The organism is Streptomyces afghaniensis, from assembly GCF_044327915.1.
Lineage (GTDB): Bacteria > Actinomycetota > Actinomycetes > Streptomycetales > Streptomycetaceae > Streptomyces > Streptomyces afghaniensis.
The window spans coordinates 336725-391801 of sequence record NZ_JBIRGJ010000011.1 but is presented as its reverse complement, the minus strand read 5'-3'; the positions used below and the strand labels follow the sequence as shown (position 1 = coordinate 391801).

Sequence of the window (55077 nt, the reverse complement as noted above, 5' to 3'; positions counted from 1 at the left end):
CGGTCTGCACGCGGCGGTCATGATGAGCCAGCTGCGCACCGCGCTGCGGGCGTACGCCGTCGACGGCGACAGCCCGGGCCGGCTGCTGACCCGGCTGCACCGGTTCCTGCACCATCTCCAGCCGGACCTGTACGCCACGGCCGTCATCGCCCGGTTTCACCCGGACGAGCCCACGCTGACCTGGGCCGCCGCCGGCCATCCGCCGCCGGTGCTGCGGCTGCCCGACGGAACCGTGCGTACGCTCGACGCCAAACCCGGCGCCATGCTGGGCATCCCCCTCACCCAGGAGATCGGCGACCACACGGTGCGCCTGGCGCCGGGCTCGACGCTCGCGCTGTACACGGACGGGCTGGTCGAGCGGCGCGCTCAGGGCATAGACCCGGGTATCGAGCGGCTGGCCTCGGCGCTCGGCAGGTTCCGTTCGGCGGAGCTGGACGCGGATCTGGAGGGCTCGGCGGACCGGATCCTGCATCCGCTGCTGAGCGATTCCGAGCGTGACGACGACGTGTGTCTGCTGCTGTGCCATCTCCAAGGGGACGTGGCGGGCTGACGTACGGTCCGCCCGGCCGGTGTGTGCACGCCTTCTTCACGCCGGCCTGGTGCTTTTCGGCCACGGGGCGGGCATGGTGGTGATCGACGCCTTCGTCTGCCTGCCGCGTCCGACTGGCGTGCCGGTCGGACACGCGGTGGGATCAATGGGGTGCGAACCAGCGATCCAGGGGCAGTCGATAGGCGTTCGAGGCAGACCGCCTGGAGCCGCAGAAAGGGATGAACACCGTGACACGACCCAGGATCCTGGTGGTTGGCGCAGGCTTCGCCGGTGTGGAGTGCGTCCGCCGTCTGGAACGGAAACTCTCCCCGGACGAGGCCGACGTCACGCTGGTGACGCCGTTCGCCTACCAGCTCTACCTGCCGTTGCTCCCCCAGGTCGCCTCCGGGGTGCTGACGCCGCAGTCGATCGCCGTCTCGCTGCGCCGCAGCAAGAAGTACCGCACGCGGATCATTCCGGGCGGGGCCATCGGCGTGGATCTGAAGTCCAAGGTCTGCGTCATCCGCACCATCACCGACCAGATCGTCAACGAGCCGTACGACTACATCGTGCTGGCCCCCGGCAGCATCACCCGCACCTTCGACATCCCGGGGCTGACGGACCACGCGTTCGGTATGAAGACGCTCGCCGAGGCCGCGTACATCCGTGACCACGTCATCTCGCAGCTGGACCTGGCCGACGCCAGCCAGGACCCGCAGGAGCGGGCCTCACGGCTGCAGTTCGTGGTGGTCGGCGGCGGCTACGCGGGCACCGAGACCGCGGCGTGCCTCCAGCGGCTGACGCACGCCGCCGTCAAGCGCTATCCGCGGCTGGACCCGGGCCTGATCAAGTGGCATCTGATCGACATCGCGCCGAAGCTGATGCCGGAGCTCGGCGACAAGCTCGGCAGCAGCGCGCAGGAGATCCTGCGCCGACGGGGCATCGACATCTCCCTGGGCACCTCCATCGCCAAGGCGGGCCCCGAGGAGGTCACCTTCACCGACGGGCGGGTGATCCCGACCCGCACGCTCATCTGGACGGCCGGGGTCGTCGCCAGCCCCCTCATCGCCACGCTGGGCGCGGAGACCGTCAAGGGGCGGCTCGCGGTCGCCCCCGAGATGAACCTGCCGGGCGACGACGGGGTGTTCGCGCTCGGCGACTCGGCCGCCGTGCCCGACCTGGCCAAGGGGGACGGGGCCATGTGCCCGCCCACCGCGCAGCACGCCCTGCGGCAGGGCAAGCACGTCGCCGAGAACGTCATCGCGTCACTGCGCGGCCAGGCGATGAAGCCGTACGTCCACAAGGACCTGGGGCTCGTCGTCGACCTCGGCGGCACCGACGCGGTCTCCAAGCCGCTGGGCATCGAGCTGCGCGGCCTGCCTGCCCAGGCCGTGGCACGGGGCTACCACTGGTCGGCGCTGCGCACCAATGTCGCCAAGACCCGGGTGATGACGAACTGGCTCCTCAACGCGGTCGCCGGCGACGACTTCGTACGGACCGGGTTCCAGGCCCGCAAGGCCGCGAGGCTGAAGGACTTCGAGTACACCGACGCCTATCTGACACCGGAGCAGGTCCGGGCACACGTCGAGGGGACCAGCCGGCAGGAGTAGGGGGACAGCCCCTGGGACCGGGCCGGAGGGGACCGTCCGTTCGTGGCATGTCATGCTGAGGTGCGGATCTTGGTGTGGTGAGTCGGGAGAGAGTGCGGCGGCGTGAGGGCAGCGGGACGCTCGGTGCGGGCACGACTGCGGGACCGGATCGCCGCGTCCGACCCGGGGCTGCTGCGCCTGACTGCCGGGCTGCGGACGGTCGGCGCCATCGCCCTCACGCTGGCCGTGCTCGCCCTGCTGCGGGCCGATGTGCATCTCCTGGTGGCGGGGGCCATGGCGGCGATGGTCGCCACCTTCGCCATCCGGGAGAAGCAGCTGGGCGCGCAGGCCGTGACGCTGGCGCTGGGCCTTCCGGTGGCGCTGGCCTCCGTGTCGCTGGGCGCGGTGCTCAACGCGCGTCTCTACGCCGGTGACGTCTTCTTCGTCGTGCTGATCTTCTGCGCGGTCTACGGCCGCCGGTTCGGCGACCGGGGCACCGCGCTGGGACTCATCGGCTTCCAGATCTACTTCCTGTCGCTGTTCGTCGGCGCCGAGGTGTCCGCGCTGCCCACGCTGTGCGGTGCCATCGCCCTGGCGTTCTGTTCCAGTGCCCTGCTGCGCTTCGCTGTCGTACCCGCGACTCCTACGGGAGTCCTGCTGCGGCTGCGGCTGGCCTTCCGCGCCCGGCTGGCCCAGCTGGTGTCCGCGCAGCTCGACCTGCTCGACGCCGGCCCGGACGACATGGACAAGGCCCTGGAGGCCGTGCGCGACGGCACGGCACGGCTGCACGAGACGGCGATGATGATCCAGGCGCAGCTGGAGGAGGGCACTCCCGACGAGTCGGCGGCGCGGCTCGTGCAGCGCCGTATCGCGGACGCCGAGATCGCCGCCGAGCGGCTCGGCCTGCTGCTGCTGACCGCCCGCAGCGCCGAAAGGGCCGACACCCTCACCCTGCACCTGCCGGGCGCGCCCGCGCCTTCGGTGGGGCAGCCGGCCGTGCCGGACGAGGCCACCGCGACGCTCCGCCGCGACCTCCAGGCGCTGCGCGCCCTCGTGCTGCGGGCCGGAAGCGGCGACACGGGGACCGCCCTGGCCCACGTGCGCAACCGGCTCCTCGGCTACCGGGACGAGGAGAACCTGCCGCCCGCGCCCGCCGCCGTCCAGGACGTGTTCCGCGGCATCGGCGAGGCGGCCCGCTCCGTGCTGGGGCTGCGGATCGCGCTGGACGGCCCGCAGGACGAGTCCGACGACACCCCCGCGACCGCACGCTCCCGTGAGGAGCTGGACGCGGAGGACGCCGCGATCGACAGCGCCGAGGAGCCCTCGGAGGAGGAGGAGAAGGGGCTGCGGCGGCCCACCACGCGCGCGGCCGTGCAGGTCGCCGTCGGGTCGGCGCTGGCCATCGTGGGCGGCGAGCTGCTGTCCACGCAGCGCTGGTACTGGGCGGTCCTGACGTGCTGGATCGTTTTCCTGAACACCTCGTCGACGGGCGAGATCCTGGTCAAGGGCTACCGCCGGCTGCTGGGCACGGTGTTCGGCGTGGTGGCGGGCATCGTCCTGGCGGGGCTGGTCGGGCAGCACACCGTGACGGCGTTCGCGCTGGTCCTGGTTTTGATCTTCGCGATGTTCTACGTGGCACCGCTGTCGTACACGCTGATGTCGTTCTTCGTGACCGCGATGCTGGGGCTGCTGTACACGCTGCTGCACACCTACAGCCTCGACGTGCTCCTGCTGCGGGTGGAGGAGACGGCGCTGGGTGCGGCCTGCGGCGTGGTCGCGGCGGCGCTGGTGCTGCCGGTGCGGACCGACCGCCGGACGAACGAGCTGCTCGGCACGGTCCTGGAACGGCTGGCCGATGTCACCGAGGCCGCGGTCGGCCAGCTGAGCGGCGGGCCGGCGGACGAGCTGCTGGACAAGGCGCGCGATCTGGACCAGGCGCTGGCCGATCTGCGGGCCGCCACGCAGCCGCTGACCCATCCGGTCACACCGCTGCGGGCCCGGCGCCACACGGCCCGCTACGTGGTGGCGCTGCTGGAGACCTGTGCATACCACGCGCGGACGCTGGCGGCCACCGCCGAGCTGCTGCCCACGCATCCCTCGATCGCGGCGGACCCACGGCTGCGCGGGGCCGCGGGGCGCACCGTGCGCAACATCGAGACCATCGCGGCCCGGGTCGAGGACGAGCACGCCGCCGCACGGGTCGAGACCGGGCCGAGCATCGCCTCACTGCTGGGGTCCGACGCCGGCACACCGCGCTACGGCCGGATCACCGACCGCGTGCTGCGGCATCTGGAGCGGCTGGACGAGGCCGTGGTGGGTCTCGCCCGGCCGCTGGGCGTGCCGGTGGCGGAACCGCGGGCCTGAGGGCCTGAGGACGTGAGGGGGCCGGGGGCGCTCAGAAGTCGGTGGGCAGTCCGCTCACCTTGGCGATGCCCCGCAGCTCCTCCGTCTGCCGGTGCCGTTCCTTGATGTAGTCGGCGATCTCGCTGAGGCGGACCGGGTCGGACGCGGTGGAGGCGTCCGTGACGATCCTGACCGGGCCCGTCTCGTCGACGTCGAGTTCGATCACTTCGTTGTCCAGGCGGCCGGTGACGGCGGTGGCGATGACGAGGGCCACCTCGTCACGGACCTCCTGGGGCAGTTCGTCGTCGGCCCCGGAGTCGAGCGCGAAGTCGAGGCTGGACAGGCGTTCCTCGTCGATCGCCTCGAGGACCGGTTCCACCACACGCATCAGGAGGCGGTAGTCCTCCGTGTCCATCCGGATGCGCAGGAGGTCCAGGTACACGTCCACGGGCCGGCCGTCGCCATGCGGAATCTCGGAATCGCTCATTGGCTTCGTGTTCCCCGGATGACGCGGCTCAGACGCGGCGCCAGCGGGCCATGGCGAAGGAGAACACCCCGAACAGCACCAGCCCGGCGGCGACGCAGACCAGCAGCCAGGGGCCGAGCGGGGTGTCCGCGAAGCTGCGCAGGGTGTCGTCCAGGCCCTTGGCCCGGTCGGGTTCGTAGTCGACCGCCGCGCGGACGGCGAAGACGCCGGCCACGGCGAACACCAGCCCTCGGGCTGCGCCGCCGGCCACGCCGGTGACGTCCACCAGCCGCCGCGTCCGGGGGCTCATCTGCCCGAGCCGGAGTTTGTCGTGGTACTTGCGGAGCACCGCCCGTACGCCGATCCAGCCGCCGGCCACGACGATCGCGATGCCGGCCGCTCCGACCAGCCACTGGCCGGCGGGCAGCTCCAGGGCCCTGGCGGTGGCGTCCTGCGACTGCCGGTCGCTGGATCCGCCGCCGCTTGCGCCCCGGTGGGCCGCGAACGACAGCACGGAGTAGGCGACGAAGACGTAGAACGTGAAGCGGGCCGCCGCCAGCAGCCGCTTGCGGGCGCTGCGGCCGTCCGGCCCGACGGAGCCGAAGAGCACTTCGGACAGCCGCCACAGGGCCATGCCCGCAAGGCCGATGCCCAGCGCCCAGAGCAGCACCGCGCCGAACGGCTGCTGCGCCAGGGCGGCCAGGGCTCCCCCGCGGTCGGCCTGCTCGCCCGTGTCGCCGAAGGCGATCTGCAGGGCCAGGGCCCCGACGAGCAGATAGATCACACCCCGGGCGGCCAGACCCGCCCGTGCCGCCCCCTCGACCGCCGAACCCCGCGCCGCTCGCCGGGCCCGGATCCGACCGCCTTGTGCCATCGCACTCGTGTTCATGTGGACCTCCCGGCACTCCGGATGCCCCGGCCGGGCGACCCCACACCCGGCACGGCCGCCGGACCAGGGGATTCCGGTCACGGCAGGGGCCCGGCCTCGGCTGCCGCCGTCGGCCGGGCCCCTCTCGGTGCCACGCCTCCCCGTCACATCACGCGCACACTCGCTTCACACGCACACTCACATCACGCGGGCTCCGGGGCCGGCGTGCGCTGCCCGGTGACGGTGGGCGGGGCGAACTCGCGGGCCGGTGCGGGTGCGGCCGCGAGCCACTGGTGAGCGACCTCCAGGGCACGCTCGACGTCCCGGGTGCCGGTGGACACACACAACGTGTACGCAAGGTCGCGTGCTCGCGCGCTCGCGTCGGCCGGGTCGCTCGCTCTCACGGCGGCCGACAGTGCCTCGTACTCGTCGACGAGGCGGCGCAGCACGGTGGGGTGGGGCCTCAGCATGGTCGATGAGCTCCTCGGGGTTCGGGTGGTCAGGCCGTCGTGGAGGTGCCGCGGTTGCCCGTCCGCTGCCCCAGGACCTCGTCGCGCACCCGGGCGCAGCTGCGGCTGATGAGGCGGGAGACGTGCATCTGGGAGATGCCCAGGTGGTCGGCGATGCGGCTCTGTGTCATGTCCTCGAAGAACCGCATGTAGAGGATGGCCCGCTCGCGTTCCGGCAGACGGCGCAGGCCTTCCTTGGCTGATTCGCGGTCGACGACGACGTCGTAGGACGAGTCCGCCGCGCCGAGGGTGTCCGCGAGACTGTAGCCGTCGTCGTCGGCCGAGAGTTCGGCGTCCAGCGACAGGGTGCTGAAGCTCTCCAGCGCCTCGAGCCCGGCGCTGACCTCTTCCTCGGTCAGGCCGGTGTGGGCGGCGATGTCCGCCACGGACGGCTCGGGGCTGCCCGGGTTCTGGGTGAGTTCACGGCGTGCCACCCGCACCTTGTTGCGCAGTTCCTGCACGCGGCGGGGGACCCGCAGGGCCCACATGCGGTCCCGGAAGTGCCGCTTGACCTCTCCGGTGATGGTGGGCACGGCGTAGCTCTCGAAGGCTCCCCGGCTCGGGTCGAACCGGTCGATGGCCTTGACGAGCCCGAGGGCGGCCACCTGCCGGAGGTCCTCGATCGACTCTCCGCGGTCGCGGAAGCGGCCGGCGATGCGGTGGGCCATGGGCAGCCACAGCGTGACGAGTTCGTCGCGGACGGCCTCCCGCTCGGGCCCTTCCTCCAGCTCCGCGAGGCGGGCGAAGAGGGCCGCGGTGTCCGGAGCGTCGTCGTGCCGCCGCCGGGTGGCCGTGGTCGTCGATTCGGGCGTGCCGGGACGGTTGGTGGGCGTATCGATGAGCATGCGGATTCGCTCCTGAACAACGATGCTTTCAGGGACTTACCGCGGGAGGGTGGCCGCCCGGATCGCCTGGAGGGCCTCCGGGGCAGTCGTACACACCGCTCCCGCTGGCGCGCCTCCGGTCCGAAGCACGAGATTGCGTCTGCCCTGACGCCGGTGGAACAAACTCCACTTTGCTGTGCAATCTGGAGTGAACCGATCCGTGGGCGTTCAGGCCAGGGGGACGACGGCGGTGATGCACTTGCCGCCGGCGGGCAGGTCGGACACGCGGACGTCACGGGAGAGCCGGCAGACGATGGGCCAGCCGTGGCCGCCGTGCCGCAGCCGTCCGTGCGGATCGGCGGGCGGCGCGGTCACCGGCAGTTCGTCGCTGCGGTCGCTCACCGAGAGCCGCACACCGGGCCCGTCGACGTCGACCTGGAAGTCGGTGACTCCGCCGCCGTGCAGGATCGCGTTGGTCGTCAGCTCCGAGGCGACGAGCAGCGCGTCGGACAGGGCGTCCGCGTCACACGCGGTATGGGTCGTGCGGCAGCGTTCGGCCACGGCGCGCTCCACTGCCCGGCGTGCCTCGGCGGGTTTGCACGGCCGGCCCCGGTGCGCACCGGGCGGCTCGAATACTGATTCGATCATGTGCTCCTCGCACATCCTTCAGCTCCCTGCTCGGTCGGACATGACCCGGGTCCGGGGTCCGGATTTCCGTACGTGGCCGCCCGCCCGGGCACACCCTCGGGTTCACGGACCCGCTGTTCGGTGTTTCCTTCCACCGCCCGCGGTTTCGGGGCGCATCGCGCGAGTGCCGCGGGTCTCCTTAGTTCGGCTGACCTCTCCCCGCACCTGCAAACCTCGGTCCGCACCACTGCCGCAAAAAGGACCCGAAAAGACCCCTGGGAGATCCGGCACGGCCGTGAATCGTTGCCATCACCACGCGTCGCCGGGGTACGCGGGGTGCATGACCGATGTGGTGGATTCCGACGAACTGCTGCGGCGCATCCAGCGCGCGAGGGCCTGCGCGGTGCACGAGGAGCGGGCATGGCGGACCAGGAGCGAGGAACTGGGCCCGACCGACCCGCAGGGGGCCCGCGACGCGACCGTGCGGCAGATGTCCTACGAGGCGGTGCTGAGGGTGCTGGACGAGATCCTGACTCCGGGCAAACACACCGCGGAGGGCTGACCTGGACGTCCAACGCCCGCTGACGGGCACGGGCGGATTGTGAGCGCACGGGCCGGGAACCCGGTGCGCATGACAGCCGACCACACCAGAGCACCGGTCCTGGAAGCCCTGGACGAGTACCGCCGCAAGGGGCACCTTTCCTTCACCCCGCCCGGGCACAAGCAGGCCCGCGGCGCCGACCCGGCGGTCCGGGAGGTTCTCGGTGACGCGGTCTTCCACGGCGATGTGCTGGCCTCGGGCGGTCTGGACGACCGGCTCACCCGGGGGCGGGTGCTGCAACGCGCCCAGGAGCTGATGGCCGACGCGGTGCACGCCGAGCACACGTTCTTCAGCACCTGCGGCAGTTCCCTGTCGGTGAAGGCCGCGATGCTGTCGGTCGCCGGGCCGCACGAGAAGCTGCTGATCGGGCGTGACGCCCACAAGTCGGTGGTGGCGGGGCTGATCATCTCCGGTATCGAACCCGTCTGGGTCGAGCCGCGGTGGGACGCCGAGCGGCACCTGGCCCATCCCCCGTCCGCCGACGACTTCGAACGGGCCTTCGACGCCCACCCGGACGCGCGCGGTGCGCTGGTCACGAGCCCCACGCCGTACGGCGGCTGCGCCGATCTGCGGGCGGTCGCCGAGGTGTGCCACCGGCGCTCGCGGCCGCTGATCGTGGACGAGGCCTGGGGCGCGCATCTGCCGTTCCACCCCGACCTGCCCTCGTGGGCGATGGACGCGGGCGCGGACATCTGCGTGACCAGCATCCACAAGATGGGAAGCGGCCTGGAGCAGGGCTCGGTCTTCCATCTCCAGGGTGATCTGGTCCCGCCGGCGCTGCTGGGGATGCGCGCGGACCTGCTGGGCACCACCAGCCCGTCGGTGCTGATCTTCGCGGGTCTGGACGGCTGGCGCCGGCAGATGGCGCTGCACGGCGCGGAGCTGATGGGCGGCGCGCTGGAGCTCGCGTGCGAGGTCCGGTCCGCCATCGAGGAGATCGACGGGCTGCACGTCAACGACCGCGACGACTTCTGCGGGCCGGGCCTGTCCGACGACCTCGACCCGCTGCCCGGCGTCATCGACCTCGCCGGGCTGGGGATCACCGGCTTCCAGGCGGCGGACTGGCTGCGCGAGCACCGGCAGATCGACGCGCATCTGGTGGACCACCGCCGCATCGGCGCGCAGATCACCCACGGCGACGACCGGGAGACGACCGGGCAGTTGCTGGAGGCGCTGCGGGACCTCGCGCGGGCCGCACGGGATCTGCCCCGGGCGCCGCGGGTGGAGATGCCGTCACCGGCGGAGCTGCGGATGGAACAGGCGGTGCTGCCCCGGGACGCGTTCTTCGGCCCTGCCGAGGACGTGCCGGTGGCGCGGGCGGCCGGACGGGTCGCGGCGGAGATGATCACGCCGTATCCCCCCGGCATTCCGGCCGTGCTGCCCGGCGAGCGCCTCACCGAGCCGGTGCTGGCGTACCTGCGGACCGGCCTGGCCGCGGGGATGCACCTGCCCGACCCCACGGATCCGGAGCTGAAGACGGTCCGGGTCCTCGCCGGGAACGCGGAGTGAAGTGAAACGGGTCACGGGACCCGGTCCCGAGTGCCCGCACGCCCCATGGATGGTTTACGGTTCATACATACGTGGTGCCGGAGTCGACTCACTGTCCTCCACACCACTGCTTACGGCCCTGGCTGGTCTCCCCCGTCCAGCCAGGGCTCTTTCATGCCCCGGAAAAGTTGGGCACGCCGAGGTGCCCGAGGCCCCGGCAGCGGCTGAAATGGGCGTAGGGAAAGCACCGGAAGTCGACCGCCCGGCGAGGAGCTCCGCGTCATGACCAAAGCGATCAAACTCCTGACCGCCCTGCCTCCGCCCCAGCGGCAGCGCCTGATGACGCTCGCACGGGAGGTGTCCTTCCCCGAGGACACCCGGATCTTCGAGGCGGGCGGCACGGCCGACCGCTTCTGGGTCATCCGCTCCGGCGCGGTCTCCCTGGACCAGCAGGTGAACTCCCTCCAGCGGGCGACCGTGGCCAGCCTCGGCGCCGGCGACCTGCTCGGCTGGTCCTGGCTGTTCCCGCCGTTCACCTGGGACTTCGGCGCGGTGGCGTTCAGTCCCGTACGGGCCTACGAGTTCGACGCGGCGGCCGTGCTGCGGCTGTGCGAGGAGGACCCGCAGCTCGGGCTGGTGCTCGTACGCAACGTCGCCGAGGTGCTCGCGCACCGGCTGGAGATGACCCGGGGCAAGCTGATGGAGCAGTACACGCTGCACCGGCGGGGCGCCCTGTGAGGCGTCAGACGCGGTAGCGCCGCAGCGCCGGTACGGCGGCGGCCAGGACCAGCATCACGGCGACGACCAGCAGCCCGCCGCCCGCGACGGCGGTCCGGGGGCCGAAGGCGGATCCCGCGGTGCCGTGCAGCACGTCGGCCAGGCGCGGTCCGCCCGCCACGACGACGGTGAAGACGCCCTGCATGCGCCCGCGCATCTCGTCGGTCGCGGCGGACAGCAGGATCGCCCCGCGGAAGACCATCGACACCATGTCGGCCACCCCGGCCACGGCCAGGAACGCCACCCCCACCCACAGACTGCTGCTGAGCCCGAAGCCCGTGATGGCCACGCCCCAGACGACAACCGCCCCGATGACCATCCAGCCGTGCCGCCGGGCCCGGGAGAAGGTGCCGGAGAAGAGCCCGCCGAGCACGGCGCCGATGGGAATGGCCGCGAACAGCAGGCCCAGCGCGAGGCCTTCGCCGTACGGCGCGTAGGTCTGCGCGGCGAGCTGCGGGAACAGGGCCCGGGGCATGCCGAGGACCATGGCGATGATGTCGGCGAGGAACGACAGCAGCAGCACGGTGTGCCCGGAGATGTAGCGGAAGCCGGCGGCGATCTCCTTCACGCCCGCGCGGCGCACGGCCGTGCCGGCCAGGGGCGGCAGCGACGGCAGCCGGTACACCGCCCACACCGTCACGCACAGGGCGACGGCGTCGATGAGGTACAGCTCCGGCAGTCCGATGACGGGGATGAGGGCCCCGGCCAGCAGCGGGCCCGCCACCTGGCCGGTCTGCATCACGGTCGAGCCGAGGGCGTTCGCGGCCGGCAGTTCGTCCTCGGGGACGAGCCGGGCTATGGAGGCGTTGCGGGCCGGCGCGTTCAGGCCCCAGAAGGCCTGCTGCACCGCCAGCAGCACCATGAGCGCGGCCACCGACTCCAGGCCGGTGAAGGCCTGGAGCCAGAACAGCAGCGAGGTGACGGCGATGCCGCTGTTGGTGATCAGCAGCAGCTTGCGCCGGTCCATGCTGTCGGCGATCGCCCCGCCCCACAGCGCGAACACGATCAGCGGCACCAGCCCGGCCATGCTCGCGGCGCCGACCCACGCCGAGGAGCCGGTGATGTCGTAGATCTGCTTCGGCACGGCGACGGCGGTGAGCTGGCTGCCGACGGCCGTGACGATGGTCGAGCCCCACAGCCGACGGTAGGCGGGGCGGCGCAGGGGGCGGGTGTCCATGGCCCAGCGCCGCCAGCCACGCCGCCGCGAGGACTCCGGCGCCGGATCCCGCTCTTTTGCCGTGCTCTCGCTCGTGTCCACTCGCCGCTTCCTGGATGCTCGCTACACCTACCGGGCCGGGGATCACTATGGCAGCAGCCGTCGGGCGCCGAAGAGCCGAGGTCTCAGCTGCCGGCGATGAGCACGGCACCGAGCACGAGCATGGTGGCGGCGACCAGGCCGTCCAGGACCCGCCAGGCGGCGGGCTTGGCGAGGAAACGGCCGAGCATCCGGGCGCCGAAGCCGAGGGCGGCGAACCAGCACAGACTGGCCAGCACGGCGCCGAGGCCGAACGTCCAGCGCAGCGGCCCGTGGTCGGCGGCGACGGAGCCGAGCAGGAACACGGTGTCGAGGTAGACGTGCGGGTTGAGCCAGGTCATCGCGAGGCAGGTGAGCACGGCCCGGCGGCGCGATCCGGCCGCCTCGCCGTCGGTTTGCAGCGCGCCGCCGTCCGGCCGGAACACCCGCCGGGCGGCCAGGGCTCCGTAGCACAGCAGGAACGCGCCGCCGATCCAGCCGACCGCCTTCAGCGCGCCCGGCCATGCCACCACCACCGCGCCGACCCCGCCGACCCCGAGCGCTATGAGGGCGGCGTCGGACAGGGCGCAGATGCCGACCACGGCGAGGACGGCGTCACGGCGGATCCCCTGACGCAGGACGAAGGCGTTCTGGGCGCCGATGGCGACGATGAGGGACAGTCCGGTGCCGAAACCCGCGGCGCCGGCGGTGAAGGTGCTGGTCATGGCGTCGACGCTACGGATGGGCCAGATCCGGGTCCAGCTAAAGATTCTTACGTATCATTAGCTGACGTGATGATGACCGATCTCCCGCTGGACCAGGTGCGGACGCTGCTCGCGGTCGTGGACGAGGGGACGTTCGACGCGGCGGCGGCCGCACTGCATGTGACGCCGTCCGCGATCAGTCAGCGTGTGAAAGCGCTGGAGCAGCGCACGGGGCGGGTGCTGCTGCTGCGGACCAAGCCGGTGCGGCCCACGGAGTCGGGCGAGGTGCTGGTGCGGCTGGCCCGGCAGGTGGCGCGGCTGGAACGCGACGCCTACGCGGAGCTCGGGCTGAGCGGGGCCGGGGAACCGACCCGGGTGTCGGTGGCGGTGAACGCGGACTCGCTGGCCACCTGGTTCCTCCGGGTGCTCATGCGGGTGCCGGAGGAGCTGCGGCTCTACTTCGAACTGCGCCGCGAGGACGAGGACCACACGGCGGCGCTGCTGCGGGAGGGGGTGGTGATGGCCGCGGTGACCTCGTCACCGGACCCCGTGCCGGGCTGCTCCGTCCGGTCGCTGGGGCGGATGCGCTACCTCCCCGTGGCCGCGCCGGACTTCGCCGCGCGCCACCTCGGCGGGCCGCTGGAACGAGTGCTCCCCGACCTGCCCGTGGTGGCGTTCGACCGGCGTGACGACTTCCAGGACGGCTTCGTGCGCCGGCTCACCCGGGGGCGGAGCAGCGCGAGCGCGCTGCGGCACTACGTGCCGACCTCGGAGGGTTTCGTCGAGGCCGTCGCCGCCGGACTGGGCTGGGGTCTGGTGCCCGAGGCCCAGGCGGACCCGCTGCTGCGCACCGGGCGGCTGGTCGGGCTGGCCCCGGAGCGGCCGGTGGACGTGCCGTTGTACTGGCAGCAGTGGAAGCTCGACTCGCCCGCGCTGGCGCAGGTGGCCGAGACGGTGACGGCCACCGCCGGGGAGGCACTGCGGGCGTGACGCCCTACTCCCCCGGGACGCCGTCCAGTTGGGCCGCCGCGCTGTCCAGCAACATGTCCAGGGCCGTCGGATAGGCGCTGGTGAGCATGCGGGTGGCGAGCAGGGGTGCCGCCTCCGCGATGCGGGGGTGGGTGGTGGCGGGCAGACGGGCATAGGTCGAGCGCCACATCTCCTCGTCCGCCCGCAGCGAGGCCCTGGGCAGGGCCAGCGAGGCGGCGTCCAGCGCGGCGAAGGCCAGTGTCGTGTCGACGAACGCGTGGTAGACGCGCACCGCGTCGGGCACCGGGAAGCCCGCGGTGCGCAGGATGTCCAGGACGGCCTCGTCGGCCGCGAGTTCATGGGCGCGGCCGGAGACGCGGCTCGCGGTGAGCACCGCCGCCTGCGGATGCTCCAGGTACGCGGCGTGGATGCGCAGTCCGACGGCCCGCAGGTCCGCCCGCCAATCCCCCGTCGGCGCCCAGCCGCCGAGCGCCTGACCGATCAGCGCGTCGCCGATGGCGAGCGTCAGGTCGTCCATGCCCCGGAAGTACCGGTAGAGCGTGCTCGGGTCGGCGTCCAGGGCCAGACCGAGCCTGCGGGCGGTCAGCCCCGCGCTGCCGTGTTCGCGCAGCATGCGCAGCGCCGTCTCGACGATCAGCCGTTCGGACAGCACGGTGCCGCTCTTGGTGGGCCTGCGCCGGCGGCGTCTCTCCTCGGGCACCACGGGCTTCGGCACGACGGGGTCTCCCTCCACCGGTCCTTATGCCAACGCCATTGACCTTAAGGCACGGGGCGCCGTTGTATCTCCTCCGAGGGCGCGCCACGTTCTTCGCAAAAGGGGAGTTTCTGTCATGCGTGTACTGCTCGTGGGTGCCGGAGGCGTGGGCGGCGCGATCACCCGGATCGCGGCCCGCCGACCGTTCTTCGACGCGATGGTGGTGGCCGACCACGACCCCGGCCGGTCCGAGGCGGCGGTCGCCGCGCTCGGCGGTGACGCGCGGTTCACCGCCGCACAGGTGGACGCGGGCGACGAGCCGGCGGTGGCCCGCCTGCTGGCGCGGCACCGCTGCGACGTCCTGCTCAACGCCACCGATCCACGCTTCGTGATGCCGCTGTTCCGCGCGGCCCGCGCCGCGGGCGCCACGTATGTCGACATGGCGATGTCACTGTCCCGGCCGCACACCGAGCGGCCGTACGAGGAGTGCGGGGTCAAGCTCGGCGACGAGCAGTTCGCGCAGGCGGCCGACTGGGAGAAGGAGGGCGTGCTGGCCCTCGTCGGGATGGGCGTGGAGCCGGGCCTGTCGGATGTCTTCGCGCGGTACGCCGCCGACGAACTCTTCGACGAGATCGCGGAGATCGGCATCCGCGACGGCGCGAACCTGACCGTCGACGGTTACGGCTTCGCGCCCTCGTTCAGCATCTGGACCACCATCGAGGAGTGCCTCAACCCGCCGGTCGTCTACGAGGCCGGCCGGGGCTGGTTCACCACGGAACCCTTCAGCGAGCCCGAGGTATTCGACTTCCCCGAGGGCATCGGGGAAGTCGAGTGCGTGAACGTGGAGCACGAGGAGGTGCTGCTCGTCCCGCGCTGGATCGACGCGCGCCGCGTCACCTTCAAGTACGGACTGGGCCGCGAGTTCGTCGAGACGCTGAAGACGCTGCACCTGCTGGGCCTGGACCGCACCGAGCCGGTGACCGTGCCGGGGCCGGACGGTCCGGTGGCGGTCTCGCCCCGGGACGTGGTCGCCGCCTGCCTGCCCGACCCGGCGACGCTCGGCGAGCGGATGCACGGCAAGACGTGTGCGGGCACCTGGGTGCGCGGCGTGCGGGACGGGAGGCCGCGCGAGGTGTACCTGTACCACGTGGTCGACAACCAGTGGTCCATGGCGGAGTACGGCTCCCAGGCGGTGGTGTGGCAGACCGCCGTCAACCCGGTCGTCGCGCTCGAACTCCTCGCCTCGGGCGCCTGGTCCGGCGCGGGTGTGCTCGGCCCGGAGGCCTTCCCGGCCCGCCCGTTCCTGGACCTGCTGACGGCCTACGGCTCGCCCTGGGGCCTGCGCGAGCAGTGAGCGGTTCCGGGGCGGCGCTGTTTCACCGGGCGTCGACAGGTGACCCGAAAAGGAGCAATCATCCGAACGGGCACGTTTCTACTGCGATCGCAGGTGACTTTCGATGGACAACTGGCGAGACCACGCTGCCTGCCGGCACGAGGACCCCGAGCTCTTCTTCCCGATCGGCACCTCCGGCCCGGCCCTGATGCAGACCGAGCAGGCCAAGGCGGTGTGCCGGCGCTGCCCCGTCCAGGAGCCGTGCCTGCAGTGGGCGCTGGACACGGGGCAGTCCATCGGTGTGTGGGGCGGGACCAGCGAGACCGAACGCCGGGCGCTGAAGCGGCGCGCGGCGGCCCGACGCCGCTCCGGCTGACGCCGTCCCACCGCCGCCCCTGGGGATTCAGCTGCGGCGCAGCGGCCCCCAGGGGTTCTCCTGCCGGGACACCTCCGCCTTCGCCTCGTCGATCACCTGCTGGTCGATCCAGCACATCGGCCGGGCGTCGGTGACCAGCGGTTCGTTGTCGGGGCCGCGAGAGGTCTCCTTGCCCGCGAGCACCCAGGCCCGCACACCGGGCCCCTTCTCGTGCGGCAGATGGGCGTAGTCGTGCAGGCGGCGGGCCACCCACACCCGGACGGGCCGGTCCTGCCACCAGTCCTCGACGTCGAGCGGGTTGGCGGACAGGCCCGGCATGGACACGCCCGTCAGATCGTCGGTGCTGGACAGGTCGCGGAGATCGGTCGCGGGGCCGCGCGACCAGCGGACGTACAGGCCCTGGTGCCGTTCGACCAGTTCGGCGAGCTCGGCGAGTGTGCGCACGACCGGCAGGTCGTCCGATCCACTCATGTCGTGACCTCCTCCCTCGACGCCGTCAGGCGGACGGAGTACCCGCTCGGCGCGAGCGGAATCGGCCCTTCGACGCGGCCGGGCGGAGGCCCCCGGTCAGGGTTACGCTCGCGGCACACCCGTCCGCCGCAGCAGCAGAAGGGACCGACCATGAGCGTCCGCGTCCGCCGCGTCTACGATCCGCCCGACCCGGAGGACGGGGTGCGCGTCCTGGTCGACCGGCTGTGGCCGCGGGGACTGGCGAAGGACGCGGCCCGGGTGGACGAGTGGCCCAAGGCGATCACCCCGTCGACGGAACTGCGCCGCTGGTACCACGCCGGCGAGGGCTCGTACGAGGAGTTCGCCGGGCGGTACGAGGCGGAGCTCGCCGCCGGCGAGGCGGCCGAGCTCCTCGACCACGTCCGTGACCTGGCACGCGAGGGCGACGTGACGCTGCTGACCGCGTCGACGACGCCGGAACAGAGCCACGCCACGGTGCTGGCCCGCCTCGTGCAGGCTTGAGGAGGCGGGCCGTCCGGGCGAGGTCAGGCGGTCTGCTTCGCCGCCGCCCGGCCCGCCGCGCGGCCCGAGAAGAGGCAGCCGCCGAGGAAGGTGCCCTCCAGCGCGTTGTAGCCGTGGACACCACCGCCGCCGAATCCGGCGACCTCACCGGCCGCGTACAGCCCCTCCACCGGCTTGCCGTCGGTTCCGAGGGCGCGCGAGTCGAGGTCGGTCTGGATGCCGCCGAGCGTCTTGCGGGTGAGGATGTGCAGCTTGACGCCGATGAGGGGGCCGGCCGCCGGGTCGAGGATGCGGTGCGGGGTGGCGACCCTGCCGAGGCGGTCGCCGATGTAGCGGCGGGCGTTGCGGATGCCCTGCACCTGGGCGTCCTTGGCGTAGGGGTTGGCGATCTGGAGGTCGCGGGCCTCGATCTGGCGGCGTATCTCAGCCGCGTCGAGCAGCGGCTTGTCGGTGAGCTCGTTCATCTTCTCGACGAGCTGTTCGACACCAGGCGCGGTCACGAAGTCGGCGCCCTTGCGCAGGAACGCGTCGACCGGTCCGGGCGCGCCCTTGCCGAGGATGCGCTCCTTCAGGAACCCGGCGCGGTCCTTGGCGGTGATGTCGGGGTTCTGCTCGGAACCCGACAGCGCGAACTCCTTCTCGATGATCTTCTGCGTGAGGATGAACCAGGAGTGGTCGTACCCGGCTATGTCCTCGGTGGTCCGCAGGTGCTTCAGGGTGCCGAGGGTGTCGTAGCCGGGCAGGTACGGCCCGGGCAGGCGGCGGCCGAGGGCGTCGAACCACATCGAGGACGGGCCGGGCAGGATGCGGATGCCGTGGCCGGGCCAGATCGGGTCCCAGTTCTGCAGACCCTCGGTGTAGTGCCACATGCGGTCCCGGTTGACCAGCCGTACGCCCGCCTCGGCGCTGATGTCGAGCATCCGTCCGTCGACGTAGGCCGGTACGCCGGTGACCATCTCCCGTGGCGGTGTGCCGAGGCGCTCGGGCCAGTAGCGGCGGACGATGTCGTGGTTGGCGCCGATGCCGCCGCTGGTGACGACGACGGCCTGGGCGGTGAGTTCGAACTCGCCGATGGCGTCGCGGCTGGAGGCGACGCCCCGGGGTGAGCGGTCCTCGGCCAGCACCGTGCCGCGCACGCCGCGGGCACTGCCGTCCGCTACGACCAGTTCGTCGACGCGGTGGCGGTGGTGGAAGGTGAGCAGTCCGTCGCGGGCGGCCTGCTTGGCGTAGCGGACGAAGGGTTCCACCACACCGGTGCCCGTGCCCCAGGCGATGTGGAAGCGGGGCACGGTGTTGCCGTGGCCGTGGGCCGTGAGGTCGCCGCGCTCGGCCCAGCCGACGGTGGGCAGGAAGGTGATGCCGTGCCCCTGCAGCCAGGACCGCTTCTCCCCCGCGGCGAACTCGACGTAGGCGCGCGCCCAGCGCACGGCCCAGGAGTCCTCGTCGTCCAGCCGGTCGAAGCCCGCACTGCCCCGCCAGTCGCTCCAGGCGAGGTCGAAGGAGTCCTTGATGCCCAGGCGCCGCTGCTCCGGCGAGTCGACGAGGAACAGCCCGCCGAAGGACCAGAAGGCCTGGCCGCCGAGGTTGGCGGCGTTCTCCTGGTCGACGAGGGCGACCCTCCTGCCCCTGCTGGTCAGTTCGTGTGCCGCGACCAGGCCGGCGAGGCCCGCTCCGACGACGATGACGTCGGCATCCATGGCGACCGTTCCCTTCTTCAGTTCCGCGTGTGGTCGGGGGTGCCGCTGCCGTCGGTCAGCAGGGCCGTGAGCAGTTGCTTCAGCCAGGCGCGGGCGTGTTCGACGTCCCGGTCCAGCAGCAGTTGTGTGGTGACGCCGTCGTAGGCCGCGACGACGGCGTGGGCGGCGCCGTCCGTGTCGCCCAGCACGGCGGGCAGTGCGGTGTGCCCGCGGGCGCGGGCGAGCCGGTCGGCGATCGCCTGCCGCAGCCGCGCGCGGTGCTCCAGCAGGCTCCGCGCGACGTCCGGGTCGCGGGCCGCGTGCACCAGGAAGTCCGTCTTCACGAGGAGCCAGTCCCGGTCGAGGAGCAGGACGTCGGTGACGCGGTCCACGGCGGCCGGCACGTCGAGGCCGGGGCCGTCGAGGGCGAGCGCCCCGGACACCTGCTCCGCGATCAGGTCGGCCCGCTCCTGGTAGAGGGCGAAGAACAGCTCGTCGAGGCTGGAGAAGTTGGAGTAGAAGGCGCCCCTGCTGTAACCGGCGGCCTCACAGACCTCCTCGATGGAGACGTGCCCGAAGCCCTTGGCCGCGAACACGGAGAACGCCGCGTCCAGGAGATTGGCGCGGGTGAGGACACGGCGCCTGGTCACCCGCCCGGTCGTTCCCTCCACGGCCATGCCCCGCCCCCTTTCGATACAGGACTGTATTCGATACACCGATGTATCGAAAGATCGGCCCGCGAAGTAGCGGGGTAGCGAAGTATTCTATGGAACAAGTTTTCGATTACGGGTTACGCTGGGCCCATGCACCTCCAGGGCTCCCTCTTCGACCAGACCGACGAGCTGCGGCTCGGTCCTCTCGACGGGATCAGCCGTACCCACCTCGGTTTCGGCGCCTGGCTCGACGTCCTGCCCGGGTGGCTCAGCGGTGCCGACGCGCTGTTCGAACAGCTGGCCGCCGAGGTGCCGTGGCGGGCCGAGCGGCGCACGATGTACGACCACGTCGTCGACGTCCCCCGGCTGCTCGCGTTCTACGGCGCCGGGGACCCGCTGCCGCACCCTGTCCTGGCCGAGGCGCGCGACGCGCTGAGCGCCCACTACGGCGGGGAACTGGGCGAGCCGTTCACCACCGCCGGCCTGTGCTACTACCGCGACGGCCGGGACAGCGTGGCCTGGCACGGCGACCGGATCGGGCGCGGGGCGCGCGAGGACACGATGGTCGCGATCCTGTCGGTGGGAGCGCCCCGGGACCTTCTGCTGCGCCCCATGCGGGGCGGTCGCGACACCGTACGCCGGCCGCTGGGCCACGGCGACCTGATCGTCATGGGCGGCTCGTGCCAGCGCACCTGGGAGCACTGCGTGCCCAAGAGCACGCGCGTGACGGAGCCGCGCATCAGCATCCAGTTCCGCCCGCACGGCGTGCGCTGAACCCGCCCGAACGATCCGGCCAGGCGGGCCCGTTGAGACGGACCCGGCGATTCCGCCCGCCGTGGGGTCTGCTTTCCTTCTCCCGTCGGACCGGGACCACACAACGCGGGGCGATCATGCGGGCAGACGTACACCAAGTCGCCGACGGCACCTACCTGGTGCACGGCTCCAACACCAACTGGGTGATCCTCGCGGAGGGGGACGCCGTCACGCTGGTCGACACCGGCTACCCCGGCGACCGGGAGCGGCTCCTCGCCTCGCTCGCGGAGGTGGGCAGCTCCCCGGGGGCGGTCGCGGCCGTGCTGATCACGCATGCGCACAACGACCACCTTGGCTCCGCCGAGTTCCTGCGCGCCACGTACGGCACGCCCGTCTACCTCCACGAGGCCGAGGTGCCGCACGCGCGCCGGGAGTTCCTGCACCAGGTGTCCCTCGGGACGGTGCTGAGGAACGGCTGGCGCCCCGGGGTGCTGCCGTGGGCCGTGCACGCGCTGCGCTCCGGCGGCACGATGCACAACCCGGTCACGGCCCCGGAGGCCTTCCCGGCGGCGGGCCCCCTGGACCTGCCCGGGCGGCCCGTGCCGGTGCACACGCCGGGCCACACCGACGGGCACTGCGCCTACCACGTGCCCGGCACCGGTGTGCTGATCTCCGGCGACGCCCTGGTCAGCGGACACGCCACCTCGCGGGTCGAGGGACCGCAGCTGCTGCCGGACATGTTCCACCACGAGCGCCCGCGCGCCGTGGCGTCCCTGGACGTCCTCGCCGAGCTGGAGGGCGACCTGCTGCTGCCCGGGCACGGCCCGGTGCACCGCGGCCCGTTGCGGGACGCCGCCCACCGGGCCCGGGAGCGCGCCCTCTAATCTGAGGTGACGATCAGCGGCGAGACAAGGACACCCGGCGCATGGCACTTCAGATCAGCGCGACCAACCCGGAGCATCCCGCGCTTCTGCTGGAACTGCCGTGGGACCTGCCCCTGGAGGAGTGGCCGGAGGAGTACCTCGTGCCGCTGCCGCGCGGCATCTCCCGGCACGTGGTGCGCTACTCCCGGGCCGGCGACGAGGTGATCGCCGTCAAGGAACTCGCCGAGCGGCCCGCGCAGCGCGAGTACGGGCTGCTGCGCGACCTGGACCGGATCGGCATCCCGGCGGTGGACCCGCTGGCCGTGGTCACCGGCCGCACCGACGCGGACGGCGCGCCGCTGGAGAGTGTGCTGATCACCCGGCACCTGGGCGGTTCGATGCCGTACCGCTCGATGTTCGAGACGACCATGCGCCCGGCCACCATGCACCGGCTGATGGACGCGCTCGCCGTGCTCCTGGTGCGGCTGCACCTGGCCGGCTTCGCCTGGGGCGACTGCTCGCTGTCCAACACCCTCTTCCGGCGCGACGCGGGCGCCTACGCCGCGTACCTGGTGGACGCCGAGACCGGTGACCTGCATCCGCAGCTCAGCTCGGGGCAGCGCGAGTACGACCTGGACCTCGCGCGCGTCAACATCAGCGGGGAGCTGCTGGACCTGGAGGCGTCCGGGGCGCTGCACCCGTCGGTGGACCCGGTCGAGTTCGGCATGGAGATCTGCGCCCGCTACCGGGGCCTGTGGGACGAGCTGACCCGCACCTCCGTCTACCCGGCCGGCAAGCACCACTACATCGAGCGCCGGATCCGCCGCCTGAACGAACTCGGCTTCGACGTGGCCGAGATGCAGATCGAGCACGCCTCGAACGGCGACACGGTCACCTTCGTGCCCAAGGTCGTCGACGCGGGCCACCACCAGCGCCAGCTGCTGCGCCTGACCGGGCTGGACACCGAGGAGAACCAGGCCCGGCGGCTGCTCAACGACCTGGAGAGCTGGATGGCGACCCAGGACGACTATGCCCCTGGCGATCCCCTCGGTGCCCGCCCGGAGGTGCTGGCCCACCGCTGGGTGCGGGAGGTGTTCCGGCCGACCGTGCGGGCGGTGCCGCCCGAACTGCGCGGTTCGATGGACCCGGCGGAGATCTATCACCAGCTCCTCGAACACCGCTGGTACCTGTCCGAGCGGGCCCAGCACGACATCGGCATCGACACGGCGGTCGAGGACTACATCGAGAACATCCTCCCCAAGGCCCGCAAGACGCTCCAGCCGACGGCGGAATGAACCGCACCCGCCGTCACACGTGCGGGACCACGGCGACCGGGCAGTCCGCGTGGTGCAGCACCCCGTGCGCCACCGAGCCGATGCGGGCGCCGGCGGCCGTACGGTGGGCCCGCCGCCCCACGACCATCAGCTGGGCCGTCCCGGCCACCGACAGCAGCACCTGGCCGGCGCTGCCCATCTCCACGTGCTCCTCCACCGGCACGTCGGGGAAACGCTCCCGCCACGGCCGCACCGCGGCGGCCAGGGCCCTCTTCTCGTACGGCTCCAGTCCCCCGGCCTCGTCGAGGAGCTTCAGCGAGCCGGGGCTGTAGGCGAAGACGGGCGGCAGGGTCCAGGCCCGTACGACCCGGACGGTCGCCCCGCGCGCGGCCGCCGTCTCGAACGCGAACCGCAGCGCGTCGGCGCTGTCCTCCGGCTCGCCCTGCTGGCCCACGACGACCTCCCGCCCGGCGGCCTCGGCCGAGGGCTGCTCACCGGCCCGGACGAGCACGACGGGCCGGGTGGCCTCGGCGATGACCTGCTGGCCGACCGAGCCGAGCAGGAAGCCGACGATCGGCCCGTGCCCGCGCGAGCCGAGCACCAGCAGCTCGGCGCCGGCAGCGGCGGCGGCCAGGGTGTCGACGACCGAGCCCTCCACGACGTCGGTGGTCACCTCCAGGTCCGGATGCCGTTCGGTGACGGTCCCGACGGCCTCGGCCACCGCGCCGCGCACCCACTCCGCCTGGCTGTCCGCGTCGCCGGTGATCCCCGCTTCGAGCCCCTCGTGCGGCTGGAACCGCCAGGCGTGCACCACCCGCAGCGGCCGGTCGCGCCGGACCGCCTCACGGGCCGCCCAGGCGAGGGCCGCGAGGCTCTCCTGCGATCCGTCGAGCCCTGCGGTGATCGGGCGTGTCATCCGGCTGCCTCCTCGTGAAAATGTCACTGCGACACTGATCAGTCTTCACTACCCTTCCCGCATGACCTTGGAGTGGGAACAGGTGATGGTGGACTCGGCGGATCCCGAGGCCCTGGGCCGCTGGTGGGCCGAGGCGCTGGGCTGGACGGTGGTGAACGACGCACCCGACGAGTTCGAGATCCGGCCCGCCCCGGACCGGCTGCCGGGGTTGCTCTTCACGACGGTGCCGGAGAGCAAGACCGTCAAGAACCGCCTGCACCTCGACTTCCGGCCCGACGACCAGGAGGCCGAGGTGGCGCGTCTGCTGGCGCTCGGCGCGCGGCACGCCGATGTCGGGCAGGGCGAGCAGAGCTGGGTGACGCTCGCCGACCCCGAGGGCAACGAGTTCTGCGTGCTGGGGGCCCGCCGGGGCTGATCTCCGTATCGGAGCGCGCAGCGGCGATCGAACATACGATGGGCGGAGGTCGGCGCGGTGCCCCGGGGCGCCGTGCCGTGAGTCGACCGCCCGGTGTGGGGGACGTATGGCACAGGCCGCGGATGCGGCGCGGACCGTCATCATGACCGTGGACGACGATCCGGGGGTCTCCCGGGCCGTGGCCCGGGACCTGCGGCGGCGGTACGGCGCGTCGTACCGGATCGTGCGCGCGGAGTCAGGCGAGTCGGCGCTCGACGCGCTGCGGGAGCTGAAGCTGCGCGGCGATCTCGTAGCCGTGATCCTGGCCGATTACCGGATGCCGCAGATGAACGGCATCGAGTTCCTCGAACAGGCCCTGGACGTCTACCCGGGTGCGCGGCGGGTGCTGCTGACGGCGTACGCGGACACGAACGCGGCGATCGACGCGATCAACGTCGTCGACCTCGACCACTACCTGCTCAAGCCGTGGGACCCGCCCGAGGAGAAGCTCTACCCGGTCCTGGACGATCTGCTCCGGGCGTGGCGGTCCAGCGACCACCGGCCCGTGCCGAGTACGAAGGTCGTCGGGCACCGCTGGTCGGCGCGCTCCTCGGACGTGCGGGAGTTCCTGGCCCGCAACCAGGTGCCGTACCGCTGGTACTCCTCCGACGAGCCGGAGGGGCGGCGGCTGCTGGCCGCGGCCGGTGCGGACGGGATGCGGCTGCCGGTGGTGATCACGCCGGACGGGACGCCGCTGATCGAGCCGGAGGCCGTCGACCTCGCGGCCCAGGTAGGGCTGGCGACGACCCCGACGGCGGACTTCTACGACCTGGTCGTGATCGGCGGCGGTCCGGCCGGACTCGGCGCGGCCGTCTACGGCGCCTCCGAAGGGCTGCGGACCGTGCTGGTGGAGCGGTCGGCGACCGGCGGGCAGGCGGGTCAGAGCTCCCGGATCGAGAACTACCTCGGCTTCCCCGACGGCGTGTCGGGCGCCCAGCTCACCGACCGGGCCCGGCGGCAGGCGGCCAAGTTCGGCGCCGAGATCCTCACCGCACGTGAGGTGACGGCGCTGGAGGTCAACGGCGCCGCCCGGATCGTACGGTTCTCCGACGGCTCGGCGGTCGCCGCGCACAGTGTGATCCTGGCGACCGGCGTGTCCTACCGGCAGTTGTCGGCGCCCGGCTGCGACGACCTGACCGGATGCGGGGTCTACTACGGGTCCGCCCTGACGGAGGCCCCCGCCTGCCAGGGACAGGACGTGTACATCGTCGGCGGCGCCAACTCCGCGGGGCAGGCGGCGATGTACCTGTCCCGGGGCGCCAAGTCGGTGACGCTGCTGGTGCGCGGCGAGTCGCTGACGGCGTCGATGTCGCACTACCTGATCCAGCAGATCGAGGAGTCCCCCAACATCCAGGTGCGCGCCCGCACGGTCGTCGAGGAAGCGCACGGCGACGGCCGGCTGGAGCGGCTGACCCTGCGGGACGTGGACACCGGCGAGACCGAACAGGTCGACGCGCAGTGGGTGTTCGTGTTCATCGGCGCGGCCCCGCGGACAGACTGGCTGGACGGCACGGTACTGCGGGACGAGCGCGGGTTCATCCTCGCCGGGCCCGACCTGACCGCCGACGGCCGGCCGCCGGAGGGCTGGGAGCTGGACCGGCCGCCGTACCACCTGGAGACCAACGTGCCCGGCGTGTTCGTGGCGGGCGACGCCCGCTCCGAGTCGGCCAAGCGGGTCGCGTCCGCCGTCGGAGAGGGAGCCATGGCCGTGATGCTCGTCCACCGTTACCTGGAGCAGTCGTGAACGGGCAGCCCGCGCCGTGCAGCCCGCAGGAGATCGGCTCGCTGTTCCTGTTCGAGAAGCTCACGCCCGAGCAGCTGGGGCGGCTGTGCAGCGAGGGGCGGGTGGAGAAGTTCGAGCCCGGTCCCGTCTACACCGAGGGAGACCCCGCCACCTGCTTCTACGTGCTGCTGGAGGGCACGGTCGTGCTGTACCGCCGGGTCGGCGGCGACGACGTGGAGGTGACCCGGACCTCCCAGCGCGGGGTGTACGCGGGGTCCATGCAGGCCTATCTGGGCGACCGGGTGCCGCAGGTCTACAACAACTCCATGCGCGTCACCGAGCCGACGCGGTTCTTCGTGCTGCCCGCCGACACGTTCGCGGGCATCATGCAGGACTGGTTCCCGATGGCCGTGCACCTGCTGGAGGGGCTGTTCTTCGGTACGAAGAACACCCAGCGGGCGATCGGGCAGCGCGAACGGCTGCTGGCGCTCGGCTCGCTGTCCGCCGGCCTCACCCACGAGCTCAACAACCCCGCGGCGGCGGCCGTACGGGCGACCGCGACCCTGCGGGAGCGGGTGGGCAAGATGCGGCACAAGCTGGCGATCATCGCACAGGGCTCGTACTCCCCCGAGGTCATGGCGAACCTCATCGACATCCAGGAACGCACCGCCGAACGCGTCGCGAAGGCCCCCACGCTGAGTCCGCTGGAGGCCTCCGACCGGGAGGACGCGCTCACCGACTGGCTCGACGACCACGGCATCCCGGACGGCTGGCGGATCGCGCCCGCCTTCGTCCAGGCCGGTCTCGACGAGGACTGGCTGGACCAGGTCGCGGCGGCGGTGGACGAGGAGATCCTGCCCAGTGCGATCGGGTGGCTCAGCTACACCGTCGAGACCGAGCTGCTGATGGACGAGATCAACGACTCGACCACGCGCATCTCGCATCTCGTCGACGCGGCCAAGCAGTACTCCCAGCTCGACCGGGCGCCCTTCCAAAACGCCGATGTGCACGAACTCCTCGACAGCACGCTGCTGATGCTGTCGGGCAAGATCGGCCGGCAGATCAAGGTCGTCAAGGAGTACGACCGGACGCTGCCGAGGATCCCGGCGTACCCGGCGGAGCTCAACCAGGTGTGGACGAACCTGGTCGACAACGCGGTCTCGGCGATGAACAGCGCCGGTGGGGAAGGGACGCTGACCGTGCGGACGGCCCGCGACCACGACCGGCTGCTGGTGGAGTTCCGGGACACGGGCGTCGGGATTCCGCCGGCGGACCGGGGGCGGATCTTCGATCCGTTCTTCACGACGAAGCCGGTGGGTGAGGGGACCGGGCTGGGGCTCGACATCTCCTGGCGGATCGTGGTCAACAAACATCACGGGACGATCCAGGTGGAGTCGGAGCCGGGGGACACACGGTTCCAGGTGCTGCTTCCGCTGACAGCGGTCGAGGAGGAGTCGGCATGAGTGGTGAGAACGGGATCGACCCGGCTGTGCCGCCGAGCGGCAGCGGGTGCGCGGAGTGCGAGGCGGCCGGCGGGTGGTGGTTCCACCTGCGGCGGTGTGCGCAGTGCGGGCACGTGGGGTGTTGTGACAGTTCGCCCGCGCAGCACGCGACGGCTCATTTCAGGGAGTCGGGGCATCCGTTGGTGCAGAGCTTCGAGCCGGGTGAGGGCTGGTACTGGGACTACTCGACGAACGAGTTGTACGAGTCCGGGCCGGAGCTGGCCGGGCCGGTGAGTCATCCTGCGGATCAGCCGGTGCCGGGGCCCGCGGGGCGGGTGCCGGATGATTGGGCGAGGATTTTGCGGGCCTAGGAGCTCGGGTCTCGTCGTTTCGTGGCGGCTGCGGGTTGTCTGTGGTTGATCGCGCAGTTCCCCGCGCCCCCAAGAAAAAAGAAGGTGGGTTCGTGCCTCAGGGCTCATTGGTCACGCCAGTTGTCGGGCGGGACGCCGAACTCATGCGGCTCTCCGGGGTGCTGGAGCGTGCGCGTGGGGGTGAGGCGCGGGCCGTGCTGGTCGCCGGGGACGCCGGGGTCGGTAAGACACGGCTGCTGGACGAGGTCGGCGGGCTGGCGGCTGACGCCGGAATGACCGTGGTCACCGGGCACTGCGTGGATCTCGGTGACGTCGGGCTGCCGTATCTGCCCTTCACCGAGATCCTGGGCGTGCTCGCCGCCGACGAGAGGTTCGCTTCCGCCCTGGCCGCTCACCCCGTCGTCGAGCGGCTGCTGGGGGCCGGGACCGATTCCGCGCGGGACGTCGACGGGCGGTTGCGGCTGTTCGAGGGGATGGCGGGGCTGCTGGCCGAGGTGGCGGACACCGCGCCGCTGCTGCTCGTGCTGGAGGATCTGCACTGGGCCGACCAGTCGTCGCGGGATCTGCTGCGGTTTCTGCTCGCCCGGGGGGTTCTGCGCCACCGGCTGGCGGTGTTCGCCTCGTACCGGGCGGACGACCTGCACCGGCGCCACCCGCTGCGGCCGCTGCTGGCGGAGCTTGTACGGCTGCCTGCCGTGGAGCGGCTGGAGCTGCGGCCGCTGGGCGATTCCGACGTGGCACGGCTGGTGCGTCACCTCGAACGGCGTCCACTGGCGGACGCCACGGTGCGCCGGATCGTGGAGCGGGCCGAGGGGAACGCCTTCTACGCCGAGGAGTTGCTCGCGGCCACGGACACGGAGTCCGGCGGAGTGCCGAGCGGGCTGGCCGAGGTGCTGCTGATCCGCTTCGAGCAGCTGTCCGACACCGCGCAGCAGGTGCTGCGGACCGCGGCCGTCGCCGGGCGCCGGGTGGAGCACGAGCTGCTGCGGCAGGCGGTAGGGCTGCCCGAGGAGGAGCTGGAGTCGGCGCTGCGGGAGGCGGTGGGGCGGCAGTTGCTCGTCGCCGGGGGCGACGACACGTACTCCTTCCGGCACGCCCTCGCCCGTGAGGCCGTCTACGCCGATCTGCTCCCCGGGGAGCGGGCGCGGCTGCACGGAGCGTTCGCCCGCCTGCTCGCCGCGCAGGGCCGGGCCGCGGAGAGCGCCGCCGAGCGTGCCCACCACTACCGGGAGAGCCACGACCTCGCCGAGGCGCTGTCCGCCTCCCTTGAGGCCGCCGATCACGCCCAGCGGGTCGGCGCGCCGGCCGAGGAGCACCGGCATCTGGAAGCGGCCCTCGACCTGTGGCCGGCGGTGGGTGCCGAGGCACGGCCCAAGGGCGTGGGCGTCGACCGGGTGACATTGACGTTGCGGGCCTCGGCGGCGGCCGCGCACGCCGGGGAGGTGCACCGGGCGGTCTCCCTCGCGCGGTCCGCGCTGGCCGAGCTCGGCCAGGACGCCGACTCCGAACTCGCCGCCCGGGTCCGCTACACCCTCGCCGGGAACCTGCTGAGCGTGGACAGCCTGACGGCGGCGTTCGCCTACAGCAGCGAGGCCCTGGCGATGATCCCGGAGGATCCTCCGTCGCTCACGTGGGTGTGGGCGGCGTCGACGCATGCCATGGCCGCACGCCATGTCGGGGAGAACGAGACCGCGCTGCGGGTCGCCCGGCGGGCCCTGCGCGTGGCCGAGGAGCTGCGGGTGACCGACGCCCAGGCGGACCTGCTGATCTCCCTGGCCGTCTTCGACGGAGACGGGCGGCGCGGCCCCGAGGGCCGGGAGCGGCTGCTGAAGGCCCGGGAGCTGGCCCGGAGTTCGGGCAACGCGGCCGTGGAGCTGCGTGCCCTGTTCAACCTGGCCATGGGCTGCTACGAGTCGGGTGCGCTGGCGGAGTGCGTGCCCTGGCTGACGGAGGGCCTGGACCGGGCGCGGCGCGCCGGGCTGCTGTCGTCCCCGTATCCGCTGGAGATGCGGTACCTGCGGCTGCTGGTGCTGCAGGTGCTGGGCCGTTGGGACGAGTGTGTGCGGGCGGCGGCGGCCGATGCCGAGGTGCTGCCGGCCGCCGGCGGGTACACAGTGGGTCCCGCGCTGTACGTCGCCCTGGCCCGGGGTGACATGACGGCCGCCGACCGGGCGCGTGCCCTGTTGGAGGGGCCCTTCGACTGGATGGCCACCCTGGTCGCGGGCATCGTGCTCACCGACGCCGCGGCGCTGCGCCGTGATCCCGAGGACGCGGTGCGGTGGACGCGGTCCACGATCGCGGCCCTCACCGACGAGTCGGGAAACCGTCCGGACGTCACGGTCCGGCTCGCCGCCCTGGCACTGTCCGCGGTGGCCGACGAGGCCGCCGGGCTGCGGTCGGCCGGTGACGCGGCCGGGGCCCGGCGCTGGACGGACACCGCGGCCGAACTGGTGGAACTGGCGCGGCCCACGGCAGCCCGCGGCGAGAACGGCACCCCGCAGGGGCCCGAGGGGCAGGCGTGGCTGGCCCGTGCGGAGGCGGAGTGGCTGCGGGCCGTCTCGGGGCCGGACGCCGCCGCCTGGTCGGCGGTGGTGCCGGCGTTCGGCTACGGCGACGTCTACGAGCAGGCGCGCTGCCGGCTGCGGTACGCCGAGGCCCTGCTGTCGGCCGGGCGACGTGAAGAGGCGGCGGCCGAGGCCCGCGAGGTCCGCGAGACCGCCGATCGCCTGGGCGCCACGCCGCTGCGGGAGCGGGTGGACGCCCTGGTCCGGCGCGGCCGGCTGGCGGAGACCCCGCACGCCGACGAGCGCGCCGGTGTGCTGACCGCACGCGAGCAGGAGGTGCTGCGGCTGCTCGCGCTCGGCCGCAGCAACCGGCAGATCGGCGAGGAGCTGTTCATCAGCGGCAAGACGGCGAGCGTCCACGTCTCCAACATCCTGGCCAAGCTGGGCGCGTCGAGCCGCGGCGAGGCGGTGGCGATCGCCTACCGGGAGGGTCTGATCACGCCGGAGCCGTCGGCGTCCGGCTGACCGGCCGGCCCTTCGGTACGGGCCGCTGCGTATCCCCGACCCGGACTACCGGCTCCCGCAGTCGAGGCTCTCCAGGTCGACGGCATCGGCCATCGCCCGCATCCCCTCGTCGTCGGGATGCAGATGGTCGCCTCCGTCGAAGGCTGGGAGCATCCGCTCGGGGTCGTCGGGGCTGCGCAGGACGCGGTCGAAGTCGGTGACCGAGTCGAACTCGTCGCTGGTGCGGAGGAAGGTGTTGACCTCCCGGCGCACGGCTTCCCCGGCGGGGTCCCATTCCGGCCAGCCCTTGTAGGGAGCGATCGTGGCGACGGCGACGCATTTCCCGGCCGCGTGCACCCGGTCGGCCAGCCTGCGGTATCCGGCGATGAGCTGGTCGGCCGTGGCTCCGGGCTCGGCCTTGATGTCGTTGACGCCCTGGAAGATGAACACCGTGCGCAGGCCCGGCAGTGCGAGCACGTCCCGCGACAGGCGGTTCAGGGCGCTCTGTCCGGGGCCGTCGGCGAGGACCTTGTTGCCGGCGATGCCCGCGTTGGCCACTCCCTCGACGCTCGTCGTGGCGGACGCGCGCAGCCGGCGGGCGAGGTGGTCCGGCCAGCGGCGGTCGAGGTCGGTCGTGGAATGCCAGCCGTCGGTGATCGAGTCGCCGAGGGCGGCCACGGCGCCCGCCGCGGGCCGGGGCCGCACGGTGACGGCGTCGAGGTAGAACCAGGAGCCGGTCCGCTGCGCCCAGTTGGCGCCGCTCTCCTCCGCGGTGTGGTCGCCGTCGGTGGTGTACGACGTCTGCATCGCCATCCAGTGCCCGGTGAGCACGCCGCCCGCCCGGGGCACGTAGAGACTGACGACGAGCGCGCTCGCGGCGGGGACACGGACGGGCAGCGGGTCGCTGTAGACGATGCCGCCGGCGGGGACCGTGACGGAGCGGGCGCCGCCGAAGGTCAGGCGCCGGTTGCTGCCCGGGACGAGTGCGGCGCCGTCACGCTGGAGACCCGCGTGGACGTTGCCGAACGTCACCGGCTGGTCCCCGAAGGCGTTGGACAGCCGCACCCGGAGGCCGGTGCCGCCGACGCTGGTGCGCACGACCAGCCGGTAGCCGCGGCCGTCGACCGCCGCGCCGACGCGGCCGGCGGAGGAGGCCCAGGTGACCACGTCTTCCCCGGTCCCCGTCGGGGCGCCGGCCGGCGGGGTCGGCCCGTTCCCCTGGGGTGTCCCGCCGGAACCACAGCCTAGTGCGAGGCACAAGGAGAGGGCGGCCGGCGCGGTGCGGCCGCGGGGGCGTGCGGTGCGGGGCATCGTGGGCAGTCCTTCGGCAGGTGTGCACGGTCGGGCGGTGTCAGGGGGCAGGTTCCGCAGCGTCGCGGAGCCACCGGGAGCGAGCCTGACACTCCGTGCCGTCCCGGCGTACCACACGGTAGTGGTGCGGCCTCAACTCCGTGCGGGGTGCCCGGGCCGTGTCGACCTGGAAGTTGCCGGCCGGGCTTCGAGGCGGCCGGGCGGACGCCGGCTTCGCGGCCGTGGACCGGGGCCGACGTGGGAACCCTCGCGTCGCCACGGCCGTTGTCGGGGCATCGGTGTCCCCGCGGGGAGGCCGGTACGACGACAGCAGGGCGGCGTGATGAACGAGTTGGTCCCCGGTGGCAATCTGCCGCTTCCGGGCGGGGCGGTGACCGTCCGGGTGCCCGGCCCGTTCGACGTGTCCGCGCTCGTCACGGACGACGGCGGAATGGTGCGGGGCGACGGCGACTTCGTCTTCTACAACCAGCCGGCCGCGCCGGGAGCGGCGCTGCGGGGCGACGCGCTCACCGTGGATCCGGCGAGGCTGCGCACCGGCGCCACGCGGGTCACCGTGGTCGTCAGCCCCGCCGAACCCGGAACCGCCCTCGGTCGCCTGCCCTCCCCCACGCTGCACGTCGCCGACGCGGCAGGCCGCCCGCTCGCCCGGTTCACCCCGCCGCGCCCCCGGCAGGAGACGGTGCTGCTGCTCGCGGAGCTCTACCGGCGCGGCGACCACTGGAAGCTGCGCGCCCTGGGCCAGGGATACGCCGACGGACTGGCGGGACTCGCCCGGGACTTCGGCGTCGACGTCGTGGACGACCCGCCCGCTCCGGCCTCGGCGCCGGCCGGTGCCCCGCAGACGCGGCCGGCCTCCCTGCCGCCCGCCCCCGACCCGGACGGCTTCGCCGCCCTGGTCAACTCCGCCCGCACCGCCATCGGTTCACCGGCGGTCTCGCTCGACCCGCGGCTCGTGTCCGCGGCGCGGGCCCACGCCGCGGCCATGGCCGCCTCGGGACGCCTGGGCGTCGAGAGCCGGGACGGTGTGTCCGTCTACCAGCGGGCTGTCGGCGCCGGGTACGTGTACCTCACCGTCGGAGAGCACCTGGTGTCCGGCCCGCGCACCACCGCCGAGTTCGTCGCGTACTGCCTGCGCACGGACGCACCCCGGCGCACGCTGCACGACCCCGCGTTCACCCACGCCGGCGTGGCCCACGTCCACGACGGCCCCACCGGCGACACCTACTGGACCGCGCTCTGGGCCAGGCCCCTCACGCCGGACGGGCTGGCCGGCGTAGCGGCGGCCGTCACGGACCTCACCAACCGGGAGCGCGCCCGCGCCGGGCTGCCGCCCCTGGCCGCCGATCCCCTGCTCACCGCCGCCGCCCAGGCGCACAGCGCGGACATGGTGGCCCGCGACTTCTACTCGCACACCGCGCCCGGCGGCAGCCAACCCTGGGACCGGGCCGCCGCCGCGGGCTCCACCCGGCGTTCCATCGGCGAGAACATAGCCTGCGGCCAGCGCTCCCCCGGCGAGGTGGTGGAGGGCTGGATGAACAGCCCCGGCCACCGGGCCAACATCCTCAAGCCCGGGTTCACGCACCTCGGGGTCGGCTTCGCGGGCGGCGGCCGCGCGGGCACGTACTGGACGCAACTCTTCGGCGGCTGACACCGCGCCACCGCGCGCCCTGCCCGTCGCTCGCCCCGATCTTGGCGGAGGGGAACGCTCCGGGTGAGGATGCGCGTATGAAGGGTGACCTCTTTTCCAGCAGGCACATGGCACAGCCGGCCGTCGCACCGGGCATGACGGTCGAGAACGCCAAGTGCCTCCGCTACACGGTGAACGGCGAGATGCTCGCCCGGCAGGGCGCGATGATCGCCTACCGCGGCAACCTCCAGTTCGAGCGCAAGGGCCAGGGCGTGGGCGGCATGCTCAAGCGCGCGGTCACCGGGGAGGGACTGCCGCTGATGGCGGTGCGGGGGCAGGGGGAGGCCTGGTTCGCCCACGAAGCGCAGAACTGCTTCATCGTCGAGGTCGAGCCCGGCGACGAGTTCACGGTCAACGGCCGCAACGTCCTGTGCTTCGACGCCACGTTGTCCTACCGCATCGCGACCGTGAAAGGCGCCGGAATCACCGGTGGCGGCCTGTTCAACAGCGTCTTCACCGGGCACGGCGGACTGGGGCTGATCTGTGAGGGCAACCCGCTGGTCATCCCGGTCTCGCCGCAGTATCCGGTGTACGTCGACACCGACGCGATCGTCGGCTGGACGGCGGGTCTGCAGACCTCGCTGCACCGCTCCCAGTCCATCGGCTCGATGCTGCGCGGCGGCTCCGGCGAGGCCGTGCAACTGGTGCTCCAGGGCGAGGGATACGTCGTGGTGCGGCCGAGCGAGGCGACTCCGCAGAAGGCCGGCCAGCACTGAGCAAGGGGAACCCTCACGGTGATCTGCGCCTCACAAGCAACCCCGTCCGTGCGGTCGACGTCTTGATCCACAACAGGTGATGCCCTGGCCCTTGTGGCCAGGGCAGGTTTCCACCCTTCTATACACACCATGTATACGCTCTGTGTATACATGGTGTGTATACGGATCGAAAGGCATCGATGTACGGCAAGGCATTCGCCCCGGAGTACCAGGGCGCGCTCACCACCCTGTCCGTCAACTCCTCCCTGACCGACGTCCTGGCCGCCGGCACCGAGCAGTTGAGGGCGGCCGAGCGCGCCGGGAAGCCCGGGGAGGCGGCACGTTCCGGACTCGCGGTGGCCGAGGCGCACCGCCGGCTGGGAAGGGTCGAGGACGCGGACCGGGCATGGAAGGCGAGTTACCGGGCCGCCCGTCAGGCCTCGGACGTGGCGGCGATGGCCTGGGCGCTGTGGAGCGGCGGCACGCTGGCCCGGCAGCGCGGGGCGTTCCGGCTGGCCCGTCGCCTGCTCCAGCTCGCGGCGGACCTGGGCGAACGGGGCGGGGACATCGTCGTACGCGGCTACTCGCTGGCGGGCCTGGCCGAGACCGGCCGCATCCAGGGCGACTACGAGGCCGTCGGCCGGCTGCACGAGCAGCTGCTCGCCGAGGCCCGGCGGCGCGGGGAGGCGCGGCACACGGTGTGGGCGCTGGAGGGCATCGCACAGATGCACCGCAACACCGGCGACTACGACACCGCGTACGCCCTGTTCGAGGAGTCCGCCGAGATCGCCGCGCGCGCCGACGACCGGCGCGGCCACGCCTGGGCGTTGCGCGGTCTGGCCGACGTCGTGTCCGTGCGGGACGGGGACACCGAGCGGGCCCTGGAGCTGCTGAGCGAGGCGGAGGCGACGTGCCGCGCGATGCGGCTGTCCAGCGCACTGGCCTACAACCACAAGATGCGCGGCAACGTCCTGTACCGGGCCGGGCGTTACGCCGAGGCACGCGCCCTGTACGAGCAGGCCCTCGCGGAGTTCCGCGCGATGAGCGAGCCGCGCGGGGAGGCGCTGTCCCGGCTGGGCCTCGCCAAGTCCCTGGCCCGGCTGGGCCGCGACCACGCCGAGACGGCGGCCGAACTGGCCGAGCTCTCCGGCACGCTGGAGCGGATCGGCCTCCAGCATGCCCGCAGGATGGTGGCGCGCGCGTATGACGAACTCGGTATACCGGATGCCCGGGTCGTCGAGGCGGGGCCGGCGGAGGTGACCCGGTGACGGTGTACTCCACGGCGGTAGAGGCGGCACGGCAGGACGCGGTCACGCACGACGAACGGCAGCATGACGCGGTCGGCCTCAACTCCCCGGCCGACCCCCAGCGGATCCTCCACCGCTGCCGCGCCCTCGTACGCCCTAGCCTCGCCGAAGCAGTCGGCCGGCTGCACCCCTGGGTGGGCGAGATGGCCGCGTACTCCTTCGGCTGGTGCGAGGTGGGCGGCGCCCCGGCCGTCGCCCCGGGCGGCAAGGGCGTACGGCAGGCGCTCGCCGTCCTCGGCGCCGAGGCGGCCGGTGCGTCCGGGCGGGACGGGGTGGCCGCGGCCGTCGCGGTGGAACTGGTGCACGCCTTCTCCCTGCTGCACGACGACATCATGGACGGCGACACGGACCGGCGCCGTCGCCCGGCCGTGTGGAAGGCCTACGGCACTGGCCCGGCGGTCCTCGCGGGCGACGCCCTGTTCGCGCTCGCCGTCGAGACCCTGGCCGAGCAGCCCGGCGGAGCCGCGGCCGTGCGGACGCTCTGCGCCGCACTGGGCGACCTGGTGCGCGGGCAGGCGGACGACCTGCTGTTCGCCGACCGCCCCTGGACGGGGCCGGAGCGGGTCCGGCCGGACGAGTACCGGGCCATGGCGGAGCACAAGACGGGCTCGCTGCTGGGGTGCGCGGCCGCGCTGGGCGCCGTGCTCGGCGGTGCCGCCCCCGAGACGGCCGCCGCACTCGACCGGGCCGGCCGGCACCTCGGGATCGCCTTCCAGATCGTCGACGACGTGCTGGGCATCTGGGGCGACCCGCGGGTCACCGGCAAACCCGTCCACGGCGATCTGCGGGAGCGGAAGAAGACGCTCCCGGTCCTGGTCGCGCTCGGTTCCCCGCAGGGCGGCCGGCTCGCCGCACTCCTGGAGACGGGCGACGATCCCGGTGCGGCGGCGGAGCTGATCGAGCGGGCGGGCGGCCGCGCGGCGGCCATGGCGGACGCCCGGCGCCACGTCGCCGCCGTCGAGACGGCGCTCGCCGGGGTGCCACTGGAGGCGACGGCCCGCGGTGAACTGCGCTCACTGCTCGGCTTCCTGGTACGGCGCGACGTCTGAGCCGGCCGCCCCCGGATAATCTGTCGCCGAATTCGTCGGAGGGGTGCCGAGTTCAGCCGTTGGACTCCTTCGCATTTACCACCGGTTACCAGCAGGCCAGCCAGGGATTGGGGAATCCGTGGGCCGCGGGGGCTAATTCTCCGCACTCGCGGCGCCGCCCCCGGCGACCCCGGGGCGGCCGAGGTGAGCCGCTCCCGAGCCCGCGAAAGAACGTTTCTCTCGCACACTTGACCCCATCTTTTGAATAAAAGACAAGAAGGGACGCGGAGTTGCGATCCAGTTGAACGCAACACGGCCCATCCCCCGTACTTCTGGAAAAGGTGAAAGCCAGGTTTCCAGCGAGGGATGGCCATGGGCAGGGCGCACGTCTCCACACACCAGTTGGTCGGCGGCCGGTACCGGCTGCTCGAGATCATCCAGCGCGAGACCAACCGCATCTGCTGGTACGCCGAGGACCTCGGTGCCGGTGAGGTCTCCCGCCCGTGTCTCGTCACGCAGATCGGGCTTCCGGACGACGCGTACGAGGCCGAGCGGCGGGCCGCCGGCCGCCTGCTGCGCACGTCCGAACGCATGGCGCTGCTGTGCCGCGGCCGGATCGCCACCGTCGTCGACGCCGCCGAGGAGGCCGGCACCCTGTGGACGGTCAACGAGTGGATCGACGGCACCCCACTCGGCGAACTCCTCTCCGAGCAGGGCATGTTCAACTACGTGCGGGCCGCCCGTGTCGGTCTGGAGCTGCTCGACGTGCTGGACGCCGCGCACGCCGAGGGCATCACGCACGGCGAACTCAGCCCCGGCCAGGTGTTCGTACGCGAGGACCATTCGGTGGTCGTCACCGGCTACGGCCTGGTCGGCGCGACCCTCGCGCCCCGGCTCACGGCACCCGCGTTCGCCTCCCCGGAACAGGCCCGCGACGAGCACATCGGGCCCGCGGCCGATCTGTGGGCGCTCGGCGCGATCCTCTACACGATGGTGGAGGGCCGCCCGCCCTTCCGGGACCGGGGCCGGCCGGAGAACACCCTGAAGGGCGTGGACCGGCTGCCGCTGCGTACGCCGGTGCGGGCCGGGCCGCTCACCCAGGTCGTGCAGGGGCTGCTCCGCAAGGACGCACGGGAGCGGCTGACCCGCCCCGTGGTCCGGGAGGCGCTGACCCGGGCGCTCAGCGAGGACCCGGAGGCGGCCATGGCGTCGGTGCCCGTGCCGCGGCTGCGCGGCGCGTACGCCGCGATGCGGCCCGGGGGTCCGGCGTGGAGCAGACGGACCATGGTCGCCGGGACCACCCTGGCCGTGGTCACCGTCGCGGTCGCCGTGCTCGCCGCGACCCAGGGGCTGCCCGGCAGCGACACGGGCAGCGACGCGGCGGAATCCCCGGCCCGGCCACCGGCCTCCGCCGCCTCGCCGGGCGAGGGAACCGGCGGCAGCGGCCCCGAGCCGTCCGAGCCGCCCGTCCGGACCGGCTCCCCCTCCCCCACGCCCTCTCCGTCGTCCCCCGAGCCCAAGCCCACCCCCACCCCAACGCCCACGACGTCCGCCCCGGGCACTGGCCTGCCGCCCGGTTTCCACACCTACAAGGCGCCCGAGGGCTTCTCCGTCGCGCTCCCCCCGGGCTGGGAGCCGCTGGACACCGATCGCCAGGGCGATCTGCGGTACCGCGTGACCTTCGGAGCCGACGGTGACGACCGCACGCTGGCCGTCACCTACAGCGAACGCGTGGGCCCGGATCCCGTGGCCGTGTGGCGGGACGAAGTCGAACCCAGCCTGGAGCGGTCCGGCGACTACCGGCGCATCGGCGAGATCCGCGCCACGACGTACCAGGGACGCGAGGCCGCCGACATGGAGTGGACGGCGGACGTCGACGGCACACGGCTGCACACCTTCGGCCGGGGCTTCCTGCTGGGCGAGGGCCGGAGCTTCTCGCTGCGCTGGACGACCCCGGACGCCGACTGGGAGGACGAGACGAACCAGCAGGCGCTGCGGACCTTCCTGAAGACGTTCCGGCCGGGCTCAGACTGAGCCGCGCGGAGCGCGCAGGGAGGTGAGCCGGCCGCCGCTCAGGGGCTGCGTGCGCCAGCTCGCGGTGAGCGTACGGTCCGCGAGGGAGCACGTCAGGGCCAGGCGGTGCGGGGTCTCCAGGAACACCACCTCAACGGCCAGCGTGCCGGAGTCCGTCCAGCCGCCGCTCACCGCGGTCGGGAGCGGCTTCTCCGCCACCGTCCAGCTCTCCGCTCCGATCCGCAGGTCCAGGCGGTGCTCGCCCTCGGTGAGCCGGAGCGTCCAGCCCTCCGCGTCCGGTACGAGCCCGGCCGACAGAGCGGGACCGTCCTTCCCGGAGGTCCTGAACTCGGTGGCCGCCCATTCCTCCGCCCGTTCCGGCGGCGCCGGCCGGCCCGGGGCGGGCGGCAGCGCGAGCCCGGCGAGACGTTCCCGCAGGGCCTCGTCGGCGCTCTCGCGGCCGGGCAGCGGCTCGGGGCCGAAGGCGGGCAGCAGGTGCTGCCACACGAGGTTCAGGACGTCCTGCATCCGTTCGGTCGCCGCGGTCATCGCGATCACCGCGTCGTGCTCGGGCAGCACCAGGCAGAGCTGGCAGTAAGCGCCATCGCCCCGGTAGCCGTGCCGCGAGATCCAGAACTGGTATCCGTAACCCTGGTCCCAGTCCTGCCGTTCCCCGTCTCCCATGGCTCCGGCGGTGGGTATGTGAGGGCGCGTGGCCCGGGCCACCCAGCCTTCGGGCAGCAGCCGCTCGCCCTCCCAGACCCCGTCGCGCAGGTACAGCTCGCCGAGCCGGGCGATGGCGTCGGTGGTGGCGTGCAGACCGCTGAAGCCGATCTCGCGTCCGGCCCGGTCCCGCTGCCAGAACACCTCGCCGATGCCCAGCGGGTCCAGCACCCGGGGCCGCAGATAGGCGGTGAGCGGCTGCCCGGTCACCCGCTGGACGATCGCGGCGAGGGTGTAGGTGGCGGGCTGGTTGTAGGCGAAGACGGTACCGGGATCCCGTTCCGGCGGCAGCAGCAGGAACCCGCGCACGGGCTCCTGCTTGTCCAGCCGGTAGACCTCGTCGACGGTCTCCCGCTCGTGGCCGCTCGACATGGACGCCACGTGCCGGACGAGCATGGCCCGGCTGCGCGGGTCGGTGATCTCGGCATCGAGCTCCGGGAAGTAGGAGATCACCGGCGCGTCGAAGTCGAGCAGCCCCTCGGCCTCGGCCAGGGCGGCGGCGGTCCCGGTGAAGCTCTTGCTGAGGGAGTACAGCAGGTGGGGGCGGTCGGGGGTGTACGGCGCCCACCAGCCGGAAGCGACCAGCCGGCCGTGCCGCATGATCATCAGGCTGTGCGGCTCTATCTCCGGGCCCGCTTCGAGGGCGTCGAGGAAGGCGTGGACACCGGACGCGTCGACGCCCTGGGCGGCGGGGCTGTCCGCAGGCAGAGGGGAGGCACTCATGAGGGCATACTGCCCCGCCGGCCGACCTTGATCGAGCAGTTTTCCCGTCCGCTGTCAGGGGACTCGGCGGTTATGGTGCAAATCGGATACACGATGATGACCGAGCAGGCCGGCCCCCGAGAGCTCGTCGACCATGTGGTGCGGGCCGAGGAGGTGGGCTTCGACTTCTCGGTGACCTCCGACCACTACTTCCCGTGGCTGCGCTCGCAGGGACACTCGCCCTACGCGTGGGCGGTGCTCGGTGCGGCCGCCCAGGCCACGTCACGTATCCCGCTGATGACGTACGTGACGTGCCCGACGTTCCGCTACCACCCGGCGGTGGTGGCGCAGAAGGCGGCGACGGTCCAGTTGCTGTCCGAGGGGCGGTTCCGGCTGGGGCTCGGTTCCGGCGAGAACCTCAACGAGCACGTGGTGGGCGGCGGCTGGCCGTCCGTCGACGTACGGCACGAGATGTTCGAGGAGGCCGTGGAGATCATCCGCGCCCTCTTCAAGGGCGGTCACGTCAACCATCGCGGCACGCACTTCGACGTGGAGTCGGCCCGGCTGTGGGACCTGCCGGACGAGGCGCCGCCCATCGGCATCGCCGTCTCCGGGGAGCAGTCGTGCGAACTCGCGGGCCGGCTGGGCGATCTGGTGATCGCCACGGAGCCCAAGGCGGGGCTGCTGGAGGCGTTCGACCGGCACGGCGGCGAGGGCAAGCCCCGCGTGGGCCAGTTGCCGGTCTGCTACGACCCCGACCGGGACACGGCGATCAAGCGGGCGCACTCCCAGTTCCGCTGGTTCGGCAGCGGCTGGAAGGTCAACTCGGAGCTGCCGCACCCGGATTCCTTCGAGGCGGCGACCCAGTTCGTCACGCCCGACGACGTCGCCGACTCGATCCCGTGCGGTGACGACCCGGACGCGTTCGTCGAGGCCGTACGCCCGTACGCCGAGGCCGGTTTCACCGAAATCGCCCTGGTCCAGATCGGTGGCGACTCCCAGCCGGCGTATCTGGACTGGTCGGAGAAGACCCTGCTGCCCGCCCTGCGCGACGCGTTCGGCTGAGGATCCCCCCTTCCGGGCCGGCCCGGGCCATGGGCACGTATAGGCTGCCGACCTGCACATACTCAACCGGCCAGCCTATTCAGGAGAGTCGTCCGTGACCCTAGCGATCACCCCGCCCGAAACCTCCCCGGTGCCCGTCTCCGAGCCGATCGCGCGGGACGCGCGGGAGTTCGGGGCGTACGCCCGGACCGGAGGGTGGGCCTTCGGGCTGAAGGTGGCGCGCAGCGTGCGGCCCGGCGGGCAGGGAGCGGACGAGACGCCGAAGGTGTCGGCGAAGGAGTTCGCGGAACTCGCCGGGTGCTCCCCGGAGCGGGTCATGCGCTACTACAAGGCGTGGGACCGGGCCGCCGACGACGGGCTGGTTCCGCACTTCGAGGCCCTGACGCCGGGTCAGGAGGTGGAACTGCCGGACGCCGACGTGTGGCTGAGCTACTACGTCTCCCGCTCCGGCGCCACCTCCGAGCGCGGCACGGCGATCGCCGAGGCCGCCCAGGCGGAGGGCATCCGGCCCACGAAGGCGCTGGAGGTCGCGGAGAACCCCACCGCTCTGCGCGCCGCGATCCTCGCCGACCCCGCCACCGCCCGCGCGGCCCGCCAGGCCCTGCTGGACCGGGTCCGGGAGGACCCCGGCCTCCAGTCGGAACTCGCCCGTGACGTCGTGCGCACCGACGAGCTGAAGAAGGCCGTCGCCGGCGAGAGCAGGGCGGCCGACCGGATCGGATACGTGCGCCAGATCGCCGAGTCGGGGCAGATCAAGACACCCGCGGGGCAGACCGTGGACGCGCCGGCCGATCTCCGCCAGGAGGCCGAGCGGCACCTGTCGCTCATCGACGAGCTGGACGAGGGCGAGGACGCCGGCGAGTGGGCCGCCGAGGCGTACGACACCATGAAGTCGCTGGTCGTCGAGGTCGTCGAGACCGACCCGGGGCTGCGGGTGCAGGAGCGGCGCACGAAGTTCTACAGCAGCCTCCAGAAGGCGACCAAGGTGTTCGAGGAACTGACCTTCGACGACGCCGGGGAGTTCTACGAGGACGACATGGTCCAGCGTCTGGAGGAACTCCAGCGGGCCGTGGCCGTGTGCATCGAGTCCCTGCGCGGTGCCCGCGGGAATCACCCGGAGGGCTGAGCATCTTGTGCGTGTGGGGGGTACTAGAGGGCTCTACGTCGGTTGGTTCTTCCCGGAGGCCCTTTCGTGAACTCCTTCGTGCACAAGACCCTGGTGGTGCAGCTCCAGGCGGGTGACACGGACCGTTTCTGCGTGCTCGCCCACCTGAGTTACGACGCCGCGGACCCGTTCGCCGTCACCGTCGTCTTCAGCCACGACGGCCGTGTCCTCGCCCGGTGGCAGCTGGACCGCGAGATGCTCGGCGAGGGGCTGCGGCGTCCGGTCGGGGTGGGGGACGTGCGGATGCGTCCCGAGTCGCACGGCATGTGGCAGGAGCTGCGCCTGGAGTTCCTCGGTGACGCCCGTCCCGACGGCGGCCGGCACCATGCGGTGGTGTTCGCGTGGGCCCCGGCGTTCGCGGCGTTCCTGCGGGAGACCCACGAGATGGTCCCGCCGGGCCGCGAGGAGGTCCGCGTCGACGACTTCCTGGCGGACGTCATCGCCGGGGGCTGATCCTGGGCGTTTCCCGCTGACGAACCTGCGGTGCTGTCCGCTGTCGGGCGCGTGCAACACCGCAGCCCGTCACTTCGACGTGTGGCGGTGCCGGGTCCACAGAGGCAGGGCGAACCAGCACAGCAGGTACCAGCCGACCACGCCGGCGACGAGGTAGGGCACGAATCCGTCGTGCGTCGCCACACGCAGGATCAGCAGCAGCGAGGCGGTCGTCGTGGCGAGCAGCAGCACGAGGCCGAGCAGGGTCAGCCGGGAGGCCAGCCGCACCGCCTGGGGCTTGACACGCCGCCCGGAGACGAGGCGGTGCAGGGACACCGGCCCGATGAGCGCCCCGGTCGCGCACGCGCCGAGGACGACCGTCACGAGATAGATCGTCTGGTCGGTGTCGGTCAGGTCGTCGTACTTCTCGGTGAACACCACGGTGAGCAGAAAGCCGAACAGGATCTGCACGCCCATCTGGGCCACGCGGACCTCCTGGATGAGCTCCTGCCACATCCGGTCCGCTCTCTCCTCCTCTGTCTCGTTGCGCCCCCGGCGCCTGGGAGCGCCGTCTGCCGTGTCCGCCACTGTTACTCCCCGGTGTGAGACGTGGGTGCTTCTCTCACGCGTGTTCCCCGTAACCGGCCGTTGTCCCGGCCCGCACGGCGGTTTGAGCGATCAGCGGACGGTTACACGGACGGCGACTGACGCACAGCCCGAGGAGGTCGTGGACGCATGTCCGGTACGCAGCTCACCGTCACGCTCAGCGGCGGGGGCGCCGACGACGCACGAGCGGTCGTCCGGGCCCTGGAAGGCACGTTCGGGGCACCGGACGAGCTGCCCGCCGACGAGAACGCGACCGTGCACATGGCGACCTTCGACAGCGGCGCGGACGCGGGTCCGGCCGGGAGCTCCGGGGCGGGCGCCGAGCGCCTGTCCGCCCCGGTGACCGTCACGGTGCAGGGCGCCCCGGAGGCGGTGCGGCGGGCGAGCGACACGCTCACCCGGGCCTTCACGGCCCGCGACGACGGTGCCGCCTCCGGCGACCAGGAGCAGGAGAGGCAGCTGCTCCTGGTGCCCTGAGGGCCCGCCTCACCAGCGGGATTCCACCTGGTCCTTGATCCGCCGGTCGTAGAGGTCGCGGATCGCCGCCCGCGTCTCGCCGGACAGCTCCGGCAGGCGGGCGGCGGCCGCGTTGGCGCGGGCCTGCTCGGGTGAGCGGGCACCGGGGATCACGGTGGTGACGCCGGGCTGGTCGATGATCCAGCGCAGGGCCAGCTGGGCCGGGGTGCAGCCCTCCGGGGCGAGCGCGGCGAACTCGGCGGCGGCCTCGACACCGGTGACGTAGTCGACGCCGGAGAAGGTCTCGCCCACGTCGAAGGACTCGCCGTGCCGGTTGTAGGTGCGGTGGTCGTTCCGCGGGAAGACCGTGTCCCGGGTGTACTTGCCCGACAGCAGGCCGGAGGCCAGCGGCACGCGGGCGATGATGCCGACGCCCGCCTCACGGGCGGCCGGGAGCACCTCGCGCAGGGGCTTCATGCGGAACGGGTTGAGGATGATCTGGACGCTGGCCACGTTCGGCCGGGCGATCGCGGTCAGCGCCTCCGCGCAGGTCTCGACGCTGACGCCGTACGCGGCGACGCGCTCCTCCTCGACCAGGGTGTCGAGGGCGTCGAACACCTCGTCCGTGGAGTAGACGGGCGTCGGCGGGCAGTGCAGCTGCACCAGGTCGATGCGGTCGACGCCGAGGTTGCGCCGGGAGCGGTCGTTCCAGGCGCGGAAGTTGTCGAGCACGTAGTTCTCGGGGATCTGGTCGACCCGGCGGCCCATCTTGGTGGCGACCAGGACGTGCAGGTCCGGCCTGCCGCTGAGGAACGCGGCGATGGTCTGCTCGCTGCGGCCGTCGCCGTACACGTCGGCGGTGTCGAAGAAGGTCACTCCGGCCTCGGCCGCCGCCTCCAGTACCGCGAGGGCTTCCTTGTCGTCGACGTCTCCCCAGTCGGCCCCCAGCTGCCACGTACCGAGACCGACGACGGAAGCGTGCTGGCCCGACCTGTCGAATGTGCGCTCGTCCATGGTCGTCAGTCTGTCATCCGTGACGGCCGCGCGCGGAACATCTCGCTCCGGGCCGGCACCCCTGCCCGATTCACTCACACGAGTGAATAGAGTCGACAGGGATATGTCACGTGTCAACGGGCCCCTAGCGTGGCTTCACGTGACAGCTGGTTCAGTGAGCAACTTTCCGTCGGACGAGGCGCGTTGGTCGCGCCGGGGTTTCCTCCTCACCGCGGCCGCGCTCGCCGCCGTGCCGGGGCTGCCGGCGGATCCGGCCGCCGCCGCGGCGGAGTTGCCGGACTTCCCCGCGGACGTGGCGCTGTACCGCTCGGCGTACCGGAACTGGGTCGGCGAGATCACCGCGGACGGACTGTGGGCCTGTGCCCCGTCTCGCCCCGACCAGGTGGTCGACGTCGTCAACTGGGCCTGGCGGCACGGGTGGCGGGTGCGCGCCCGGGGCGCCTCGCACGGCTGGTCGCCCCTGACGGTGACGGAGGGGACCCCGCCGGGCGCACCCATCCTCCTGATCGACACCGCGCCCCACCTCACCGGCCTCGCCCTGGACTCGCCGACCGCCGTACGGGCCGGCACCGGCGTGACCATGGAGGCCCTGCTCACCTTCCTGGAGGAGCACGGCCTCGGGGTCACGGCGACTCCCGCTCCCGGCGTCCTCACCCTGGGCGGCGCCCTGGCGATCGACGCGCACGGCACCGCCGTGCCCGCACGGGGCGAGCGACGCCCGCAGGGGCACACCTACGGCTCACTGAGCAATCTGATCCTGTCTCTGACGGCCGTGGTGTGGGACTCCCGGGCCGGCGCGTACGCACTGCGCACGTTCCACCGCGACGAGGCGGACTGCGCCGCGCTGCTGACCCATCTCGGGCGGTCCCTGGTGACCGAGGTGGTGCTGCGGGTGGGCGCGAACACCTCTCTGCGGTGCGTGAGCCGTACGGACATCCCGGCCGGTGAACTGTTCGCCGCGCCCGGCTCCGGGAACGGACGCCGCACGTTCGCGAGCTTCCTGGAGGAGGCCGGGCGGGTCGAGGCCATCTGGTTCGCCTTCACCGAGCACCCCTGGCTGAAGGTGTGGAGCGTCTCCCCCACTCGGCCCCTGACCTCACGGCATGTGAGGCAGCCGTACAACTACCCGTTCTCCGACAACGTCCCGGCTCCGGTGGCGGAGCTGGTGGGCCGGATGACGTCGGAGGCGGCCTGGTATCTGGCGCCGCTGCTCGGCACCGCGCAGTACGACGCGGCCGCGCTCGGGCTGGTGGCGACGCTCTCCGGCGACATCTGGGGGCCGTCCAAGAACACCCTGCTGTATCTGAAGCCGACCACGCTGCGGGTCCACGCGAACGGTTATGCCGTGCTCACGTCGAGGGACCAGGTGCAGCGGGTCGTGGCCGAGTTCGCCGCGTTCTACCGGGAGCGGCTTACGGCGTACGCGGCCCGGGGCAGCTTCCCGGTCAATGGGTCGGTGGAGATCCGGGTGACCGGACTGGACGACCCTGGCGACTGTGGGGTGGCCGGGGCCCGTTCGCCGCTGCTGTCCGCGCTCCGGCCGCGCGCGGATCACCCCGAGTGGGACACGGCCGTGTGGCTCGACATCCTGACGCTGCCGGGCACGCCGGACGCGGAGGCGTTCCTGCGCGAGATCGAGCGGTTCCTGGTGCGCGCGTACGACGGCGGGGCCGCCCTGACCCGGGTGGAGTGGTCCAAGGGGTGGGCGTACACGGACGACGGGGTGTGGAGCGACCAGGAGGTACTGGACACGGTGGTGCCGGCCGCGGTCGGCACGGCCGAGTGGGCCGAGGCGGACGCGGTGCTGGACCGGCTCGACCCGCACCGCGTGTACGGCAACGCCTTCCTGGACCGGCTGTTCGGGCAGGGCGCCGAGGAGTGAGCGGGCGCTGAAGCGGGCCGCGCTCAGCGTCACCGGACGGACGGCCGAATCGCGTCACCTTCTCGGCGTGACGCTCACCACGGGCAGCGGACCGCACGGGGAGAAACATCCGTCACAGCACGCCTCGTGGGCGGAACTTTCCCTTCCGCGCCAGTCCGGACGCCCCTCACGGCAAGATCATCTTGGTTCAACCTTGCACGGCATGAGGGGAATTGCCCGAATCACAGCCAACCGGCTCGCGTGGATTTCTCCCGGTACGGGACAGGCCGATAGAGATGCGGGGTCATCACCCGAACGATCTCAGGAGGTCCGCATGCCGGAACTCAGCCGTCGCCGTGCGCTCACCGCCGCGGCCGTCGTCGCCACGGCCGCGGGGACGGGGACATGGTCGGCAAGCACCGCTGCCACGGCCGCCGGGCACCACGACGCCCACAAGACCTTCGACGAGGTCTACAAGGGCCGCCGGATACAGGGCCGGCCGGCCGCCGGAGCCGGCCACCACCACCATGGCGCGGGATACGCGGTGTTCGTCGACGGTGTGGAACTGCACGTGATGCGCAACGCCGACGGCACCTGGATCAGTGTCGTCAGCCACTACGACCCGGTGCCCACCCCGCGCGCCGCCGCCCGGGCCGCGGTGGACGAGCTCCAGGGCGCGCCACTGCTGCCCTTCCCCGCCAACTGACCCGCACCGCAAGGCATCTGGAGCCCCCGCACATGACCGTTCGCAAGAACCAGTCCGCCCTGACCGCCGACGAGAAGCGGCGTTTCGTCGCCGCGCTCCTGGAGTTGAAGCGCAGCGGCCGCTACGACGAGTTCGTCACGACGCACAACGCGTTCATCGTCTCCGACACCGACGACGGCGAGCGGACGGGGCACCGCTCGCCGTCCTTCCTGCCCTGGCACCGGAGATTCCTCCTGGAGTTCGAGCGGGCACTGCAGTCGGTGGACGCGTCGGTGGCCCTGCCGTACTGGGACTGGAGCGTCGATCGTTCGCCGCGTGCCTCGCTGTGGGCGCCCGACTTCCTCGGGGGCACCGGGCGCGAGCGGGACGGCCGGGTGACGGACGGGCCGTTCTCCGCCACCTCAGGGAACTGGCCGATCAACGTGCGGGTCGACGGCCGTACGTTCCTGCGGCGCTCACTCGGCTCCGGGGGACGCCAGCTGCCGACGCCGGCCGAGGTCGAGTCGGTGCTGTCGATACCCACGTACGACATGGCGCCCTGGAACAGTGCCTCGGACGGTTTCCGCAATCACCTCGAAGGGTGGCGGGGCGTCAATCTGCACAACCGCGTCCACGTCTGGGTCGGCGGGCAGATGGCCACCGGGGTCTCCCCCAACGACCCGGTGTTCTGGCTGCACCACGCGTTCATCGACAAGCTGTGGGCCGAGTGGCAGCGGCGGCACCCCGGCTCCGGCTATCTGCCTGCCGCGGGCACGCCGAACGTGATCGACCTGCGCGAGACGATGCGGCCGTGGCACGACACGAGCCCGGCGGACCTGCTGGACCACACGGCGCACTACACGTTCGACGCGTGATCAGACGGTCGCGCCCGTGCGGCACTCCGGGTGGCCCCAGCCGCTGTCGTTCTTGGAGATGGACTCACCGGCCGCGTAGGAGCGGCCGCACTGGCAGCGGCCGGGGAACTTCGCCTTGATCGTGCGCGAGGAGCCCTTCGCGGCGGACGCCTTGCCCGTGCGCGTCGCGCCGCCGCGTGAGCGGGACCGCGGGGCCTTGGCCGGGGTGTCCGGGGCGGGCGGCGGCTCGGGGGAGCCGAGGCCGCTGCCCGCGGGCTCCTGGACGGTGGCGGCCTGGCTGGCGGCGCGGTCGGCGAAGTCGTTGAGCCGGTCGCCGTCGACCTGGTGGGCGGGCACGTAGCGGAACTCCACCGAGCGGCCGTCCAGAAGCTCGTCGATGCGCACGACGAGATCCTGGTTGGCGACCGGCTTCCCGCCGGACGTCTTCCAGCCGTTGCGCTTCCAGCCGGGCAGCCAGGTGGTGACGGCCTTCATCGCGTACTGCGAGTCCATCCGGATCTCGAGCGGCACGTCCGGCTCGGTCGCCGCCAGCAGCCGCTCCAGTGCCGTCAGTTCGGCGACGTTGTTGGTGGCCCTGCCGAGCGGCCCCGCCTCCCAGCGCACCGGGCTCTCGGAAGCGTCGGCGACGACCCAGGCCCAGCCCGCGGGCCCGGGATTTCCCTTCGAAGCCCCGTCGCACGCGGCCACAACACGTTCACGCATGGCCTCGATCATGCCATGGCCGCGTGGGCCGTCCGGCCGGAGGTCTCAGCTCACGTCGGTCGTCTTCGGCATCTCACCCTCGGTCCTGGTGATGTCGATGACCGAGAAGTTGGCGCCCTGCGGGTCGCTGAGGGCCGCGAACCGGCCGAACGGGGTGTCCATGGGCCCGAACCGCAGGACGCCGCCGATCTTGGTGGCCTTCGCGACCGCGTCGTCGCAGTCCTCGACGGCGAAGTAGACGTTGATGTACGGCGGCACCTCGGGCGGGAAGTCGTCCGTCATCTTCATCCGGCCCAGCACGCTGCGGTCGCCGAGGTCGTAGATCCTGAAGTCCATCGCCTCGTCCTCCATCTCCTTCTGCCGGTAGGAGAAGACGGCGGGGAAGAACGCGTCGGACTTCTCGGGCTCGCGGGTGAAGACCTCCGCCCATGTGTAGGCACCCGGTTCGGCCATCGTGTCGAAGCCCTCGTGGGTGCCCGCCTGCCAGAGGCCGAAGACGACACCGCCGGGGTCGCGGGCCAGGCACATCGTGCCGAAGTCGCCGACCTGCATCGGCTCCATCAGCACCTCGCCGCCGTTGTCACGGATCCGGGCGGCGGTGGCGGCGGCGTCCCGGGCCGCGAAGTACAGGCACCACTGCGACTGGCCCTCCTGCCCGGGCATGGGCGGGACGACGGCGGCGACCGCCTTGCCGTTCGCATAGGCCTCGGTGTAGTTGCCGAGCTCCGCCGACGCCTCGGCGAAGGTCCAGCCGAGGACGTCTCCGTAGAAGCTCTTCGCCCCTTCGAGGTCGCTGAACATCGCGTCGGCCCAGCACGGGGCTCCTTCAGGTTGCACGGCCATGACCGGGCCCTTCCAAATGAGTGGATAATCCGTTTCCTCACGTTAGTCACCGGCAGGCCGACCCGCGCGCCGAACGGGCGGTTCCGGCGCAGACTGGGCGGGGGTCTTCGTGAGGACCGGGAGCGGCGGCATGGCGGACCGAACGATGCGCGCGTGGTCGGTGGTACGGCCGGGCCCGGTCGAGGAGGGGCTATTGCGCCTGGTCGAGAAGCCGGTGCCGGTGCCCGCGGACGACGAGCTCCTGGTGCGGGTGCGTGCCTGCGGTGTCTGCCGCACCGACCTGCACGTGGCCGAGGGCGACCTGCCCGTGCGCCGGATGGGCGTCACGCCCGGTCACGAGGTCGTCGGGGTGGTGGCCGGGGCGGGCCCGGCGGTGCGCGGCTTCACGACGGGCGACCGGGTCGGTGTGGCCTGGCTGCGCCGCACCGACGGCAGCTGCCTGTACTGCGCGCGCGGCGCGGAGAACCTGTGCCCCCGCTCCGAGTACACGGGCTGGTACGCCGACGGCGGCTACGCGGAGTACACGACGGTGCCGGCGGCGTTCGCCTACCGGCTGCCGGACGGCGTGCCGGACGTGGCCCTGGCTCCCCTGCTGTGCGCGGGCATCATCGGGCACCGGGCGCTGCGGCGGTCCGGGCTGCCGCCCGGCGGACGGCTCGGGCTGTACGGCTTCGGGGGCAGCGCCCATCTGTGCGCGCAGGTGGCGCTCGCCGAGGGCGCCACCGTGCACGTCATGACGCGCGGTGCGGCCGCCCGGCGGCTGGCGCTGGAGCTGGGCGCGGCCTCCGCGCAGGACGCGTACGCGAGGCCGCCGGAGCCGCTGGACAGCGCGATCCTGTTCGCCCCCGTCGGCGAACTGGTCCCGGTCGCCCTCCGCGCCCTGGACCGCGGCGGCGTCCTGGCCGTCGCCGGTATCCACCTCACCGACACGCCTCCCCTGCACTACGAGACCGAGCTCTTCCACGAGAAGGAGTTGCGCAGTGTCGCCTCCAACACGCGGGAGGACGGCCGCGAGTTCCTGGCCCTCGCGGCTGGGTACGGCGTACGCGCGACCACGCACCCGTATCCGCTGTCGCGGGCCGCGGCGGCGCTCGCGGATCTCAAGGCCGGGCGGTTCGACGGGGCGGCGGTACTGGTGAACGACTTGTCGTGACGTGTCTTCCCCTCGGGGTCCCGCTGTGCTTGCCTGGTGAGCCGTTTCACCGGCCGGGGGCGGGAGTTGCCTTATGCGCAGACCGTGGATCGTGGGGGTGCTGGTGGCGGGGTTGCTGCTCGGCGCGTGCGGTGATCCGTCGTCCGGGCCCGCAACTCCCCCGCCGTCCGCCCCGGACGTGTCCGCGACCACGCATCAGCGGGCCCCCGCCTCCCCCAGCGCCCGGACCCCCGTGAAGGCACCCACCGTGCTGTACCTCGGCGACTCGCTCGCCATGGAGAACCACGAGGTCCTCGGCCAGGAACTGCGCCGTGACCTGCGCGCGAAGTACACGAGCGCCCCCTACTCGGGCACCACGCTGTGCGACTACCTGGAGGGCACGTCCGAGCGGTCCCTCGTCCCGGCCCGGGACAAGGCGGCCGCCCTGGTGCGGTCACTGCGTCCGGACTTCGTGGTGTTGCAGTTCTGGGGCAACGCCTGGGACTTCACCTGGTGCATGGACGGGATCACGTACGACGGTTCGCGGGAGCGGTACTTCGAGCGGTACGAGGCCGACGCGCGCAGGCTCGTCGAGCAGATCGCGACGGCCGGCGGCTCCCACCGGCCGCGGATCGTGTGGGTGCTCCAGGGCCCGGATCCGATCACGCCCGACCGGGTGCGCCGGGTGAACGGACTGTACGAGCGGCTGGCCGCCACGACGGGCGGCGTCGTCGCCGACGCCGGGAGAGCGGTGAGTCCGGGCCCGGACCGCTACGCCTGGACGCAGTACCTCCCGTGCACCGCCTACGAGCGTGCCCATCCCGACTACTGCACCCAGCCGTCCCGCGACCGGACGGCCCTGCACCGGGACGACGACTACCTGCACTTCTGCCTGGCGCCCACGACATCCACGCCGAAGCCCTGCCCGGTCCGCTCCCCCGGCATCCTGCGCATCGCCCGGGAGATCACGAAAAGCATTCGACAGTCGGCGAGTTGACCGCTCGAATGGCGCCATGTGTGCGGTGCGGATGCATGAGGACGAAGTGGACATCGACGTCTCGGTCGTCGGCCGGCTGATCGCGGGACGGTTCCCGCGGTGGGCAGGGCTGCCCCTGCGGCGTCTGGAGTCCTCCGGGACGGAGAACGCCATGTTCCGCCTCGGCGCGGACAAGGTCGTACGGCTCCCCCGGCACCCCCGCGCGGTCGAGGCCATCACGCACGAGCTGCGCTGGCTGCCCCGGCTGGCACCGGGGCTGCCCGCCGCCGCGCCCGAGCCTCTCGGGCGGGGTGAGCCCGGTGACGGCTTCCCATGGCCGTGGGCCGTGTACGGCTGGCTGGACGGCCGCAACCCGGTGCCCGGCGCACTGGAGGAACCCGGACTGCTCGCCGAGGACCTGGGGGCGTACGTCACGGCCCTGCGCCGGATCGACGCGGCGGAGGGCCCGATCGGCTACCGGGGTGTGCCCCTGGCTGCCCGGGACCCGTTCATGCGTGAGGCGCTCGCGCAGCTGGCGGGGCGGATCGACACCGCGGCCGTGACGGACCTGTGGGAGCGGGCCCTGCGCGCCCCGGAGCACGCCGGACCGCCGGCCTGGGCGCACGGCGATCTGATGGCCGGAAACCTGCTGGTCAGCGGCGGACGGCTGACCGCCGTGATCGACTACGGCACGGTGGGGGTGGGCGATCCCGCCGTCGACCTCATCGGCGCCTGGTGTGTGCTGCCCGCCGAGGCGCGCGGTGTCTTCCGCGAGGCCGTGGGCGCTGAGGAGGCCGAGTGGGCGCGAGGCCGGGGCTGGGCCCTGTCGATCGCGGTCATCGCACTGCCGTACTACTGGGAGACCAACCCGCCGGTCGCGGAGAACTCACGGCATGTGATCAGGGAGATCCTGGCCGAGTCCCGGTAGGGGCAGGGGTTCCCGCCCCTGTCTGGGGGCGTCACTCGCCGGCGTACGCCTTGTCCAGGGCCGCAATGTCGAACTTGCTCATCGCCATGAACGCCTGGGTCACCCGGGCCGCCTTCGCCGGGTCCGGGTCGGTGATCATGTCGTCGAGCCGGTCGGGGACGACCTGCCAGGACACGCCGTACCGGTCCTTGAGCCAGCCGCAGGGGCCCGGCTCGCCCCCGTTCTCGGTGAGCTTGGTCCAGTAGTAGTCGATCTCCTCCTGGTTCTCGCAGAAGATCATGAAGGAGACCGCCTCGGTGAACTTGAACTGGGGGCCGCCGTTGAGTGCGAGGAACCTGTGGCCGTTCGCCGTGAACTCGACGGTCATCACGCCGCCGGCGGGCTGGGGCGCTCCCTCGGGGTAGCGGGCGGTCTTTCCGATGCTGGAGTTCTTGAAGACCGAGACGTAGAAGTGGGCGGCCTCCTCGGCCTGGCCGTCGAACCAGAGACACGTGGTGAAACCGTCGGATGCCATGAGTACCTCCTGGGGCGTGGATCGCTGTCATCTGTGTCGACCGGTCCACGCCGGGAAACTCATCGGCCGGGCGGGTGATGTTTTCCGTGGGGCGGCATCACGGCCCGCACCACGGTCGACCGGGACCGGCAGCTCACCAACGTGATGCTCCGGCCTGCTGGTCGGTGAAGTGCGGGCGTTCTTCCGGTAGTTGCGCGAGAAGGGCTGAGTCCGGCTGTACGGACGCCGGCTCTGCCGGGAGCGGATCTGCCGAGGGCAGAGAAACCGTCTGCGGGCGTCGTCCGAGGTCAAGAGTGGAGTCGACGGCACCTCCGCGGCATGTCCGCGGCCTTCTGCCACGACGAGGAGAACCGATGACCCCACTCACGACACTCGCCCCGCGGGCGGAGGAGGGCGACACCCCTCCGACCCGGTTCGACGATCATCTGGCCGCCCAGCTGCTCGCGCAGCGCATCGTGCTGCTGGGCACGCAGGTCGACGAAATCTCCGCGAACCGGGTCTGCGCGCAGCTGCTGATCCTGTCCGCGGAGGACCCGCGCACCGACATCAGCCTGTACATCAACAGCCCCGGTGGGGCGGTGCACGCGGGGCTCGCCATCTACGACACGATGCGGCTCATCCCGAACGACGTCTCCACACTGGCGATGGGCTTCGCCGCCAGCATGGGCCAGTTCCTGCTCAGCGTCGGCACGCCGGGCAAGCGCTACGCCCTGCCGAACGCGCGGATCATGATGCACCAGCCGTCGGCGGGCATCGGCGGCACCACCGCCGACATCGAGATCCAGGCGGAGAACCTGGAGTTCACCAAGCGGACCATCGAGCGGATCACCGCCGAGCACACCGGCCAGAGCCCGGACACCATCTCCCGGGACGGCGACCGGGACCGCTGGTTCACGGCCGAGGAGGCCAGGGAGTACGGCATGGTGGACCGGGTCGTGGAATCCCTCGATGACGTCCGCCCGGCCACGACGCGACGCAGGATGGGGCTGCAGTGATGGGGAGCTACACGATTCCGAACGTCATCGAGCGGACCCCGCAGGGCGAGCGGTCCTTCGACGTCTTCAGCCGGCTGCTCAACGAGCGGATCATCTTCCTCGGCACCGAGATCGACGACGGGGTCGCCAACGTCGTCATCGCGCAGCTCCTCCATCTGGAGTCGTCGGCGCCGGAGAGCGAGATCTCGGTCTACATCAACTCCCCCGGCGGCTCGTTCACCTCCCTGATGGCCATCTACGACACGATGTCGTACGTACGGGCGCCGATCTCGACGTGCTGCGTCGGACAGGCGGCCTCCACCGCGGCGGTGCTGCTGGCCGGCGGGGACCCCGGGCGGCGGTTCGTCCTGGAGCACGCGCGGGTGCTGCTCGGCCAGCCGGCGACCGGCGGGCAGCGCGGCATGGTCTCCGACCTGGCGCTCCAGGCCAAGGAGATGGTGCGGATCCGCTCCCAGGTGGAGGAGGTGCTGGCCCGGCACACGCGCCACGACGTGGCGACCCTGCGGGCCGACATGGACCGCGACAAGGTGTTCACCGCGCAGGAGGCGGTGAGTTACGGGCTGGCCGACGAGGTGCTCAGCCGGCGTCTCGTGCGGGTCTGAGGCGCCGGCCGGCCCACCGGGCTCAGGCTGCCATGCACAGTCCGTCGTGCGACGAAGTGGACGCCCCGCGGCGGCTGCCGCCCTGGTACCGCGAGGTGACGCGGGTCAGTTCGCCCTGCGCCCTCGACAGCAGGTCGCCGAGGCTCAGGCCGAGGGCGTGGGCGGCGGCCGCGAGGACCTCCGAGGAGGCCTCCTTGCGGCCGCGCTCCACCTCGGACAGGTACGGCATGGAGATCCGCGCCTCGTCGGCGACGTCCTTCAACGTGCGCTCCTGCGCGAGACGTTCGCGCCGCAGCACGTCACCGACCAGGTCGCGCCACAGGGGCTCCTTCGCGGCGGGAGGCGGCGGCCCGTGGCGTGGCGGGGCGGTGGCCGGACGGGCGGCCTGGGGGCGCGCGCCGGACGGGCGCAGGGGGATGACGCGGGCTTCGTTCGGCACGTGGTTGCTCACTTCTCCAGCGTAGGAGTCGTGGTCGCCGGCGGAAGGGAACGGCGTTCCGCTCTCGGTGGAATCGCCGAACGGGCCGGTCACCAGGCGGCGTTGGGTCCCCTGGCTCCGCCGGGCCCCGCCTGCTCGGTGCCGGTCACGCGGGTGGCGTGCGACGGGGCGGGGCGGCGGCCGGCCCCCGGTTTGCCCCCCCCGGCCCCATGGCGGGGCGGTGGGGGCCCGGACCCGGGGACCCCCAACCCGCACGCCCCACCC

General features: G+C 72.5%; 55 protein-coding genes (1 of these 55 running past the window's edge). 35 read left to right on the top strand and 20 right to left on the bottom strand.

Features of this window, described 5'->3' with window-relative positions; translation table 11 throughout:
- From ACH4G3_RS38295 to ACH4G3_RS38285, 3 genes are all read left to right on the top strand, one after another.
- On the top strand, positions 1–550 hold the end of the coding sequence (locus tag ACH4G3_RS38295) for a PP2C family protein-serine/threonine phosphatase (protein WP_397628802.1). It extends 1181 nt beyond the left edge of the window; the window shows 550 of its 1731 coding nt (coding positions 1182–1731); its start codon lies off the left edge, out of view; it ends in the stop codon at positions 548–550.
- Between the two features lie 218 nt (positions 551–768).
- A complete protein-coding gene (locus ACH4G3_RS38290) occupies positions 769–2139 on the top strand; it encodes an NAD(P)/FAD-dependent oxidoreductase (RefSeq protein WP_397628801.1) in 1371 nt (456 codons plus the stop codon).
- Between the two features lie 102 nt (positions 2140–2241).
- Positions 2242–4482 carry an FUSC family protein gene (locus ACH4G3_RS38285; protein WP_397628800.1) on the top strand — a complete coding sequence of 747 codons (2241 nt, stop codon included), beginning with the start codon at positions 2242–2244 and terminating at the stop codon, positions 4480–4482.
- A 31-nt stretch (positions 4483–4513) separates the two neighbouring features.
- Here the strand turns inward: ACH4G3_RS38285 and ACH4G3_RS38280 are convergent, their stop codons facing one another.
- From ACH4G3_RS38280 to ACH4G3_RS38260, 5 genes are all read right to left on the bottom strand, one after another.
- Complete coding sequence (locus ACH4G3_RS38280; protein ID WP_397628799.1) at positions 4514–4948, bottom strand: hypothetical protein; 435 nt, start codon at positions 4946–4948, stop codon at positions 4514–4516.
- Between the two features lie 28 nt (positions 4949–4976).
- Positions 4977–5816 carry a DUF1206 domain-containing protein gene (locus ACH4G3_RS38275; RefSeq protein ID WP_397628798.1) on the bottom strand — a complete coding sequence of 280 codons (840 nt, stop codon included), beginning with the start codon at positions 5814–5816 and terminating at the stop codon, positions 4977–4979.
- A 182-nt stretch (positions 5817–5998) separates the two neighbouring features.
- On the bottom strand, positions 5999–6265 hold the full coding sequence (locus tag ACH4G3_RS38270) for a DUF5133 domain-containing protein (RefSeq protein ID WP_397628797.1): 267 nt from the start codon (positions 6263–6265) through the stop codon (positions 5999–6001).
- A 29-nt stretch (positions 6266–6294) separates the two neighbouring features.
- The gene (locus tag ACH4G3_RS38265; RefSeq protein ID WP_397628796.1) at positions 6295–7149 is read right to left on the bottom strand and encodes a SigB/SigF/SigG family RNA polymerase sigma factor; all 855 of its coding nucleotides are present in this window, start codon (positions 7147–7149) and stop codon (positions 6295–6297) included.
- 207 nt (positions 7150–7356) lie between these two features.
- On the bottom strand, positions 7357–7791 hold the full coding sequence (locus ACH4G3_RS38260) for an ATP-binding protein (RefSeq protein ID WP_397628795.1): 435 nt from the start codon (positions 7789–7791) through the stop codon (positions 7357–7359).
- Between the two features lie 304 nt (positions 7792–8095).
- Here ACH4G3_RS38260 and ACH4G3_RS38255 point away from each other — a divergent pair, with 304 nt between their 5' ends.
- The 3 genes from ACH4G3_RS38255 (at position 8096) to ACH4G3_RS38245 (ending at position 10582) form a co-directional block, all read left to right on the top strand.
- Entirely contained in the window at positions 8096–8317 is a 222-nt protein-coding gene (locus tag ACH4G3_RS38255) for a hypothetical protein (protein ID WP_397628794.1), read from the top strand.
- Between the two features lie 69 nt (positions 8318–8386).
- Positions 8387–9865 (top strand): aminotransferase class I/II-fold pyridoxal phosphate-dependent enzyme, encoded by a 1479-nt coding sequence (locus ACH4G3_RS38250; protein ID WP_397628793.1) that lies wholly within the window; start codon positions 8387–8389, stop codon positions 9863–9865.
- Positions 9866–10126: 261 nt separating this feature from the next.
- Entirely contained in the window at positions 10127–10582 is a 456-nt protein-coding gene (locus tag ACH4G3_RS38245) for a cyclic nucleotide-binding domain-containing protein (protein WP_397628792.1), read from the top strand.
- Between the two features lie 4 nt (positions 10583–10586).
- On the opposite strand, the gene ACH4G3_RS38240 is transcribed toward ACH4G3_RS38245, so the two are convergent.
- Both ACH4G3_RS38240 and ACH4G3_RS38235 read right to left on the bottom strand, forming a co-directional pair.
- Positions 10587–11879 (bottom strand): MFS transporter, encoded by a 1293-nt coding sequence (locus ACH4G3_RS38240; protein WP_397628791.1) that lies wholly within the window; start codon positions 11877–11879, stop codon positions 10587–10589.
- Positions 11880–11962: 83 nt separating this feature from the next.
- Positions 11963–12580, bottom strand: coding sequence for a LysE/ArgO family amino acid transporter (locus ACH4G3_RS38235; protein ID WP_397628790.1), 618 nt, complete (start codon positions 12578–12580; stop codon positions 11963–11965).
- Between the two features lie 69 nt (positions 12581–12649).
- Between ACH4G3_RS38235 and ACH4G3_RS38230 the strand changes: the two genes are divergently transcribed.
- Positions 12650–13549 carry a LysR family transcriptional regulator ArgP gene (locus ACH4G3_RS38230; protein WP_397628825.1) on the top strand — a complete coding sequence of 300 codons (900 nt, stop codon included), beginning with the start codon at positions 12650–12652 and terminating at the stop codon, positions 13547–13549.
- 4 nt (positions 13550–13553) lie between these two features.
- Here the strand turns inward: ACH4G3_RS38230 and ACH4G3_RS38225 are convergent, their stop codons facing one another.
- Positions 13554–14264: a TetR/AcrR family transcriptional regulator gene (locus tag ACH4G3_RS38225; RefSeq protein WP_397628789.1), complete on the bottom strand. Its 711-nt coding sequence runs from the start codon at positions 14262–14264 to the stop codon at positions 13554–13556.
- Between the two features lie 115 nt (positions 14265–14379).
- Between ACH4G3_RS38225 and ACH4G3_RS38220 the strand changes: the two genes are divergently transcribed.
- Both ACH4G3_RS38220 and ACH4G3_RS38215 read left to right on the top strand, forming a co-directional pair.
- The gene (locus ACH4G3_RS38220) at positions 14380–15597 is read left to right on the top strand and encodes a saccharopine dehydrogenase family protein (protein ID WP_397628788.1); all 1218 of its coding nucleotides are present in this window, start codon (positions 14380–14382) and stop codon (positions 15595–15597) included.
- Positions 15598–15700: 103 nt separating this feature from the next.
- Positions 15701–15952, top strand: a complete 252-nt coding sequence (locus tag ACH4G3_RS38215) for a WhiB family transcriptional regulator (RefSeq protein ID WP_020282223.1) — start codon at positions 15701–15703, stop codon at positions 15950–15952.
- A gap of 27 nt (positions 15953–15979) precedes the next feature.
- Here the strand turns inward: ACH4G3_RS38215 and ACH4G3_RS38210 are convergent, their stop codons facing one another.
- Positions 15980–16423, bottom strand: a complete 444-nt coding sequence (locus ACH4G3_RS38210) for a DUF6098 family protein (RefSeq protein WP_397628787.1) — start codon at positions 16421–16423, stop codon at positions 15980–15982.
- 150 nt (positions 16424–16573) lie between these two features.
- Between ACH4G3_RS38210 and ACH4G3_RS38205 the strand changes: the two genes are divergently transcribed.
- A complete protein-coding gene (locus ACH4G3_RS38205) occupies positions 16574–16924 on the top strand; it encodes a DUF488 domain-containing protein (RefSeq protein WP_397628786.1) in 351 nt (116 codons plus the stop codon).
- Positions 16925–16947: 23 nt separating this feature from the next.
- Here the strand turns inward: ACH4G3_RS38205 and ACH4G3_RS38200 are convergent, their stop codons facing one another.
- Positions 16948–18621 carry an FAD-binding dehydrogenase gene (locus ACH4G3_RS38200; protein WP_397628785.1) on the bottom strand — a complete coding sequence of 558 codons (1674 nt, stop codon included), beginning with the start codon at positions 18619–18621 and terminating at the stop codon, positions 16948–16950.
- Between the two features lie 17 nt (positions 18622–18638).
- Positions 18639–19277, bottom strand: a complete 639-nt coding sequence (locus ACH4G3_RS38195) for a TetR/AcrR family transcriptional regulator (RefSeq protein WP_397628784.1) — start codon at positions 19275–19277, stop codon at positions 18639–18641.
- A 126-nt stretch (positions 19278–19403) separates the two neighbouring features.
- Between ACH4G3_RS38195 and ACH4G3_RS38190 the strand changes: the two genes are divergently transcribed.
- The 3 genes from ACH4G3_RS38190 (at position 19404) to ACH4G3_RS38180 (ending at position 22164) form a co-directional block, all read left to right on the top strand.
- The gene (locus tag ACH4G3_RS38190) at positions 19404–20027 is read left to right on the top strand and encodes an alpha-ketoglutarate-dependent dioxygenase AlkB family protein (RefSeq protein WP_397628783.1); all 624 of its coding nucleotides are present in this window, start codon (positions 19404–19406) and stop codon (positions 20025–20027) included.
- 116 nt (positions 20028–20143) lie between these two features.
- Entirely contained in the window at positions 20144–20890 is a 747-nt protein-coding gene (locus ACH4G3_RS38185; RefSeq protein WP_397628782.1) for an MBL fold metallo-hydrolase, read from the top strand.
- A gap of 41 nt (positions 20891–20931) precedes the next feature.
- Complete coding sequence (locus tag ACH4G3_RS38180; protein WP_397628781.1) at positions 20932–22164, top strand: DUF4032 domain-containing protein; 1233 nt, start codon at positions 20932–20934, stop codon at positions 22162–22164.
- Between the two features lie 13 nt (positions 22165–22177).
- Here ACH4G3_RS38180 and ACH4G3_RS38175 read toward each other — a convergent pair whose 3' ends face one another.
- Positions 22178–23059: a universal stress protein gene (locus tag ACH4G3_RS38175; protein WP_397628780.1), complete on the bottom strand. Its 882-nt coding sequence runs from the start codon at positions 23057–23059 to the stop codon at positions 22178–22180.
- Positions 23060–23120: 61 nt separating this feature from the next.
- Between ACH4G3_RS38175 and ACH4G3_RS38170 the strand changes: the two genes are divergently transcribed.
- The 5 genes from ACH4G3_RS38170 (at position 23121) to ACH4G3_RS38150 (ending at position 30078) form a co-directional block, all read left to right on the top strand.
- Positions 23121–23474, top strand: coding sequence for a VOC family protein (locus ACH4G3_RS38170; protein ID WP_397628779.1), 354 nt, complete (start codon positions 23121–23123; stop codon positions 23472–23474).
- A 106-nt stretch (positions 23475–23580) separates the two neighbouring features.
- On the top strand, positions 23581–25257 hold the full coding sequence (locus tag ACH4G3_RS38165; protein WP_397628778.1) for an NAD(P)/FAD-dependent oxidoreductase: 1677 nt from the start codon (positions 23581–23583) through the stop codon (positions 25255–25257).
- Positions 25254–26699 carry an ATP-binding protein gene (locus ACH4G3_RS38160; protein WP_397628777.1) on the top strand — a complete coding sequence of 482 codons (1446 nt, stop codon included), beginning with the start codon at positions 25254–25256 and terminating at the stop codon, positions 26697–26699. Before ACH4G3_RS38165 ends, ACH4G3_RS38160 begins: the two co-directional genes overlap by 4 nt.
- Positions 26696–27049, top strand: a complete 354-nt coding sequence (locus ACH4G3_RS38155; protein ID WP_397628776.1) for a UBP-type zinc finger domain-containing protein — start codon at positions 26696–26698, stop codon at positions 27047–27049. The genes ACH4G3_RS38160 and ACH4G3_RS38155 overlap by 4 nt, the downstream gene beginning before the upstream one ends.
- 92 nt (positions 27050–27141) lie before the next feature.
- Complete coding sequence (locus tag ACH4G3_RS38150) at positions 27142–30078, top strand: helix-turn-helix transcriptional regulator (RefSeq protein ID WP_397628775.1); 2937 nt, start codon at positions 27142–27144, stop codon at positions 30076–30078.
- 45 nt (positions 30079–30123) lie between these two features.
- On the opposite strand, the gene ACH4G3_RS38145 is transcribed toward ACH4G3_RS38150, so the two are convergent.
- Positions 30124–31368 (bottom strand): SGNH/GDSL hydrolase family protein, encoded by a 1245-nt coding sequence (locus tag ACH4G3_RS38145; protein WP_397628774.1) that lies wholly within the window; start codon positions 31366–31368, stop codon positions 30124–30126.
- Between the two features lie 322 nt (positions 31369–31690).
- Between ACH4G3_RS38145 and ACH4G3_RS38140 the strand changes: the two genes are divergently transcribed.
- The 5 genes from ACH4G3_RS38140 (at position 31691) to ACH4G3_RS38120 (ending at position 38119) form a co-directional block, all read left to right on the top strand.
- Positions 31691–33016: a CAP domain-containing protein gene (locus ACH4G3_RS38140; protein ID WP_397628773.1), complete on the top strand. Its 1326-nt coding sequence runs from the start codon at positions 31691–31693 to the stop codon at positions 33014–33016.
- A gap of 77 nt (positions 33017–33093) precedes the next feature.
- The gene (locus ACH4G3_RS38135; RefSeq protein WP_397628772.1) at positions 33094–33771 is read left to right on the top strand and encodes an AIM24 family protein; all 678 of its coding nucleotides are present in this window, start codon (positions 33094–33096) and stop codon (positions 33769–33771) included.
- A gap of 179 nt (positions 33772–33950) precedes the next feature.
- Positions 33951–35018, top strand: coding sequence for a tetratricopeptide repeat protein (locus tag ACH4G3_RS38130; RefSeq protein ID WP_397628771.1), 1068 nt, complete (start codon positions 33951–33953; stop codon positions 35016–35018).
- Complete coding sequence (locus tag ACH4G3_RS38125) at positions 35015–36106, top strand: polyprenyl synthetase family protein (protein ID WP_397628770.1); 1092 nt, start codon at positions 35015–35017, stop codon at positions 36104–36106. Before ACH4G3_RS38130 ends, ACH4G3_RS38125 begins: the two co-directional genes overlap by 4 nt.
- Before the next feature lie 351 nt (positions 36107–36457).
- Positions 36458–38119 (top strand): serine/threonine protein kinase, encoded by a 1662-nt coding sequence (locus ACH4G3_RS38120; protein ID WP_397628769.1) that lies wholly within the window; start codon positions 36458–36460, stop codon positions 38117–38119.
- Here the strand turns inward: ACH4G3_RS38120 and ACH4G3_RS38115 are convergent.
- Positions 38111–39544, bottom strand: a complete 1434-nt coding sequence (locus ACH4G3_RS38115; RefSeq protein ID WP_397628768.1) for a serine hydrolase domain-containing protein — start codon at positions 39542–39544, stop codon at positions 38111–38113. The two genes, ACH4G3_RS38120 and ACH4G3_RS38115, sit on opposite strands and share 9 nt — an antisense overlap.
- Before the next feature lie 72 nt (positions 39545–39616).
- On the opposite strand from ACH4G3_RS38115, the gene ACH4G3_RS38110 reads away from it, so the two are divergent.
- From ACH4G3_RS38110 to ACH4G3_RS38100, 3 genes are all read left to right on the top strand, one after another.
- Complete coding sequence (locus tag ACH4G3_RS38110) at positions 39617–40588, top strand: LLM class F420-dependent oxidoreductase (RefSeq protein WP_397628767.1); 972 nt, start codon at positions 39617–39619, stop codon at positions 40586–40588.
- Positions 40589–40682: 94 nt separating this feature from the next.
- Entirely contained in the window at positions 40683–41714 is a 1032-nt protein-coding gene (locus ACH4G3_RS38105; RefSeq protein ID WP_397628766.1) for a hypothetical protein, read from the top strand.
- A 66-nt stretch (positions 41715–41780) separates the two neighbouring features.
- Positions 41781–42206, top strand: a complete 426-nt coding sequence (locus tag ACH4G3_RS38100; protein WP_397628765.1) for an SsgA family sporulation/cell division regulator — start codon at positions 41781–41783, stop codon at positions 42204–42206.
- A 69-nt stretch (positions 42207–42275) separates the two neighbouring features.
- Here ACH4G3_RS38100 and ACH4G3_RS38095 read toward each other — a convergent pair whose 3' ends face one another.
- A complete protein-coding gene (locus ACH4G3_RS38095; protein WP_397628824.1) occupies positions 42276–42701 on the bottom strand; it encodes a DUF6328 family protein in 426 nt (141 codons plus the stop codon).
- Positions 42702–42920: 219 nt separating this feature from the next.
- Here ACH4G3_RS38095 and ACH4G3_RS38090 point away from each other — a divergent pair, with 219 nt between their 5' ends.
- Positions 42921–43268, top strand: coding sequence for a hypothetical protein (locus ACH4G3_RS38090; protein WP_397628764.1), 348 nt, complete (start codon positions 42921–42923; stop codon positions 43266–43268).
- A gap of 9 nt (positions 43269–43277) precedes the next feature.
- Here the strand turns inward: ACH4G3_RS38090 and ACH4G3_RS38085 are convergent, their stop codons facing one another.
- A complete protein-coding gene (locus tag ACH4G3_RS38085; protein ID WP_397628763.1) occupies positions 43278–44261 on the bottom strand; it encodes an aldo/keto reductase in 984 nt (327 codons plus the stop codon).
- Positions 44262–44415: 154 nt separating this feature from the next.
- On the opposite strand from ACH4G3_RS38085, the gene ACH4G3_RS38080 reads away from it, so the two are divergent.
- The 3 genes from ACH4G3_RS38080 to melC2 all read left to right on the top strand — a co-directional run bounded on the left by ACH4G3_RS38080 (position 44416) and on the right by melC2 (position 47682).
- The gene (locus ACH4G3_RS38080; RefSeq protein WP_397628762.1) at positions 44416–46143 is read left to right on the top strand and encodes a cholesterol oxidase substrate-binding domain-containing protein; all 1728 of its coding nucleotides are present in this window, start codon (positions 44416–44418) and stop codon (positions 46141–46143) included.
- Between the two features lie 313 nt (positions 46144–46456).
- The gene (gene melC1 / locus ACH4G3_RS38075; protein ID WP_397628761.1) at positions 46457–46828 is read left to right on the top strand and encodes an apotyrosinase chaperone MelC1; all 372 of its coding nucleotides are present in this window, start codon (positions 46457–46459) and stop codon (positions 46826–46828) included.
- A gap of 32 nt (positions 46829–46860) precedes the next feature.
- On the top strand, positions 46861–47682 hold the full coding sequence (gene melC2, locus ACH4G3_RS38070) for a tyrosinase MelC2 (RefSeq protein WP_397628760.1): 822 nt from the start codon (positions 46861–46863) through the stop codon (positions 47680–47682).
- On the opposite strand, the gene ACH4G3_RS38065 is transcribed toward melC2, so the two are convergent.
- The gene (locus ACH4G3_RS38065) at positions 47683–48396 is read right to left on the bottom strand and encodes a ribonuclease H family protein (RefSeq protein WP_397628759.1); all 714 of its coding nucleotides are present in this window, start codon (positions 48394–48396) and stop codon (positions 47683–47685) included.
- Positions 48397–48429: 33 nt separating this feature from the next.
- The gene (locus ACH4G3_RS38060) at positions 48430–49227 is read right to left on the bottom strand and encodes a VOC family protein (protein ID WP_397628758.1); all 798 of its coding nucleotides are present in this window, start codon (positions 49225–49227) and stop codon (positions 48430–48432) included.
- Between the two features lie 145 nt (positions 49228–49372).
- Between ACH4G3_RS38060 and ACH4G3_RS38055 the strand changes: the two genes are divergently transcribed.
- The 3 genes from ACH4G3_RS38055 (at position 49373) to ACH4G3_RS38045 (ending at position 52263) form a co-directional block, all read left to right on the top strand.
- On the top strand, positions 49373–50380 hold the full coding sequence (locus tag ACH4G3_RS38055; RefSeq protein WP_397628823.1) for a zinc-binding alcohol dehydrogenase family protein: 1008 nt from the start codon (positions 49373–49375) through the stop codon (positions 50378–50380).
- A gap of 73 nt (positions 50381–50453) precedes the next feature.
- Positions 50454–51356 carry an SGNH/GDSL hydrolase family protein gene (locus ACH4G3_RS38050; RefSeq protein ID WP_397628757.1) on the top strand — a complete coding sequence of 301 codons (903 nt, stop codon included), beginning with the start codon at positions 50454–50456 and terminating at the stop codon, positions 51354–51356.
- A 31-nt stretch (positions 51357–51387) separates the two neighbouring features.
- Positions 51388–52263, top strand: coding sequence for an aminoglycoside phosphotransferase family protein (locus ACH4G3_RS38045; protein ID WP_397628756.1), 876 nt, complete (start codon positions 51388–51390; stop codon positions 52261–52263).
- Positions 52264–52294: 31 nt separating this feature from the next.
- Here ACH4G3_RS38045 and ACH4G3_RS38040 read toward each other — a convergent pair whose 3' ends face one another.
- Complete coding sequence (locus tag ACH4G3_RS38040) at positions 52295–52777, bottom strand: VOC family protein (protein WP_397628755.1); 483 nt, start codon at positions 52775–52777, stop codon at positions 52295–52297.
- Between the two features lie 353 nt (positions 52778–53130).
- Between ACH4G3_RS38040 and ACH4G3_RS38035 the strand changes: the two genes are divergently transcribed.
- Positions 53131–53772 carry an ATP-dependent Clp protease proteolytic subunit gene (locus ACH4G3_RS38035; protein ID WP_397628754.1) on the top strand — a complete coding sequence of 214 codons (642 nt, stop codon included), beginning with the start codon at positions 53131–53133 and terminating at the stop codon, positions 53770–53772.
- Positions 53772–54374, top strand: a complete 603-nt coding sequence (locus ACH4G3_RS38030) for a ClpP family protease (protein WP_354747778.1) — start codon at positions 53772–53774, stop codon at positions 54372–54374. The genes ACH4G3_RS38035 and ACH4G3_RS38030 overlap by 1 nt, the downstream gene beginning before the upstream one ends.
- 22 nt (positions 54375–54396) lie before the next feature.
- Here ACH4G3_RS38030 and ACH4G3_RS38025 read toward each other — a convergent pair whose 3' ends face one another.
- A complete protein-coding gene (locus ACH4G3_RS38025; RefSeq protein WP_397628753.1) occupies positions 54397–54825 on the bottom strand; it encodes a helix-turn-helix domain-containing protein in 429 nt (142 codons plus the stop codon).
- Between the last annotated feature and the right edge of the window lie 252 nt (positions 54826–55077).

Excerpts from the sequence above, each read along its gene's own strand:
- ACH4G3_RS38145 (WP_397628774.1), bottom strand. The coding sequence starts at position 31,368 with ATGCCCCGCACCGCACGCCCCCGCGGCCGCACCGCGCCGGCCGCCCTC.
- ACH4G3_RS38210 (WP_397628787.1), bottom strand. The coding sequence starts at position 16,423 with ATGAGTGGATCGGACGACCTGCCGGTCGTGCGCACACTCGCCGAGCTC.
- ACH4G3_RS38095 (WP_397628824.1), bottom strand. The coding sequence starts at position 42,701 with ATGTGGCAGGAGCTCATCCAGGAGGTCCGCGTGGCCCAGATGGGCGTG.
- ACH4G3_RS38215 (WP_020282223.1), top strand. The coding sequence starts at position 15,701 with ATGGACAACTGGCGAGACCACGCTGCCTGCCGGCACGAGGACCCCGAG.
- ACH4G3_RS38255 (WP_397628794.1), top strand. The coding sequence starts at position 8,096 with ATGACCGATGTGGTGGATTCCGACGAACTGCTGCGGCGCATCCAGCGC.
- ACH4G3_RS38040 (WP_397628755.1), bottom strand. The coding sequence starts at position 52,777 with ATGGCATCCGACGGTTTCACCACGTGTCTCTGGTTCGACGGCCAGGCC.
- ACH4G3_RS38035 (WP_397628754.1), top strand. The coding sequence starts at position 53,131 with ATGACCCCACTCACGACACTCGCCCCGCGGGCGGAGGAGGGCGACACC.
- ACH4G3_RS38230 (WP_397628825.1), top strand. The coding sequence starts at position 12,650 with ATGATGACCGATCTCCCGCTGGACCAGGTGCGGACGCTGCTCGCGGTC.
- ACH4G3_RS38290 (WP_397628801.1), top strand. The coding sequence starts at position 769 with ATGAACACCGTGACACGACCCAGGATCCTGGTGGTTGGCGCAGGCTTC.
- ACH4G3_RS38165 (WP_397628778.1), top strand. The coding sequence starts at position 23,581 with ATGGCACAGGCCGCGGATGCGGCGCGGACCGTCATCATGACCGTGGAC.
- ACH4G3_RS38110 (WP_397628767.1), top strand. The coding sequence starts at position 39,617 with ATGGTGCAAATCGGATACACGATGATGACCGAGCAGGCCGGCCCCCGA.
- ACH4G3_RS38280 (WP_397628799.1), bottom strand. The coding sequence starts at position 4,948 with ATGAGCGATTCCGAGATTCCGCATGGCGACGGCCGGCCCGTGGACGTG.
- ACH4G3_RS38115 (WP_397628768.1), bottom strand. The coding sequence starts at position 39,544 with ATGAGTGCCTCCCCTCTGCCTGCGGACAGCCCCGCCGCCCAGGGCGTC.
- ACH4G3_RS38090 (WP_397628764.1), top strand. The coding sequence starts at position 42,921 with ATGTCCGGTACGCAGCTCACCGTCACGCTCAGCGGCGGGGGCGCCGAC.
- melC1 (WP_397628761.1), top strand. The coding sequence starts at position 46,457 with ATGCCGGAACTCAGCCGTCGCCGTGCGCTCACCGCCGCGGCCGTCGTC.
- ACH4G3_RS38140 (WP_397628773.1), top strand. The coding sequence starts at position 31,691 with ATGAACGAGTTGGTCCCCGGTGGCAATCTGCCGCTTCCGGGCGGGGCG.
- ACH4G3_RS38175 (WP_397628780.1), bottom strand. The coding sequence starts at position 23,059 with ATGACACGCCCGATCACCGCAGGGCTCGACGGATCGCAGGAGAGCCTC.
- ACH4G3_RS38185 (WP_397628782.1), top strand. The coding sequence starts at position 20,144 with ATGCGGGCAGACGTACACCAAGTCGCCGACGGCACCTACCTGGTGCAC.
- melC2 (WP_397628760.1), top strand. The coding sequence starts at position 46,861 with ATGACCGTTCGCAAGAACCAGTCCGCCCTGACCGCCGACGAGAAGCGG.
- ACH4G3_RS38045 (WP_397628756.1), top strand. The coding sequence starts at position 51,388 with ATGCATGAGGACGAAGTGGACATCGACGTCTCGGTCGTCGGCCGGCTG.
- ACH4G3_RS38265 (WP_397628796.1), bottom strand. The coding sequence starts at position 7,149 with ATGCTCATCGATACGCCCACCAACCGTCCCGGCACGCCCGAATCGACG.
- ACH4G3_RS38130 (WP_397628771.1), top strand. The coding sequence starts at position 33,951 with ATGTACGGCAAGGCATTCGCCCCGGAGTACCAGGGCGCGCTCACCACC.
- ACH4G3_RS38205 (WP_397628786.1), top strand. The coding sequence starts at position 16,574 with ATGAGCGTCCGCGTCCGCCGCGTCTACGATCCGCCCGACCCGGAGGAC.
- ACH4G3_RS38180 (WP_397628781.1), top strand. The coding sequence starts at position 20,932 with ATGGCACTTCAGATCAGCGCGACCAACCCGGAGCATCCCGCGCTTCTG.
- ACH4G3_RS38195 (WP_397628784.1), bottom strand. The coding sequence starts at position 19,277 with ATGGCCGTGGAGGGAACGACCGGGCGGGTGACCAGGCGCCGTGTCCTC.
- ACH4G3_RS38190 (WP_397628783.1), top strand. The coding sequence starts at position 19,404 with ATGCACCTCCAGGGCTCCCTCTTCGACCAGACCGACGAGCTGCGGCTC.
- ACH4G3_RS38030 (WP_354747778.1), top strand. The coding sequence starts at position 53,772 with ATGGGGAGCTACACGATTCCGAACGTCATCGAGCGGACCCCGCAGGGC.
- ACH4G3_RS38120 (WP_397628769.1), top strand. The coding sequence starts at position 36,458 with ATGGGCAGGGCGCACGTCTCCACACACCAGTTGGTCGGCGGCCGGTAC.
- ACH4G3_RS38250 (WP_397628793.1), top strand. The coding sequence starts at position 8,387 with ATGACAGCCGACCACACCAGAGCACCGGTCCTGGAAGCCCTGGACGAG.
- ACH4G3_RS38060 (WP_397628758.1), bottom strand. The coding sequence starts at position 49,227 with ATGGCCGTGCAACCTGAAGGAGCCCCGTGCTGGGCCGACGCGATGTTC.
- ACH4G3_RS38220 (WP_397628788.1), top strand. The coding sequence starts at position 14,380 with ATGCGTGTACTGCTCGTGGGTGCCGGAGGCGTGGGCGGCGCGATCACC.
- ACH4G3_RS38085 (WP_397628763.1), bottom strand. The coding sequence starts at position 44,261 with ATGGACGAGCGCACATTCGACAGGTCGGGCCAGCACGCTTCCGTCGTC.
- ACH4G3_RS38200 (WP_397628785.1), bottom strand. The coding sequence starts at position 18,621 with ATGGATGCCGACGTCATCGTCGTCGGAGCGGGCCTCGCCGGCCTGGTC.
- ACH4G3_RS38170 (WP_397628779.1), top strand. The coding sequence starts at position 23,121 with ATGACCTTGGAGTGGGAACAGGTGATGGTGGACTCGGCGGATCCCGAG.
- ACH4G3_RS38260 (WP_397628795.1), bottom strand. The coding sequence starts at position 7,791 with ATGTGCGAGGAGCACATGATCGAATCAGTATTCGAGCCGCCCGGTGCG.
- ACH4G3_RS38065 (WP_397628759.1), bottom strand. The coding sequence starts at position 48,396 with ATGATCGAGGCCATGCGTGAACGTGTTGTGGCCGCGTGCGACGGGGCT.
- ACH4G3_RS38275 (WP_397628798.1), bottom strand. The coding sequence starts at position 5,816 with ATGAACACGAGTGCGATGGCACAAGGCGGTCGGATCCGGGCCCGGCGA.
- ACH4G3_RS38050 (WP_397628757.1), top strand. The coding sequence starts at position 50,454 with ATGCGCAGACCGTGGATCGTGGGGGTGCTGGTGGCGGGGTTGCTGCTC.
- ACH4G3_RS38055 (WP_397628823.1), top strand. The coding sequence starts at position 49,373 with ATGCGCGCGTGGTCGGTGGTACGGCCGGGCCCGGTCGAGGAGGGGCTA.
- ACH4G3_RS38245 (WP_397628792.1), top strand. The coding sequence starts at position 10,127 with ATGACCAAAGCGATCAAACTCCTGACCGCCCTGCCTCCGCCCCAGCGG.
- ACH4G3_RS38155 (WP_397628776.1), top strand. The coding sequence starts at position 26,696 with ATGAGTGGTGAGAACGGGATCGACCCGGCTGTGCCGCCGAGCGGCAGC.
- ACH4G3_RS38270 (WP_397628797.1), bottom strand. The coding sequence starts at position 6,265 with ATGCTGAGGCCCCACCCCACCGTGCTGCGCCGCCTCGTCGACGAGTAC.
- ACH4G3_RS38135 (WP_397628772.1), top strand. The coding sequence starts at position 33,094 with ATGAAGGGTGACCTCTTTTCCAGCAGGCACATGGCACAGCCGGCCGTC.
- ACH4G3_RS38235 (WP_397628790.1), bottom strand. The coding sequence starts at position 12,580 with ATGACCAGCACCTTCACCGCCGGCGCCGCGGGTTTCGGCACCGGACTG.